This window comes from Erythrobacter sp. A6_0 (genome assembly GCF_017744235.1).
Classification (GTDB): Bacteria; Pseudomonadota; Alphaproteobacteria; order Sphingomonadales; family Sphingomonadaceae; genus Qipengyuania.
Map to the genome: position 1 here is coordinate 452292 of NZ_JAGHQR010000002.1, position 57168 is coordinate 509459.

A 57168-nucleotide genomic window follows, 5' to 3' on the forward strand; every position below is an offset into this window, starting at 1 on the left:
GGCAGTTCCGGTGGTGGGCGGTCGTCTGGCGCTCGGCACATGGCAGGGCATCTTTCTCGTCGAACACCGGGCCCGGCCGCATACTCGCGAGATCGCGCTCCATCTTTCCGGCGATCGACCGGACGAATTAGCGAAACCCTAATCCCCCTCACGCGTAAGGAGAGCGTGAGTATCTCCATCCATACCCGTTTCGCGTTCTGCCTCGACCGGCCGACCGACGTCCTCCTCCAGTTCGAGGCGGCGGAGATTCCGGAACACGAGATCCTGTCGAGCACGCTCGACATGACCGCGGCCGAGCATCGCGCGCATGTTCCCGCTCAGGACGATATCGGCACGCGCATCTGGATCCGCGCCGAGGGCGATTTCGAAGTCGATTACCGCGCCGAGGTTCGCCCCTGCCGCCAACTGGCCAAGCTCGAAACGCTCCAGCCCATCCTGCCGCACGACATGCCGGGCGAAGCGGTGCAGTATCTGTTCGATTCCCGGTACTGCCCGGCGGACAAATTCCAGAACTTCGTCGAGGCGGAGTTCGGCGGCACGACCGGGGGCGCGCGGATCGCGGCGATCAGGGACTGGATCGAGGCCAATTTCTCTTATCAACCCGGCGTCAGCGATGCGCGCACCGACGCGCTCGACAGTTTCGTGGAACGGCGCGGCATCTGTCGCGATTACGCCCATGTCCTCGTCACGATGGCCCGCGCAAGCACGATCCCCGCGCGCTATGTCGCGTGTTACGCCCCCGGGGTACAGCCGCCCGACTTTCACGCCATCGCCGAAGTGTTCCTGTCCGATCCCGAAACCGAAGGCGGCGGGACCTGGCAATTGGTCGATGCGACCGGAATGGCCGATCCGGCGGAAACGGTGAAGATCGGCGTCGGGCGCGATGCCGCCGATGTCAGCTTCCTGACCAGCTTCGGTCCCAACCAGTTCCGGCGCAGTTCGGTCGAGGTTTCGCGCACGACTTGAAGATAGGCTCTCGGATCGGGATGATGAATATGTATGCGACGTGCTGGTCTCGCGCGAGCCAGACTGATAGCCCGGCGACACAAAATCAGGGGAGACGAGAGAATGGGCTTCACGGCTGACCGGCTGCTTCTGTTCGGAGCCACCGGCGACCTGTCGCAACGCATGCTCCTGCCGTCGCTGTGCGCGCTGCATGCGGACGATCTGCTGGCACCCGATCTCAAGATCGTCGGCACCGCAAGATCCGAGATGACGACGGCGGAGTTTCGCAATTTCGCCCGCGAGGCGCTGGAAAAGCATTTGCCCGCCGGGCGACGCGGCGGCGTCGGCACATTCCTCAACCGGCTGACCTACGAAGCCGTCGATGCGACGACGCAGGACGGATACGATCGCCTGGCGAGCCAGGTCGATGGCGATCGCGAAGGACTGGCGATCTTCCTGTCGACTGCGCCCAGCCTGTTCCAGCCGACCATTTCCGGGCTCGCGCAAGCGGGGCTGACGGGCGAGCGAGTGCGGATCGGGCTGGAAAAGCCGCTCGGCACCGATCTCGCCTCAAGCCAGGAAATCAACGATGCGGTTGCGGCCGAATTCAGCGAGAACCGGATCTACCGGATCGATCATTATCTCGGCAAGGAAACGGTGCAGAACCTCCTCGCCCTGCGTTTCGGCAACATCCTGTTCGAACCGGTGTGGAATTCCAATTATATCGACCACGTCCAGATCACGGTGGCGGAGACGGTCGGGCTGGAATCGCGCGTCGCCTATTACGACGACAGCGGCGCCCTGCGCGACATGGTGCAGAACCACATGCTGCAACTCTTGGCGCTCGTTGCGATGGAGCCGCCGACCAGCTTCGACGCGACCGCCGTGCGCGACGAGAAGGTCAAGGTGCTGCGCGCCCTGCGCCCGGTCGCGCCCGACGACACGGTGACCGGCCAGTACCGCGCGGGCGCGGTCGGCGGGCAGGCGGTGCCCGGCTATGACGAAGAATTGGGCAAACCGTCCGACACCGAAACCTTCGTCGCGATAAAGGCGCATGTCGACAATTGGCGCTGGAAGGGCGTGCCCTTCTACCTGCGCACTGGCAAGCGCCTGCCCGAACGCGTGACCGAAATCGTAGTCCAGTTCCGCTGCATCCCGCATTCGATCTTCGCCGGGCGCGGCGCAAAGACGTTGCCCAACCGCCTCGTAATCGGAATCCAGCCCGAAGAAAACATCCAGTTTTCGCTGATGGCGAAAGTGCCCGGCCTAGACCGCGAAGGGCTGCGCCTGCGCCAAGTCCCGCTCGACGTGACGATGCCGCACGCCTTTTCCGACAAGGTGCGCCGGATCGCCTACGAACGCCTGCTTCTGGATCTCATTGAAGGCGATCAGACGTTGTTTGTGCGGCGGGACGAGGTCGAGGCGCAATGGGAATGGATCGACGCGATCCGCGCAAGCTGGGAAGAAGGCGGCGAACAGCCCAAGACCTACACATCCGGGAGCTGGGGCCCCAGCGCCGCAATCGCCCTTACCGAACGCGACGGAGTGAGCTGGCATGACGAATAAGCCGCTGAACAACACCATCCACCGCGTGACGCAGCGCGTGATCGACAATTCGCGTGATGGCCGCCGCCGCTATCTCGATCTGATGGACCGCGAGGCGGATCGCCAGCCCGATCGCACGCAGGTTTCGTGTTCCAACCTCGCCCACGCCTATGCCGGCGTTCCCGAAGACCAGAGCGCGCTGACCGCTGCCAAGGGCCCCAATATCGGCATCGTAACCGCCTATAACGACATGCTGTCGGCCCATCAGCCCTATGGCCGCTATCCCGAGAAGATGAAGATCTGGGCGCGCGAGGTCGGCGCCACGGCGCAGGTCGCGGGCGGAACTCCGGCGATGTGCGACGGGGTGACGCAGGGCGAGGACGGGATGGAGCTGTCGCTGTTCAGCCGCGACGTTATCGCGCTCAGCACCGGAGTGGCTCTCAGCCACCAGATGTATGACGGCATGGCCCTGCTCGGTATTTGCGACAAGATCGTGCCCGGCCTGATGATCGGGGCGCTGCGCTTCGGCCATCTGCCCGCGATCTTCGTGCCCAGCGGCCCGATGCCGAGTGGGATCCCGAACAAGCAGAAACAGGCCGTGCGCCAGCTCTATGCGGAGGGCAAGGCGGACCGGGCGCAATTGCTCGAAAGCGAGATCGCCAGCTATCACTCGCCCGGCACCTGCACGTTTTACGGCACCGCCAATTCCAACCAGATGATGATGGAGATGATGGGTCTCCACGTGCCCGGCGCGGCATTCGTGCCGCCGGGTGTCTCGCTGCGCCAGCAGGTTACGCGCGCTGCGGTGCACCGCCTGGCGGCAATGGAGCGCGAAGGAGACGATTACCGTCCGATGGCGAAGGTCGTCGACGAAAAGGCAATCGTCAACGCGGCGATCGGCCTACTCGCGACCGGCGGATCGACCAATCACGCGATCCATATCCCGGCAATGGCGCGGGCGGCGGGGATCGCCTTCGACTGGACCGATCTCGCCGAACTGAGCCGTGTCGTGCCCCTGGTCGCGCGGGTCTATCCCAATGGATCGGGCGATGTGAACCATTTCCACGCCGCGGGCGGCATGGCCTATGTGATCGGCACGCTGCTCGACGACGGGCTGGCGCATGGCGACATCCTGACCGTTTGGGATGGCGGGTTCGAAGCCTATGCCAGGGAACCGGTGGAGGCCGAAGACGGCCTCGAATGGCGCGATCCGGGCGACAGCGGCGATGCCGAAATGTTGCGCCCCGCCAGCGATCCGTTCCAGGCCGATGGCGGGATGCGGCTGGTGGAAGGCAATCTCGGCCGCGCCTGCTTCAAATCCTCCGCCGTGGAGCGCGAACGCTGGACGGTGGAGGCGCCCTGTCGCGTCTTCGAAACACAGCACGCGGTCAGCCAAGCTTTCTCCAAGGGTGAACTCGACCGCGACGTGGTCGTGGTCGTGCGCTTCCAGGGCCCGCGCGCCAACGGCATGCCCGAATTGCACAAGCTCACGCCCGCGCTCGGCGTGTTGCAGGATCGCGGTTATCGCGTGGCGCTGGTCACGGACGGGCGCATGTCCGGCGCCAGCGGCAAGGTACCCGCGGCGATCCACTGCACGCCCGAAGCGCTCGGCGGTGGGCCGCTGTCGCGCCTGCGCGATGGCGACATGGTCCGCGTCTGTGCCGAGACCGGCGAATTGTCGACCACTGCCGATCTGTCGGGCCGCGAGCCCGCTCCGCATACCGACGATCAGGTCGGCGTCGGGCGCGAACTCTTCGCCATGTTCCGCATGAACGCCGATGGGGCCGAACAGGGAGGATCGTCGATGCTGGCGATGGCTGGATTATGACCGATCTCGTAGCCGTGGATATCGGCGGGACTCATGCCCGCTTCGTGATCGCCAGCGTGGCGGAAGATGGCTCGATCTCGCTTGGCGAGCCCGAAACGCTCCACACCAAGGACCATGCCAGCTTCCAGACCGCGTGGGAGGATTTCCGCGAACGGTGCGGCGGGTCGCTGCCGCCGCGCGCGGCCTTGTCCGTGGCGGGGCCGGTCGGCGGCGAAGTGATCCGCTTCACCAACAATCCCTGGATCATCCGCCCGTCGCTGATGCAGTCCAAGCTGGGCGTCGATCAGTTCACCATCGTCAACGATTTCGCCGCCGTCGCCCATGCGGTGGCGCGCGCGCCCGACGATCAGTTCCTGCACATTACCGGCCCCGATCGCCCGTTGGCGAGCGAAGGCACGATCAGCCTGATCGGCCCCGGCACCGGCCTCGGCGTCGCGCATCTCTGGCGCTCGGGCAGCGAATATCGCGTCACCGCGACCGAGGGCGGACATATCGATTTCGCACCCCTCGATTCGATCGAGGATGCGATCCTCGCCCGGCTGCGCAAATCGCACAACCGCGTCTCGATCGAACGCGTCGTCTCCGGCCCCGCCATCGGCCCGATCCGCCAGACCCTCGCGGCGATGGAAGGCCGTCCGGTCACGGAAGAGGACGATGTGACACTCTGGACACGCGGGATGGAGGACAGGGACAGCCTGGCCGCCGCTGCCGTCGATCGCTTCTGCCTCTCGCTCGGCAGCGTGGCGGGCGATATCGCCCTGGCGCAGGGCGGGTTCGGCGGCGTCGTGATCGCAGGCGGGCTCGGCTATCGCCTGCGCGACCATCTGCCGCGTTCGGGCTTTGCCGAACGCTTCCGCGCCAAGGGGCGCTTTTCCGAATTGATGGCGGACATTCCCGTCAAGCTGATCGTCCACCCCCAGCCCGGCCTGTTCGGTGCCGCCGCGGCCTTTGCCAAACAGCATTTGGAGACCGTTTCGTGATCTCATCCGACCGCACAATCGCCGATATCATGCGCCTCGCCCCGGTCGTCCCCGTGATCGTGGCGGACGATGTGGAGCATGCCGTCCCCCTCGCCCAAGCGCTCGTCGCAGGCGGATTGCGCGCGCTGGAAGTGACGCTGCGCACTCCCGTCGCGCTCGACGCGATCCGCGCGATGAAGCAGGTCGATGGCGCAGTGGTCGGCGCGGGCACGGTGACCAATCAGGAAGATCTCGCCGCGGTGATCGAAGCGGGCGCGGAATTCGTCGTCTCGCCGGGGCTTACCGAACCGCTGGTCAAGGCGGCGGCGCGCGAGCGCGTTCCCTTCCTGCCCGGCATCGCGAACGCAGGCGATATCATGCGCGGGCTCGATCTGGGGCTCGACCATTTCAAGTTCTTCCCGGCCGAAGCATCGGGCGGCCTCCCCGCCCTCAAAGCCCTTGCCGCGCCGTTCCATCAGGTGCGCTTCTGCCCGACCGGCGGGATCGGGCCCGACAATGCCAAAGACTGGCTCGCTTTCGATCCCGTCCTGTGCGTCGGCGGCAGCTGGGTCGCCCCGCGCGGCAAGCCCGATACGCAGAAGATAGCGGCCATGGCCCGCGAGGCGGCGGAGCTTTCGGCATGAGCATCGCATTGAAAACCGTCGCCGATCTGGTCTCTCGCCTGCGCGAACTGCATCGCCGCACGCAGGAGACCCCGCTGTTCAATCCGGTGTTCCAGCTCTCGCTCGACCTGTCGCGCGCCATTGAGGCGGGCGAATTGTCGCTCGACGAGTGCGAGGTGCTGCTGGGCGAACTCGAATGCGAATCGATCAAGAGCCGCGCCGGGCGGCTGCGCACGCTGGTCGCACCCGTCACGCCCGAGGCGAATGACGACGCCTTGAAGGGCGACAGCGCCGATTTCGCTGCCTTTCGCGAGCGGTGGGAGAACCCCGCCCTCCACGCCGTGTTCACGGCCCACCCCACCTTCCTGCTCCCCCCGGCACAGACCGACGCGGTGGCGCAGGCCGCCAGCAGCGATGCGCCCATATCCGACGCGCCTTGCGCCGCCTCGACCGAGCGGCGGGCGATCACACTGGGCTACGAACACAGCGAAGCGATGAGCGCGATCGCGCGCGCGCAGGATGCTCGCGACCGGATCGTCGGCACCGTGCTGGGCGAAGCGGCGGAACGCTGGAGCGAGGATTGGCGCGCCCTCCAGCCGATGCCGTTCCGCTTCGCCAGCTGGGTCGGCTACGACATGGACGGGCGGACCGATATCAAATGGTACCATTCGATCGGCTTCCGCCTGGCCGAAAAGGCCCAGCGGCTCGAACGCTACGCCGCCTCGCTGAAAGCGATCGACAGCGGACACGGTTTGGCCGGGAACCTGTCGCGCGCCGCCGATGAAGCGCGCGCCCGTGCTGAGGATTTCGCCAGCGACCTGACCGAACCCGAAGCGCTTTCCGCCGCTGCCAATCGGCTGACCGCCGATCATCCCGACAAGCTGACCAGCCTCGCCCCGATTATCGAGGCGCTCGAAGAAGAGGCTGAGGACGCCGCGAGGGACCGTGCCATCGCGCTCAAGACACTCGCCGCCGCCATGCGGGCGGACGGGCTGGGCATGGGCTGGATCCATTTCCGCGTGAATGCCAGCCAACTCCACAATGCGATCCGCCGCCGGATCGACCCGGACAATACGCTCGATCTCGCCAGCCAGGGCGCGATCGCGGTGCTGCGCGACATCCTCGCCAAGGTGGAGCCGCTCAGAAGCAATTTCGGCGCGCTCGCGATCGAAAGCAGCACGGCGATCCGCCAATTCCTGGCGATGGCGCAGATCCTCGAACACGTCGATTCCGACGCGCCAATCCGTATGCTGGTGGCGGAATGCGAACAGCCCGCCACCGTGCTGGCCGCACTCTATTTCGCCAAATTGTTCGGCATCGCGGACAAGGTCGATGTCTCGCCGCTGTTCGAAACCGAAAACGCGCTCGAACATGGTGGGCGCTTCCTCGACGCGCTGCTCGCCGAAGACGCCTTCCGCGAGTATGCGCGGGCACGCGGCCGCATCTGCATCCAGACCGGGTTTTCCGATGCGGGCCGCTTCGTCGGCCAGGTTCCCGCCAGCCTCGCGATCGAGCGCCTGCAAGGGCGCTTGGCGGACGCGATGGCGGCAAACGGACTGACCGACACCGCCGCGCTCATCTTCAACACCCACGGCGAAGGGATGGGCCGCGGGGCACATCCGTCATCCTATGAAGACCGGCTCGCCTGGCCGTTGAGCGAATGGGCGCGCCGCCGCTTCGTGCGCGCCGGGATCCGGCTGGAACCGGAAGCGAGTTTCCAGGGCGGGGACGGCTATCTGTTCTTCTCAACCCCCGAACTCGCGCTGGCCACGCTGACCCGGATCGCGGAGCTCCGCCCGTCGGAAACCGATCCGGACGTGCCCGCCGATCCGTTCTATCGCCGCACCGATCTCAGCCTCGATTTCTATCGCGCGGTCCGCACCCACCAGCGCGAACATCTCGAAAGCCGGACCTATGCCCGCGCCGTGACCGCATTCGGCCTCGGCCTGCTCAACAGCACCGGCAGCCGCGTCTCGCGCCGTCAGGGCGATCTGTCCCGCGATCGCGAGATGAGCCTGCGCCAGATCCGCGCCATCCCGCACAACGCCATTCTCCAGCAACTCGGCTATCCGGTGAACATCCTCGCCGGGATCGGTAGCGCGGCTGAGGGCAATTACGAGGCGGTGGCCGAACTGCTCGAATCGAGCGCGCGCGGACGCCAGATCGTGCGTCTCGTGCGCGCGTCCAACGCGCTTGCCAGCATCAAGACGATGGCCGCCTATGGCGAGCTGTTCAATTCCGCCTATTGGGCGAGCCGCCCCTATCGCGGGACAGAGCCGCATCTGGCCGCCGCATGCGAGATGCTGGCCGAATACCTCACCAAGGACGATCGCAACGGGGTGTTCCGCCGGCTCGTCTCGCGCCTGCGCGTCGATGGGCTTAAGCTGCATCGCCTGCTCGACATGCTGCCCGACGAAAACCCGCTGGACGATCGCGAGGATACGCGGCGGATCATCGGCGCACTTCAGGCGCTGCGCCTCGCCCTGCTCCAGCACATGTTCCTGCGCGCGGTGGCCATCCCGCCGTTCAGCCGCGCGAACGATGTCGACCGGAACGACGTGCTGGAAATGGTCTTCACCCTGCGGATCGACGAGGCGCTGAAGGAATTGCGCCGCGCCTACCCCACCAGCTTTCCCCGACCCGATGATTTCGACCTCGATGCGACGAGCGATTATCCGGATGGGGCAGGCGAAGGGTACAGCCAGATCGGGCGGGACTATATCGATCCGATCGAACGCGCGCATGCCCTCAATCTCAGGATCGGCATCGCTATCGCCAATCTGTTCGGCGCGCATGGATAGGTCTTAACCCTACCGGTTAACCCTCCGGTTGCAGCTGTCCCGGCATAGGCCGCATTCTCGCGCGATCTGGATTTTCGCGCGGGTGAGAGCTATATGGTGCCTATGAACGCAACGGTGAAATGGATCGGCGGCGGAACCCTTGCCCTGGCCTTTGGGCTGGGCGCGCTGGCGTTCGGCAGCACCATGCTCGACAGTCCGGCGGTGGCGGAAGAGACCGCGCCGCTCGCCGCCACGTCTGCGCCTTCCGCTTCGGAAAAGCCCGTCGGCGTTCATGGCGCGCTGGCCGCGAAAACTATCGCAGATATCGAGCGGCGCGCGAACGAGCCTTTCGTCATTAAGAGCATTCTGCCCATCGAAGGGCCGATGAAATACGGTGAATGGCACTGGAACACCGATGCCGCGCCCGAAACCGGCAAGCTGGTCGTGACAGTGGATCTGGAAGCGCGCACCGTGTCGGTCTTTCGCGACGGTTACGAAATCGGCGCGGCTGTCGCCATGCTGGGGACCGAGCTGCACCCGACGCCGACCGGTAAATTCCCGATCCTGACCAAGGAACGCCACAACGTCTCCGAAAAATACGGCAACGCACCCATGCCCTGGACGCTGCGCCTGACATGGGACGGGATCGCCATCCATGGCGGGTCCGAAGTCGAAAACGGTTATGCCAGCCATGGTTGCATCGCCGTGCCAGATCAGTTCGTGTCGAAACTGTTCGACATCGCCAAGAAGGGCGACACGGTGATCATCACCAATGGCGAACGCATCGGCGTGGGCGACAGCATCGCCAGCTGATCGCTACCCGGTCCGGCGCGGCGGTTCGGCTGCGAAGGTCCAGACATCCTTCCTCGCGCGCGCCATCACACCGGCCAGGGTGCCAGCCCCGCCCTTTTCGAGTTTGGCGATGGTATCCGCGACTTGCGACAGTTCGGCCTCGCCACCGAATTCAGCGATGATCCGCTGCACCACGCGCTTGCGAATCAGGCTTGGCCCCTTGGGACGGTAGCGCAGGGCGCCTTCGTGCCGCTCGACACATTCGGCCCATTCCCGCGCTGCCAAGATGTCGAAGGCTTCCTCCGCTTCGGCGATATGGGCTGCGCTTACGGCCAGGGCGGTGACATCGATCCAGTCGCAATCCCGCAACGCCTCGCGCATGCGGACGCGATCGAAACGGCGATCCGCATTCGAAGGGTCTTGCACCGGATCGACACCTGCCGCCACAACGACGTCCATAAGCTCGGCACGACGCCAGCCCAGCAGCGGTCGCACCAACGCCGCTGTGCCGCCCGGAATTCGAGTGGAAGGCCGCACCCCCGCCAGCCCCGAAAGACCGCTGCCGCGATTGAGGCGCATCAACAGCGTCTCGGCCTGATCATCTGCATGGTGCGCCGTGGCGATCGCCGAGAGACCGCGCGCCGCCGACCATTCGTCCAGCGCCGTGTAGCGCGCCTGCCGCGCCCGATCCTGCGTGTTGCCGGGTGCGACTGCGACAGACAGTATGGCATGAGGGATGCCCAGATCGACGCACAGGCAGGCGACGAAATCGGCCTCCTGCGCACTTTCCGCCCGGAGGCCATGATCGACCGTCGCCGCTTCGACCCGGCCCGGCAGCGCCGCGCGAGCCAGCAGCAGCAGCGCCAGACTGTCCGGCCCGCCCGACACCGCGATACCCAGCTTCGCGTCCGCCTGCTCGATCCCGCTCCAGACAGAAGCGAGATCGCGCGCGAAACGCTGGATCAGGCGTGGGTCGGGCGCGCTATCAATTACAGGTGACTTTCGCGCGGTTCGAATCGTACTGGCTCTTCAACCGCCCGGCGGAGAGCGCCGGATAGGTCTCGTTGAACTCCGCCAGCGCGATGCAGGCCCGGCTTTCATCGTCGAGCGCGATCATCGTTTCCGCAAGGTATAGCAGGCTGTCCCCGGCGCGGGCCGCAGCCTTGTCGGCCTGGTAATTGCGCAGGAACCACGGGGCGGCTTCCTTGGCCTTGCCATCGTCGAGATAGGCCCGACCGAGAAGGTTGCGGCCATAGCTGATGCGCGAATGGTTGGGATAGCGTTCGACGAACATCGTCAATTGCTGCTGCGCTTCGGGATAGAAGCCTGCATCCCACAGGCGGAAACCATAGGAATATTCGTCGTCGCCCGCATCATCGGTCTGAGGCTTGGCGATCGCCTGAACTGCGGCCACACGCGCGGGATCTGGCCGCGCAGCGGCTGCCGGAGCGGGCGTGGTTGCCGTAGAACCCGATGCGCCGGTAGAAGAAGGCGCAGGCAGCGCCGCCGAAGAGCCGCCACGGTTTTCGAGCGCTTCAACCCGTTGCGTCAGCTCACGCACGGCGAACGAGCCTTCCTCATATTGCGAGGTCAGCCGCTGGATTTGGCTCTCCAGCGCATCGAGACGCGCCAGGATATCCGTGACGGCGGTGGTCGAAGGCGTTGCGACGGTCGCAGCGTTCTGGCGCGGCTGACCGGTGATCTCCGGCTCGAAATAGCGGCCTTCCGAACCCGGAAATACGCGCCTTTGCAGCGCGCGCACTTCGGCTTCCAGCTTGCGCAGGCGCGCTTCGTCATTGTTGTCCTGCGCGAAGGCAGGCACCGGCGCCGCGAGAACCGCGAGCGCGCCCGCCCCTACAGTAAGGAAGCGCGAAATGCGCGCGATCGTTGCCATCTCAATCCCTCCAGCCAAAATGCTTAACGAAGCGGTGCCGTATCCGCGCTTTGCTGTCGAGGGGATGAAGCGCCTTATCCCATCCGCTCTGCGCGTTTGCGGCCTATTGCGCGCCCGGCTGCGCGGCGATCGGCGTACCAGCCGGGCTCGGCGAAGCGCTCGGGGCCGGGTCTTGTCCGCGCGTCAGCAGCGCTTCGGCGGAAACCGGCACGTCGCGCACGATCTCGTCCTCTTCGGACAATTTCGGCACCGGACGCCCGCCGACCGTGATCGCCAGGGCGTAGGGCCGGCCAGTCCAGACCTGCGGCCCTTCGGCATCGCGCGGGATGGTGAAGCTCTCCCCTTCAGCCATTTGCGCCTGATACAGCTCGGCACCCGACGCATCGTAGAATTTGACCCAGGTATCGGGCATTTCCGACGTGAACACGACCTCCGCATTCGGATCGATCGCCGGGGTGGCGGACGCATCCGGAGCCGCGCCGGTTTCTGCCGCCGCGACCTGCGTTTCTTCCTGAAGCGGTGCCGGGCCGAGGCCGGGCGAGAAATAGGTGCGATAGAAAGCGAAGCCGCCGATCAGCAGCAGGACCGCTGCGAGCGCGCCCAGCCATGCGAGCTTGCCCGAAGGGACGCGCGCCGGATCGCCGGGTTCGAACTTGGCCGGGGCCGCCCGGCCCTGCGTCTCGTCCTCCGCCAGTTCGGCGCGCACCTGATCGAGGATCGCCCGCTCGTCCAGATCGAGCATGCGGGCGTAGCTGCGCGCAAACCCTATCGCATAGGTTCGCGATGGCAGATTGCCGTAATCGCCCGCCTCGATATTTTCGAGATGGCGTTGGGGAATACGCGTTTCGGCGGCGACCTGCGACACGTCGAGTCCGCGCGCCTCGCGCGCAGCGCGCAATTGCGCGCCTGCGGTATCCGGCGCAGTCGCACTGGCCGTTTCCGGCGTGAATTCGCCGTGATCCTGTCCGTCGCCGTTCGATCCGGCGAGAGTTTCGTCCTGCATTTCGTCCCCGATAGACGGTGTGACCCCGTTCCGCATACCAAAGCGGCGCGGAGGCCGGCAAGTCAAGCGCAGTGACGTCGGCCGGACCTCATCGATCGTCAATCGGTGTCGATATCGCGCTCTGCCGCCCAGTGGCGCAGGGCAGCGCGCATATCGGGCGGCGGGCTGGCCAGCCAGGTCTGCATAGCGGCGGTGATCTCGGCCAGATCGACCTTGCGGACCAGTTCCTTGATCGGACCGACGGAAGCGGGCGTGATCGACAGGCGGCGGATGCCGATGCCCAGCAAAGCCAGCGCTTCCAGTCGCCTCCCGCCCATTTCGCCGCACACGGCGAGGTCGATTTCGTGCCCTGCCGTTCCGCGTACGACCCGCGCCAGGAAGCGCAGGATCGCCGGGCTCAACCAGTCGTAGCGTTCCGCGAGCTTGGGATTGGCGCGGTCGGCGGCGAACAGGAACTGGGTCAGGTCGTTGGTGCCGATCGACATGAATTTGAGGCGCGGCAGCAATTCGTCGAGCACTTCGGCGAGCGCTGGCACTTCGAGCATCGCGCCGTAGCGGATGTCCTCGGGCAGCGGCTTTCTCTGCTTGCGCAGCCAGTCGAGCTGCTCGTCGAAGACCAGCTTGGCCGTGTCGAATTCCCACGGTTCGCTCACCATCGGGAACATGACGTTGAGCGTGCGCCCCGCCGCCGCTTCCAGCAGGGATCGGGCCTGGGACTTCATCAATCCCTCGCGCTCCAAAGCGAGCCTCAGCGCCCGCCAGCCCAGAGCCGGGTTCTCGTCATGCTCCGCGATGTCGGAACTGAGATAGGGCACCGCCTTGTCGCCGCCGATATCGACGGTGCGGAAGATCACCGGCTTACCCGCCGCCGCGTCCAGCACGTCCTTGTAAAGCCGCGTCTGCCGGTCGCGCTGGGGCAGGGTTGAAGAGACCAGGAACTGAAATTCGGTGCGGAAAAGGCCGACGCCGTCCGCCCCGCTCATCGCCAGCGCGCTCATATCGTCGCGCAGGCCTGCATTCATCATGACCGTGATGCGCGTGCCGCAGCGGGTGAAGGGTTCGACGTCGCGCAGCTCGGCATAGGCGGCCTGCCGCTCGCGCGTCTTGGCGAAGCGCATGTCGAAGGCTTCGCGCATCTGCGGCGAGGGGCGCAGCGTGATCGCGCCGTTATCGGCATCGACGAGGATTTCCTCCCCGTCCGAAACCCGTCGCATTAGACCCTTGGCGCGCCCGACCACGGGAATGCCCATCGCGCGGGCCACGATCACCATATGCGCGGTGAGCGAGCCTTCCTCCAGCACCACGCCCTTCAGCCGGCGCCGATCGTATTCGAGCAGTTCGGCCGGGCCCAGATTGCGCGCGACCAGCACGGAATCGCGGCGCAGCCCCTGCCCCGCCGCCGTGCCGATCTGGCCCGAAACGATGCGCAGCAGGCGGTTCGACAGGTCTTCCAGATCGTGCATCCGGTCAGCCAGCAGGGGATCGTCGATCTCCCGCATGCGCATACGCGTGCGCTGCTGTACGCGCTCGATCGCGGCTTCCGCCGTCAGGCCGGAATCGATCGCTTCGTTGATGCGACGGCTCCACCCTTCGTCGTAGGCGAACATGCGATAGGTTTCGAGCACCTCGACATGCTCGCCGCCCTTGCCGAATTCGGGCTCCTTGCCCATCGCGTCGATCTGGTCGCGCATCTTGTCGAAGGCGCGATAGACGCGCTGGCGTTCGGCCTCGATATCGTCGGCGACGACCTGCGTGATCTGGACGCGCGGCTGGTGGAACACCGCCAGTCCCGCGCCCAGCCCCTTGACCAGCGCGAGCCCTTCGATGATTTCCGGCCCGGTCTCGATCTCGCCCAGAAGCAGCGCGTGCTCCTCGTCCACCATCTCGGCATTGGCGATCAGTTCGGACAGGACCATCGCGGTGGTCTGCAACGCTTCGATCTCGACATCTTCGTAGCGGCGCGGATCGACATGCTGGACGCACAATGTGCCGACCGCGCGTTCGCGATGGACGATCGGGACGCCGGCGAAGGAATGAAATTTCTCCTCGCCCGTTTCGGGGCGATAGAGGAAGTCGGGATGCGCCTTCGCCTCGGCGAGGTTCAGCGTCTCGATATTGCTGGCGATGATCCCGTTCAAGCCTTCGCCGAGGCCCAGCTTGGTGACATGGACCGCTTCGGGGTTGAGGCCGCGCGTCGCGTAGAGTTCGAGCACCCCTTCGCGCAGAAGGTAGATCGAGCAGACTTCGCTATCGAGGCTTTCGCCGATGATCTCGACCACCTGATCGAGCTTGCCCTGCGCGTGCATGCGCGAGGCCATCACCTCGTGCAGGCGAGTCAGAATCTGGCGGGCGCTGGCGGCGGCGGTCATGGCATGCTGCTATAACACGCTATGACGATTTGGAAGCGTATCGTCCGTCCCAGCGGACGGGGCCCGCCCCGCCGCCGCCGCGCTTTCCTGTTCGATCGCTCAATGGGCGGCGATTTCTTCCTTCAGCCTGAGCTTCTGACGCTTCAATTGCTGAACCATCGCCACATCGGGCGCGGGCCGCGCCTGTTCCTGTCGCAATTTCGCTTCCAGGCCGGCATGCTTGGTACGAAGGGCATCGATATGGGATGTTTGCATCGGGCAATCTCCTTTCAGGGTCGAAAAGCCGTTACGGCATCGACTCGCCCCTGCGGAGCGAGCCGCGCCATGCAAATGAAACACACAGATCTTAATTTGGTAACCCCGCATATTGCAAAAATGGCCGAGCTGTCCGATTTGACCGGCGAGCCGAGCGGGTCGGTTATGGGGATATCGCGATGACCGAGCAGGAGCTGAGGAAGCGGCTGGAAGGGCTGCGCAGCGAACACCGCGATCTCGACGCGGCGATCCACGCCTTGACCGAGGCGGGCGCGCGCAGCGGAGCGATCGACCAATTGCAGATCGCGCGCCTGAAGAAGCGCAAACTGCGCATTCGCGACCAGATCGCCGTGGTGGAAGACCATCTGATCCCCGACATCATCGCCTGATCGCCGCCTTTCCCGACATGGCCCGACACGGGCCTGCGTCCAATTCGGGGACGCTGCGGTCAAAGCGGTGGAAATCGCCGCATCGTACCCTTACCTCGCAGGCATGACGATTTCCGCAAGCGCCAGGCGCCAGATCATCGAAGATGTCTATCAGGATGCGCTCGTGCTGGCGGACGAAGCGCGGGCGGCGTTCGATTCGCGCAGCGGTGCGGGGGCGATCGATCTCGACGAAGCGGCCAAGGTCGCCTTCTCGATCGAAGGACTGCGCACGACCACCCGCCTGATGCATCTGCTCGCCTGGCTGCTCAACCAGCGCGCGTTTCTGGATGGCGAATTGAGCGAAGCCCAGGTGCGCAAGAACGGTCGGCTTCCCGAGGAACGGCCCGCCCTTCCCGGCATGGTCAGGCGGCTCGATGCGCACACGCAGGATATCGTTCGCCAGAGCGTGCATCTCTACCAGCGGGTCGAACGGCTCGATCGCGATTGGAACGCACCGTCGCGCGATTCGGCGAGCCCGGTCGGCGCGATGCAGGGGCGATTGCAGCAGGCCTTCGCCGGATAATGCCAACGGCGGGCCGGGCCGGATAGCGGCCTAGACCGCCGCCAGCGCCTTGCGCCAGCGGACCAGTCGCTCGGCACGCGCAGCTTCGTCGATCCGCGGCGAAAAACAGCGGGCGGCGCCGCGCATTGCCTGCGCTGCATCGTCGAGCGTGGGATAGAGGCCCGCCCCCACCGCCGCGCAGAATGCCGCGCCCAGCGCCGTCGTCTCGACGAAATCGGGCCGTTCGACGGCAATTCCCAGCATGTCCGCCAGATCCTGCGCCATCCAGTCATTGGCGGCCATGCCCCCGTCGATGCGCAGCATCGACCAGGGCGCGCCATCGGCGGCGAAAGCGGCGGCGAGATCGTGAGTCTGGTGCGCCATCGCCTCCAGAGCGGCACGGGCGAGCTGCGCGCGGCCGCTGGCAAAGCTCAGACCCGCGATCACCCCGCGTGCCTCCGGCAACCAGTGCGGCGCGCCGAGCCCGGCCAGAGCGGGCACGATCAGCACTTCGCCGCTATCGGGAATGGAGCGGGCCAGTTCCTCCGTCTCGGCGGCGCTGGCGATAAGACCCAGGCCGTCGCGCAGCCACTGGATCAGGCTGCCCGCGACGAACGCCGCGCCTTCGATCGCGTAAATGCGCTGCCCGTTCGTCTGGCACAGGACCGTGCCGAGCAGGCGATGGGTCGAGCGCGGGATGGCCGCGCCATTATTGGTCAGGACGAAGGCGCCCGTCCCATACGTCGCCTTGGTCTCTCCCGGCACCAGGCAGGCCTGGCCGATCGTCGCGGATTGCTGATCGCCGACCAGGCCGCAGATCGGGATCGCGCGCCCGAACCATTCGCTGGAACATTCCGCCAGCGGGCCATGCGTATCGACCACGCGCGGCAGGCTGCTGCGTGGCACGCCGAACAGGTCGCACAACCCCGCATCGAACTGCCCTTCGTCGAGCGGCAGGAGAAGCGTGCGGCTGGCATTGCTCGCATCGCTGACATGCGCCCCTTGCGCCAGTTTGAAGACCAGCCAGCTTTCGACCGTTCCGAAAGCGAGGTCGCCCCGCTCGTTCGCGCCGCGCACCGCCTCGTCGTTATCGAGCAGCCAGCGCATCTTGGTGGCCGAGAAATACGGATCGAGCAGCAGGCCGGTTCTCGCCTGGACCTCCGCCTCTTGCCCGCTCTCTTTCAGCGTGGCGCAGAAATCCGCCGTGCGGCGATCCTGCCAGACGATCGCGCGCGCCAGCGGTTCTCCGCTTGTCCTGTCCCACGCCACCACGGTTTCGCGCTGATTGGTGATCCCGATCGCGGCCACACACGCCCCGTCATCGCCGATGGCCTCGCGCGCACAGGCGAGCGTCTTGTCCCAGATTTCGCCCGCGTCGTGTTCCACCCAGCCGGGACGCGGATAATGTTGCGTCAGCTCGCGCTGCGCCGTGCGCACCAAAGTGCCGTCGGCGGCGAACAGGATGGCGCGCGTCGAGGTCGTGCCCGCGTCGAGGACGAGGATATGTTCTCCCATGAAAGCTCTTGTGGCGCGCCACGCACGATTGCTCAAGCGCGGAGCGATCCGGCGTGACGGCTCGACACGCTCCCTCCCCGCCGCCATAGGCAGGGGCATGGCTGGTCTTCCCCCGAAACCCTGGCCCACCGGCGAAGCGATGACGCTCGAACCGCTGGTGCGCCGCGTGCTCGCTCCCAACCCGTCGCCCTATACCTATACCGGCACGCAATCCTTTATCGTGAGTGCGGGCGAAGGGTGCGCGGTGATCGATCCCGGCCCCGATCTTCCCGAACATGTCGAGGCGCTGCAGACCGCGATCGGCGAGGAGACGGTGCTCGCCATCCTGTGCACGCACACGCATCGCGACCATTCGCCCGCCGCCCGCATGCTCGCCGAGCGGACCGGAGCGCCCGTGATGGGCTGCGCGCCGCTGGTCCTTGCCGATAGCGGTGCGCGTGCCGATGCGTCCTTCGACCGCGACTACGCGCCCGACCGGGTGATGGCGGATGGGGAGGCGATGTCCGGTCCGGGCTGGACTCTGACGGCGATCGCCACGCCCGGCCATGTCTCGAACCACCTGTGTTTCGCTCTGGAAGAGACCGGCGCTCTCTTCACCGGCGATCACGTCATGGGCTGGTCCACCAGCGTCGTGGTGCCGCCCGATGGGGACATGGGCGATTACATGCGCAGCCTCGAAAAACTCTACGCGCGCGAGGACCGGGTCTATTACCCCGCCCATGGCGATACGGTCGGAAAACCGCGCCAATTGGTGCGCGGGATGATCGGCCATCGCCGCCAGCGGGAGAACCAGATCCTGCGCCTGCTCGGCGAAGGACCACGCAGCGCGGCACAGTTCGTGCCCGCAATGTACAAGGGGCTGGACGAAAAACTGCACAAGGCGGCGGAGATGTCAGTCACCGCGCATCTCATCGATCTGGAACGCCGCGGGCTGGTCGCTCGTTCTGGTGAACAATGGCGAACGATCTGAAAACGCGCGACGCGCGCGGCACCGACAGCGATATCCTGCCCGGCACGAGGCGCGAACAGAACCTCGCCAAGGTTCAGGCCGTGCCGTGGCTGATCGTGATCGCGCTGCTGGCCGCCGTCGCCTTCCTGACTTATCGCGCGTTCTTCTATCAGGAAGAGGGCGATCCGGTGGGCAGCGCCATGCTGGCCTTCGAGAAACAGAATTCGCTCACCGTGTTCAGCTCGCGCTTCGAAGTCGTCGCCGAAAGCGAGGATACGCGCGGCGTGATGGGCGTGCCCGTACTGCGATCCCGCCAGGCGACGATCGTTCCGGCGAGCGTGGAATACCGGCTCGACCTGTCGGGCATGGAACGAGGCGATTTCGTCTGGGACGAGGCGGGCGACCGGTTGACCGTAACGCTGCCCCAAATCCAGACCAGCCGCCCCAATATCGACGAAGGTGCCGCGCGTGTGTTCACCGAAGGCGCTTACATAACGCGCGACGCGGCGCAGGATCTCGCCCGCAACAATTCGCAGCAGGCCGAACGCAAGGCCAGCGCCTTTGCCAAGAATCCGGAAATCCTCGCCCTCGCCCGGCAGGCCGCACGCCAGGCGGTGCGCCAGAATTTGACGATCCCCTTACAGGTCGCAGGCTATGACAATGTGACGGTGGATGTCCGGTTCGAAGGGGAAGATGCCGCTTCCTAAACGCGCCAGCTCTTGAACGCGTCAACTCTTGAAACCAGCAGGCGCGGAACGCCCTCGCCCTCCGCTCCGTTGCCACTATAAGCGCCCCAATCAATCCTTACGGGAAACCGAACGCCATGACCGCCGAAACCAGCCTGCCGACCGGAACCGACCTGCTTGCCGAGATCGACCGCCTCCGCAAGGAGAAGAACGCGATCATCCTGGCGCATTACTACCAGACCGCGCAGATCCAGGACCTTGCCGATTTCGTCGGCGACAGCCTGGAACTGTCGCGCAAGGCGGCGGAGACCGATGCGGATGTGATCGCGTTCTGCGGCGTCAAGTTCATGGCCGATACCGCCAAGATCCTCAGCCCGGAAAAGATCGTGGTCCTGCCCGACATGGACGCCGGCTGTTCTCTGGAAGACAGCTGCCCGCCGGAAAAGTTCAAGGCTTTCCGCGAGGCGCATCCCGATCACATCGCGCTGACCTACATCAACTGCTCGACCGAGGTGAAGGCGCTCTCCGACGTGATCGTCACCAGTTCCAGCGCGGAAACGATCATCAGTCAGATCCCCGAAGACCAGAAGATCATCTTCGGGCCGGACCGTCACCTGGGCGGATATCTCAGCCGCAAGTTCAACCGCGAAATGCTGCTGTGGCCGGGCGTTTGCATCGTGCACGAAGCCTTCAGCGAGACCGAATTGCTGAAACTGCAGCAGCAATATCCCGGTGCCCCGATCGCCGCGCATCCCGAATGCCCGCCGACGATCATCGACCATGCCGATTATGTCGGATCGACCAGCGGCATCCTGCAATTCGCCAGCACGTTCGAAGGCGACACGCTGATCGTGGCGACCGAGCCGCATATCATCCACCAGATGGAAAAGGCGCTGCCGGACAAGACTTTCATCGGCGCGCCGGGCGCGGACGGTAACTGCTCGTGCAATATCTGCCCCTACATGGCGCTCAACACGCTGGAAAAGCTCTATACCTGCCTGCGCGATCTGGAACCGCGCATCGAGATCGAGGAAGGCCTGCGCCTCAAGGCCAAGCAGAGCCTCGACAAGATGCTCGAAATGGCAAGCGGGACGATCGGCAAGGGCGATCTGGGGAAGATCTAACGCTCCAGTCGCTCGGTCAGCATATGCGGGGTCGCCATGCCGAAGGCGAGCGCGATCGCGATCGACAGTGTCAGATGACCGGTCCAGACCAGCGCGGCGATCCCCAGCGCGCCCAGCGTCGCGATCAATGTCGGCAGCGCGACTGCGCGCCAGACCGTGCTGCGTCCGTAATTCGCGATCTGGCGCTGCTGGACGGGTATCGCATGCGCGGTCAGGAAGATCAGACCGACCGCGAGCACCGGATTGAACACGACCGTGGCGGCCAGCGCGATGACCGCATGGCCGAAACCGCGCAGGCCCCGCACGAGCGCCCATGCCGCCGCGCCCGTTCCCGCCACGCCGAGCAGGGCAAGCACGCGCACGATTAGCACAGGCACGTCGCCGCCCACGATCATGGCGAAGACCTCGCCCGTCTCGCCGGGACGGAACAGCGCGCTGCCGCCCACAGCCAAACCCGCAATAGCGTAGCGGGTCACGGGGTCGAACGCGCAGTCGCTACGGGCGAAATGCCAGGCCGACAGAGCGAGGAACAGTGCGAGCCCGGCGAGCGGCGCGAACAGGAACAGCGCAGCGACGGCGGCTCCCGTCACCAGATAGGCGGCGGCGTGAACCAGTTTGATGCGCGCGATCCCGCCTTCGTTCTCGTCTCCCGCGCCGTGGGCCAGGCCCATCACGAAGAATACGAGCCCCGCCAGTACCGCCCAGCCATCGCCTGCGATCTGCGCAACGACGCCCAGCGTCACTGCCGCCCACGACAAAAGGGCCCCGGCATCGTGCCAGGGCCCCTTCGGTTTGGCTGTGCGGACGCGCCGCAAGCCGGTCAGTCGCCGCGGCTCGACGCCACGCTCGACCCGAGCGGAGAGGTCTCCAGCGCTTCGGCGGCAGGCACATAGCCCTCCAGCGCGCTGCGGCGCAGGACATAGCGGCTGAGGATGATGCCGTAGATCAGCTTGGACGAGATGTCCGCGATCGAGAACAGCAGCTGGCGCACCACCACCACGTCGCCGGTGAAGCCAAGCTGCGGCAGGGCGTAGGCGATGGGATAGAGGCCCCAGGTGGCGAGGAAGTACCACCAGATGTTCTTCGGCCAGGTCTGCAATTGCGCCGGGCTGGTCTGCACGCCGCGCGTGATGACGCCGCGCACTTCCACGATCAGCCACACGAAGAACACGGTCGAAATGACGCCCCAGAGATTGAGACGGCTCCAGTCGCCGGTTTCGCCGAACTGACCGTAAAGGCCGGTCCAGATCATCAGCACGCCGGGAATGATCATCCGCGCCGCACGCTTGTGCAGTTCGGGGCGCGGCAGGCCGAATGCGATGGCAAGCTGCGTCAGCAGGATCGGGACCGTGATGGTCCAGTTGCCGTAGCGGAAGGCATTGGTGAAGCTCGAATTTTCGGCGAGCGGACGGTACATTGTGCCCACCAGCTCGTAGCTTTCCTGCCACAGGCTGAATTCGCGCATCAGGCTGAGCCCGGCAGACGCCATGACCACTGCCGACATGATCGGGACGATGCGATAGCGCGGCGCCAATTGCCACGCCATCGCGAGGAAAAACAGGATGAAGGCGAAATGCGCGCCATAGCTGACCATCAGGATCAGCGAACCGGCCGTGTACTGGCCGGAGGTAAGCGCAACCAGGTTTTCAATACTGCCGAATTGTCCGGCGAGATCGGGAGAGACCATATCTGTGCCCCTTGAAGATTGACGAAACAGGACCGCGTGCCCTTCCCACCGAAAGGCCGCCCCGCTTGGAGGACGAGACACAGGGTATGCGGCAACCAAATCCGCGCTGCGCGGTTAGGTTCCTCGCAAGCGTGCGATAAAAGGGGGCCGGGCTATGCTTTCAGGAAATCCGATTACCGGCCTGTTCGGCTGGATCCTTCACCGTCTGGTGGCGAATTACTGGTTCCTGGCGCTCTGGGCGGTCGTGGCGGCCCCGCTGGTTTTCGGCGCGATCCTGCATTTCGACCGCAACGGGCTGACCGGCTGGATGCTCGACAACGGCCTGTCCCCCGTGACGACGGCGGATGCGGCGAAGGAAACCGCGGGCATCGTCGCCGGGATCGACGCCGCGCTGCTGACCCTTTTCTTCTCGATCTCGCTACTGGTGCTCACGCTCGCGGCGGGCAATCTCGGCGTGAGACTGATCGATCGCTGGCTGAGCAAACGCTTGGTCCAGGTCTCGATCGCAGGGCTGACCTTCACCACGCTGTTCTCGGTCCTGACGCTCGCCGCGATCGATTCCGAGGCCGATCTGGCGCAGACACCGCTGGCGACTATCACGGTGATGCTCGTGCTGCTTGCGATCAATCTGGCCATGCTGGCCGTGGCGCTGCACGATCTGGGTCGCACCATGTTCATCGACAAGGCGATCGACGCGCTGGCCAAAGATGCCCGCACGCCATCGTTCGAGGTCGTCGGCGTCGAACGCTTCACCGGCGAATTCACCCAGCTTCTGCCCGCACCGCGCAGCGGCTATGTCGAAGGCGTCGATCTGGACGAGCTGGAAAAATCGCTGAAGGATCATCCCGGTATCGTCCGCATCTGCGTGGCGCCGGGGCAGCACGTATTGGCGGGGGAACCGGTCGCCGCGCTCGAACATCGGCTCGACAATCCTAAAAGCGTCGTGAAGAGCATTCCCATCGGGCCGTTTCGCAGCAACAGCCAGGGCACCGTCTTCCAGATCCGCCTGTTGGTCGAAATCGCCGCACGCGCCCTGTCGCCCGCCATCAACGATTTCTACACCGCGCTGGCAGCGGCGGATTCGCTGGCCGAAGTGATTGCAGGGCATAGCGGGAACTGGGTCGATGCCGACAAGATACCCGCGCGTGCCCACTGCCCGCAGTTCGAGCTGCCGGGGCAGGACTTTCACGGCCTGTTCGCAGACCCGCTCGCCGCGTTCCGCCAGGCCGCTGCCGATTATCCATCGGTTGCGATCCGTATGACCGACAATTACCGCCGCATCTGTGAACCGCTGTTCGCCCAAGACCCGGACAAGCGCCAGGAGGCTCTGATCGACTTTCTCTACGACGAAGCGAAATCCCTGACCGAACATGCCGCCGCGCGCGCTCAATATCCACGAGATCGCCGCGACATCGAAGCCGCGTTCGAAGGATTCAAGCCGATGCGCATGGCCGGACGGGACGCCGCTGCCACCGACGAGCGAGCAGCCGATACGATCGACGCGGGGCCAGTCGCATGATGGCACGTCTCAAGACGATCTGGCAGAGCATCAATGCAAGCTACTGGTTCCTGCCCGCCGTTTTTTCGCTGCTGGCGCTCGCAGCGGCCACCGCGACTCTGTGGCTCGACCGCAATGGCTGGTCCGATGTGGTCTCCCAGACGAGCTGGCTCCAGCCTGCGCGTCCCGATGGGGCGATCAATATGCTGACCGTGATTGCGGGCACGATGATCGGCGTGGCGTCGACCGTGTTCTCGATCACGATCGCCTCCGTCGCCTATGCCAGCGGCAATTACGGGCCGCGCCTGCTTACCAATTTCATGGAAGATCGCGGCAATCAATTCAGCCTGGCGACCTTCATCGGCACGTTCGTCTATGCGATTACGGTGCTGCGCGCGGTGAGGAAGGCGGAGGAAACGCCGCTCTTCGCGACCGAACCGACCGCCATGTCCGGCTTCGTGCCGCAGATCAGTCTGCTGACGGCATTCGTACTGATGCTGCTGTCGATCGCGGTGCTGGTCTATTTCCTTAATCACGTGCCCGCCTCGATCCGCGTCAACGCCGTGCTGGAAGGGATCGGCGGGCGCCTGCTCAGGGATATCAAGCGCCTGTTTCCCGAAGAAAACCGGGGCGAGCGTGCCTTGAACGCACCCGAAGGCGTGCCGATCATCGCGCACGAGACGGGGTATGTCCAAGCGATCCAGTTCGAAGCGCTCGAACGCATCGCCCGCAAGGAAAACGGCAAGCTCAATCTGGCGGTACGGACGGGCGATTTCGTTCACCCCTCGATCGCGCTCGCCTATTGGTCGGACCTCGACGCGATCGAAGATTGCCCGGACGACGAAGTGCGCGCCTGCTTCGGAACGGGCGCTATGCGCACGCCCTCGCAGGACATGCAGTTCCTGATCGACGAGCTGGTGGAGATCGGGCTGCGCGCCCTGTCGCCCGGCATCAACGATCCCTTCACGGCCATAACCGCCATCCACTGGCTAGGCGCGGCGACCGCCGAACTGGCGCGTCGCAATTTGACGCGCAGTTTCGCCGAGGACGGGGAGGAGCCGCACCTCGTCCTGCTGGATGACGATTTCGAACATTTCCTCGCGCGCGGCTTCGGCGCGATCCGCAGCGGTGTCGCCACCAATCGGATCGCAACGCTCGTCATGTTCGACACGCTGGTAGACGCCACAACGACGCTCGACGACGAGAGCCGCCGCACCGAGATCCGGCGCGAGGGGGAAAGGCTGGTCCGCCAGGCGCGCGAACACCTCGCCGGGCCGGAACTGCTGGCGGTGGAAGCGCGCTATCAGACCTTCATCAATGCGGTGAAGCGCTAGCGCGCGCGGATCGGAACCGCCTTCGCCGTCCGCGCCAGCAGCAGCGCCGCCCCGACCAAAACCATCCCGACGATATCGAGCCCGCCCAAAGTCTCTCCGAACGCGAACCAGCCGACCGCCGCCGCGATCGCTGGCTGGGTCAGCAGCGCCAGACCGATAACGAGCGGCGGGAAGTGACCGAGCGAATAGACCAGCAGACCTTGCCCCACGATCTGGCTCGAAATCGCCAGCGCGACGACCGGCGTCCAATCGCCCGGCCAAACCGGCTCTCCCAACCCGATTGCGATCAGGAGCAGCAGCGGTGCAGCGGTGATGCAGACCAGGAGCAGTACGCTCCACTGCCCGATTTTCGCCCGCGCCTTCTGCGCCGGAAGCAGGTAGAAAGCGTAGCATACCCCAGCAAACAGGCAGAACAGATCGCCGAGCGCGCTCTGTGTCGATATCTCGAGGCTGCGCCCGAGCAATATACCCGCGCCCGCCAGCGCCGCCGTGATGCCCAGTCCTTCACGCCCGGTCGGTGCGCGGCGCAGCGCGATCAGGCCCCACACCATCAGGATCACGCTGCCCGCATTGCCGAATAGTGTCGCATTGCCGAGCCGGGTGCGCTCGATTCCGAGGTGCCAGCTGCCAAGATCCAGCGCGAAGAACACCCCCGCCACCACCGCCAGCAGCGCGACGCGCCGGTCGATCGGATGCCGCGATTTCTCGCGCCAGGCGAACAGCGCGATCAGAGGGATCGGTAGGAACAACCGCCAGAACCCGGCGCTGACCGGGCCAGTATCCGCCAGCCGCACCAGCCACGGCCCCAGCGCCAGCGCCACGTTTCCGCCCAGCAGCGCAACGAAATGCCATGCACCGGGCTGAAAGGCATTCTTGTCCGCCGCGTCGCTTGTGTCGCCCATGACCGGCCCCTAGCTCCCCTGCCAGACATGACCAGCAAAAAGGATTTGGTCCCCATGCACGACACCTTGTTCCAGCCCCTGCGCTTCGGTGCGCTCGAAGCGAAGAACCGCATCTGGATGGCGCCTCTCACGCGCGGCCGTTCGACTCAGCCCGGTTCGATCCCCAACGAGATGATGGCGACCTATTACCGCCAGCGCGCGTCCGCCGGTCTCATCATCAGCGAAGCGACCGGCATCAGCGTGGAAGGCCTAGGCTGGCCCGCCGCGCCGGGTATCTGGAGCGAGGAGCAGACCGAAGGCTGGAAGCAGGTGACGAAGGCCGTCCACGACGAAGGCGGCCAGATCGTGCTCCAGATGTGGCACATGGGCCGCCTGGTCCATCCCGATTTCCTCGGCGGAAAACCTCCCGTTTCCGCCAGCGCCACCAAGGCCCCCGGCCATGCGCACACTTTCGAAGGGCGCAAGGATTACGAAGCGGCCCGCGCGCTCGAAACCGACGAAATTGCGCGCGTGGTCGACGATTATCGCAAGGCCGCCGAAAACGCCAAGAAGGCCGGGTTCGACGGCGTGCAGCTGCACGGCGCGAACGGCTATCTTGTCGATCAATTCCTGCGCGACAGCACCAATTTGCGCGAGGACGAATATGGCGGTAGCGCCGAGAACCGCACGCGTTTTCTGCGCGAAGTACTAGAAGCGTTGGTGGGCGTCTGGGGCGCGGACCGCACCGGGGTGCGCCTGTCCCCCAATGGCGAAACGCAGGGCTGCGACGACAGCAATCCGGCCGAAACCTTCGGCGCGGCGGCTCGCGTGGTCGAGGATCTCGGCCTAGCCTTCCTTGAACTGCGCGAGCCGGGCCCGGAAGGCACGTTCGGCAATACCGACGTGCCGAAGCAGAGCCCGCTGATCCGCGATATCTATTCGGGCGCGCTGGTGCTCAATAGCGATTACAGCGCGGACGAAGCGGTCGCGGATATCGAAGCCGGACGCTGCGACGCGGTCAGCTGGGGGCGGGACTTCATTTCCAACCCCGACCTGCCCGAACGCTTCCGCACCGGCGCGGAGATCGCACCGAACAAGGGCGTGCCGCAATCGTGGTACGGCAAGGGGCCGGAAGGCTATATCGACTACCCGAAACTGGGCGAATAGCCGTATCGCTTCCCCGCCGGGCTTGGCTCGGTGGGGAAGCCCGTTTCGGGCTACTCCGCCTGCTCGACCTCGGCCTCGACCGCCTCTTCCGGTTCGCTGGCCGCATCCGTCTCGACCTCGGTCGAACCTTCCGCCGAAGAGCCCCCCGAGCCCGAACCCGACCCTTGGGACGGCGATTGCGAACGGAGCGTGTCGAGCGGGAGCATCTCGTCGCTGATCGTGCCGCCCAGCACTTCGCCTTCCGCCGTGGCGCGGCCATCGTCTTCGACGGGCGGCGGCGCGCTTTCGCTCTCGCACGCGGCGAGGAAAGCACCGGCCGTCACGAGAGCGGCGAACTTAGCGAGTGGGCGCGTGATCATGGCAGGGAGCACTCTTTTCCTTCCAGCGCGGCGAGGAAATCCGGTCCGCGCGCGAGCAATGCCTCATCCCAAGCCTCGGGCGCAAGCGCGATGCCGAGCGCATCGAGGCTCGTGACGCCGAATTCCTCGATCCCGCACGGCACGATTCCGGTGAAATGCGAGAGATCGGGAGTAAGATTGACGGAAAAGCCGTGCATCGTGACCCAGCGCCGCACGCGCACGCCGATCGCGCCGATCTTGGCCTCGCGCCGGTTCGGATCGTGGCACCAGATGCCGACCCGTCCTTCCGCCCGCCACGCCTCGACGCCGATATCGCCCAAGGTCGCGATCACCCAGCCTTCCAGCGCGTGGACGAAACACCGCACGTCGCGTCCGCGTTTCGTCAGGTCGAGCAGGACGTAGCCGATCCGTTGCCCCGGTCCGTGATAGGTGTAGCGTCCGCCCCGCCCCGCTTCGACCACTTCGAAACGCGGATCGAGCAGTTCGTCTTGCGCGGCACTGGTGCCGGCGGTGTAGACGGGGGGATGCTCCAGCAGCCAGACGAGTTCCGGCGCCTCGCCCGCCGCGATCGCGCGATTGCGCACATCCATTTCTGCAAGCGCATCGCGATAGGGCACTTGCTCGCTTTCGCGACGGATTTCGACGGTTTCGGGCCAGCGATCGGACATCGGCGATTGCGTGGCAATGGCGGGCACGCTTATCAAGGGGAAACGCAAGCCTAAGGATATGGAATGAAACTCGACCTCAGCGCCGCATGGGATGGCGCGATGAAGATGCTGGCAGCCAATCGCGAGATGGTGCTGGTTTTGGCGGGCGTGTTCTTCTTCGTCCCGTATCTCGCCTTCGCGCTCTTTCTACCCGATCCGATGGGCCAGGCGGGCGCTTCCGGGGCGGAGCCCGACATGGATGCGGCGTCCGCAATGATCGTCGCATTCTATGCCGAATACTGGTGGGCGCTTCTGTTGCTCGCTCTGATCCAGGCGATCGGCTCGATCGCCCTGCTGGCGATACTCGGCGATCGCGATCGCCCGACCGTGGGAGATGCGATGGGGCGCGGCCTGCGATTCCTCCCGACCCAGATCGGAGCCCAGATCCTGACTGGATTCGCAATTCTTGCGCCGCCCACCATCGGAGTTGCTTTGGGCGCGGCAATCGGATCGGAAGGGATCGCCGGCCTGCTCGGGCTGCTGATGCTGCCGGTGACGCTCTATCTGCTGGTCAAATTCTCGATGAGTTCGCCAGCGATCGCGATCGAGCGGATCATGAATCCGATCACCGCGCTGGGTCGGTCGTGGCGCCTGACCAAGGGCAACAGCTTCCGGCTGTTCCTGTTCTATCTTCTGCTCGTCGCAGCCTTCACCGTGCTTTCGATGATCGCGACGCTCGTATTCGGCCTCGTCTTTGCGCTGGGCGGCGAGCATGTCGCTTTGATCGGGCAGGCGCTGATCTCTTCGCTCATCAATGTCGGCTTCGCCTGCGTCGCCTATGCGGTGCTCGCATCGCTGCACCGGTGCCTGTCGGGGCCCGCCGCTACCGCGACGGTGCCGACCACGCGGGAGGACTGAGCCGGGCGAGGCCGATCAGTCGTCGGCGCGCTTCCAGCCCCAGAACAGCTTGCAGGGCAGCACGTTCAGCGGTTCGAAACCGCTGTCGATGTGGCGGAAATGGCGCGCCATGAAATCGCGCGCCCGGTCCGAGAACTGATAGACCAGGAACGCTCCGCCGACGCGCAGCACCCGGTGCGTCGCCGCCGCGATGGCGGGGCCGACTCCGTCGGGCAGAGTCGAAAACGGCAGGCCCGAAAGCACGTAATCGGCGTGCTCGTACCCATGTGCCGCGACAATCTCCTCGACATCGGCGGCCGAGCCCAGCACCGCCTGGAAGCGGCTGTCGCGGATCGTCTTCTTCAGATAGTCGATATAAAGCGGATTGGTATCGATCACGATCAGCGCCCCGTCGCGCTTCAGCCGATCGAGCACGGGCTGGCAGAACGTGCCGACGCCCGGGCCGTATTCGACGAACAGATCGCATTCGTCCCACTTCACCGGCGCCAGCATCTTTTCGATGGTGAAGCGCGAGGATGGGATGATCGAACCGACCATCTTGGGATGCTGGAGAAAGCCGCGGAAGAACACGCCCCATTGGCCGAACAGCCGCGCGGCGCGCCGTTTCATATCGCCACGGGGAAGCGCGCGGGCTCCGGAATTGTCGCTCAAAGAATAGACCCTTATCGACGGTCGGGCACGGCCCGGTAGGCGCGCAGCGATACAGTTTCGATGCAGCATTGCAAGCATGGCCCGCCGGGCGTAGCGCCGCAAGCCATGTCCGAAAGCGATCGCGGCCCTTCCGCGGCTCCTCCTCCACCCGCCCTTCCCGGCTCCATCCCCAGGGGGCGGATGGCGCTGCTGTTCATGGTCATGCTGACGACGGCGGCAGGCAACACCGCGATGCAGTCGGTCATGCCCTCCATCGGCACCGCGCTGGGCATCGCGGACGTGTGGATCAGCCTCGCCTATAGCTGGTCGGCCCTGTTGTGGGTGGTCTGCGCCCCGTTCTGGGCGGGCCGGTCGGACCGCAGGGGCCGCAAGGCGATGATGGCGTTGGGCCTTACGGGCTTCGCAATCAGTTTCTCGCTGTGCGGATTGATGCTGTGGCTGGGCCTGTCGGGCTATCTGACCGCGTTCTGGGCGCTGATTCTGTTCGCTGCCGCGCGCAGCCTTTACGGCGGTTTCGGCAGCGCGGCGCCCCCTGCGGTGCAGGCCTATGTCGCCAGCCGCACACCGCGCGCCGAACGCACGCAGGCGCTGTCGCTGATCGCCTCGAGCTTCGGGCTGGGCACGGTGATCGGGCCTGCGCTCGCCCCGCTGATGGTGCTTCCGGGCGTCGGCCTGACCGGTCCCTTCGTGATCTTCGCCCTTATGGGCGTCGCCACGCTGATTGCCCTGCGCCTGCGCCTGCCGAACGACGAACCGCAATTCGCCGCCAAAGGAGGCATGTACGAAACGCCCTATTCCGGCAGCCCGACCGCCGATCCCGTCGAGACTTCGGAAGAGGACGAGGACGAGCCCTATGTCGAGCCGCATAAGCTTCGGTGGTTCGAAGCGCGCTTGCGCCCATGGGTCATAACCGGCCTGATCGGCGGGCATGCCCAGGCGATGGTATTGGGGATCGCAGGCTTTCTCGTGCTCGACCGGCTGGGCCTGCGCGCCACGCCGGACGAAGGGACGGGGCCGATCGGCCTGGTGCTGATGGCGGGCGCGATTGCCACGCTGCTGGCGCAATGGGGCCTGATCCCGCGCTTCAATCTGGGCCCGCGCGCCGCGACGCTGTCGGGCATCGCAATTGCCGCCTTCGGTGTCGCCATGCTGGCCGTGGCAGGCACGATCCACACCATCGCACTTGCCTTTGCGATCGCCTCGCTCGGTTTCGGCCTGTTCCGGCCCGGATCGACCTCGGGCACATCGCTGGCGGTGACGCGCGCCGAACAGGGGCAGGCGTCCGGAATCACCGCCTCGGTCGCAGGAGCGAGCTATATCTACGCGCCCGCGCTCGGCGTTTGGCTATACGGCCATTCGGACTGGCTGGGCTTCGGCCTGATCGTGGCGCTGTGCCTGATCGTGTTCGCTTACGGCTTCTTCGCCCTGCAACAGGACAGCGATCTGACCCGCAACCGTTAGAGGATTTCCAGCACCCGATCCTGCGGCCGGCACAGGCGCACGCCCTTTTCGGTTTCGACCAGCGGGCGTTCTATGAGGATCGGGTCGGCCACCATCGCGGCCAGCACCTCGTCGTCCGAAGCTTGGGGCAGGCCGCGTTCCTCGGCATCGGTACCGCGCAGTCGCAATCCCTCCTGCGGCGAGATCCCGGCATCCTTGTAAAGCTGCGCCAGCTTGGCGGCGGAGGGCGGTTCCTTCAGATATTCGATCACCATCAGTTCGACCTGCGACAGGTTTTCGAGGATCGTGAGCGTCTTGCGCGATGTGCCGCATTTCGGGTTGTGCCAGATCGTCGCGTTCATCGTGTCCTCCTTTAGCGAATGCGCGGTCGGTGTGCTCAGCCGCCTAATCGAGCCAGACGATCACTGAAAGAGCATTCAGCGAAGTTTTCCCGGGAGATTGACAAGACAGCACTTGCAAATGCGAATAGCTCTCAATAGCAGCACCGGCGATCGTTGCAGCTTACAGACGGGATATTCTTTCATGCGGCACTCCGCCCTTCGCTCCGCGCTCCTTCTCGGAACCGCACTCGCGGCATCGCCTGCCCTTGCAGACAGCGCAGACAGCGCGGACGCCGCAGCCCAGCCCGAGCGCACCTACCTCCCTGCCGAAATCGTCGTCAGCGGCAAGCGCGAAGGCTATGGCAATGAGGACGGATCGACCGCCACCAAGACTCCGACGCCGCTGATCGACGTTCCCCAGGGCGTAAGCTTCATCACCGAAGACCAGCTCGAAGATCAGTCGATCCGCCAGCTGAACGAGGCGCTGCGCTATGTCCCCGGCGTCAGCATGGAAAGCGGCGAAGGCCACCGCGACGAAGTGTTCATTCGCGGCCAGGAATCGACCGCCGATTTCTATATCGACGGCCTGCGCGACGACGCGCAATATTACCGCTCGCTCTACAATATCGAGCGAGTTGAAGTGCTGAAGGGCGCCAATGCCCTGATCTTCGGGCGTGGCGCGGGCGGCGGCGCGGTCAATCGCGTATCGAAGACCGCGATGCTCGGGCGTTCGGGTATCGGTGGCCAGGCTTCGGTCGACAATTTCGGCGCCTTCGCCATTCTGGCTGACGCGAACCAGCCGCTCGGCGACAATGTCGCGCTGCGCCTCAACGCGACGTACGAGGAATTCGACAACGATCGCGATTTCTACGAAGGCCGCTTCATCGGAGTCTCGCCGACGCTGACCGCCGCGCTCGGCCCGCAGACCCGCCTCTACGCGACCTACACCTATGACGACGATGCCCGCGTCACCGATCGCGGCGTCCCCTCCCTCGGCGGGCGCCCGCTGATGGGTTATGACGAGACCTTCTTCGGCGATCCCGACTTCAATCGCGCCAGCGCCGAAACGCATATCGGGCGGGTTCGCCTGACGCACGAATTCGCGCCCGGCCTGTCCGCCAACGCCACCGTGCAATACGCCGATTACGACAAGATCTACGCCAACATCGTCCCTTCCGGCACGAACGGCACCACCGTTTCCTTCGGCGGATACGAGGATGCGACCGATCGCGAGAATCTGATCGGCCAGGCTAATCTCGTATGGGAAACCGCAGGCGAAGGCTTCGAATCGACACTGTTGCTCGGCGTCGAGGCGGGCAGCCAGGATACGGTGAACGCGCGTCGGACAGTGTCCTTCGCGTCAGGCAACACTGCTCCGCTGGCCGATGTAATCGCCCTGCCTGCTTTCTCTCTCAACCCGGTTTCGCGCTCGCGCGACAGCCAGCTCGAAACGCTGTCCGCCTATGTGCAGGAACAGTTCGAAATCGGCGGCGTGGTCGAACTCGTCGCGGGGCTGCGCTATGATCGCTTCGATCTCGATACGCGAGACCTGATTTCGGGCGTTCCCGGCAATCGGGTGGACGAAAAGGTGAGCCCGCGCGCCGGGCTGATCGTGAAGCCGAGCGAGCGCGTGTCGGTCTATGCGAGCTATGCGGAAAGCTTCCTGCCGCAGGCCGGCGATCAATTCGTGATCCTGTCGCCCGGCGATGCGCGCTTCGATCCGGAGAAATTCACCAACTACGAGCTCGGCGTCAAAGTCGCGCCGATGAACGATCTCCTCGTCACCGCCGCGATCTTCCGGCTCGACCGCACCAAGACGCAGGCGCCCGATCCCAGCGGGTCCGGCCTGACCGTGCTGGCGGGCGAAAGCCGGGTGGAAGGCTTCGAACTGAGCGCGGTTGGCGAGATCGCGTCCTTCTGGCAGGCCAATATAGGCTACACCTATCTCGACGGCGAATTGCGCAACGACTCCGATTTCGGGACTGCCGGTGCGCGCCTGCAGCAATTGCCCAAGCACCAGATCGCGGCCTGGAACCGCTTCGACCTGACCGAGAAGTTCGGCGTGGGCCTCGGCGTAATTCACCAGTCCGAACAGTTCGCCAGCTTCAGCAACACGGTGGTTCTGCCGAGCTATTGGCGGGTCGATGCCGCCGCCTATCTGACGCTGACCGACCGGATCGGCGTGCAGCTCAACATCGAAAACCTGTTCGACGAGGATTATTATCCCTCCGCGCACGGCAACAACAACATCCAGCCGGGCGATCCCTTCACCACTCGGATCGGCGTACGGTTCGAGATGTAATCGGCGGGCCTCGCGCTAACGCTGAGGCGGCGTCAGCGCAGGTTCCTCCTGCGCCGCATCGGCGGCACCGATACCCGGAGGGGGCGCGGCAGTGACGCGTTCCTGACGGCGCGCGACGCGCCCGGCCCGCTCCATTGCGCGGACCAGGCGCGGATAGACGCCGCAGCGGCAGATGTTCGGGATCGCGGCCTTGATCGCCGCTTCGTCGGGCGCGGGATTATCGGCGAGGAGCGCGGCGGCGGCCATCACGATGCCGGGCGTGCAGAACCCGCACTGGATCGCCTGTTCCGCGACCATTGCTTGCTGCACCGGGTGAGAGCGATCGCGCGAGAGCCCTTCGATCGTGGTGACGAAGCGCCCTTCCGCCTCGGCGATCGTGATCAGGCAGGCACGCAGGGCCTCGCCATCGACATGCACCATGCACGCGCCGCAATCCCCATTGCCGCAGCCATATTTGGTGCCCGTCAGATTGGACGCGTCGCGCAGCGCCCACAACAGGGGCGTATCGGGATGCATCAGATATTCGACCGGTCGGCCGTTCACCGTCATTCGGGACACGCCGCGCTCCTCGTCCTGTAACCCCTTGGCCTTTCGCACGGAGCGCCACGATCGGGCAAGATCGCCGCTTCCCTATCTCCCATGCCCCGGCTAGGCGCCCTTCGATGAAAGATAGGCCCCAAGACACGCGCGGCAAGCTGACGCGCGGAAGCATTCGGGGCCATCTCGTCACCCAGACCACCCCGATGATTATCGGCGTCGCGGCGATCATGTCGATCGGGCTAGTCGATGCCTATTTCATCGGCCAGCTCGGCCGGACCGAGCTGGCGGCGATCTCCTTCATCTTTCCCATCAGCGTCGCGCTCACCAGCATGGGCGTGGGGGTGATGGTGGGCATCAATTCGGTCGTCGCGCGTGCGCTCGGCGAAGGGGATTGGGACAAGGCGGCGCGGCGGGCCAATTTCGGCATGGTCTTCGCGGTCACGGTCGGCGTGGTCCTGGGGCTGACACTGTTCGCGCTGCTCGATCCCCTGTTCGCCCTGATGAATGCGGACGCAGCGACGCTACCCTTCATCCGAACCTATATGCAGCCCTTCGCTCTCGGCTTCCCGCTGCTGATGACGATCATGGGGATCAACGGCACGCTGCGGGGCCAGGGCGAGGCGCGCAAGACCAGTTATATCTCGGTCTGCTACGCGGCGGCGAATTGGGTGCTCGACCCGATCCTGATTACCGGGGCATTCGGTATCGAGGGGCTCGGCATCGTCGGCGCGGCCTATGCCACGCTGATCGGATGGGCCATCGCCATCGTGCTGGGCCTCTATCTGATCCGCAAGACCGACCTTCCCCTCAATCCCGCGCTCATCCGCGAAGGCCGCATCGGCGCGCCGCTCGCCGCGATCGCGCGCGTGGCGGCTCCGGCGGCGTTCTCCAATTCCATCAACCCCATCGGCCTTTCGGTGCTCACCGCGCTCGTCGCGATCGAGGGGCAGGCGGCAGTGGCCGGTTTCGGTGCGGCGGGCCGGTTGCAGAGCTTCGCCACGGTTCCCCTGCTCGCTCTGTCGGGTTCGATCGGGGCCATCGTCGGCCAGAATTGGGGCGCATCGCAGTTCGAGCGCGCGCGGCGCGCCGTCCGCTACGCCTTCGGCTTCTGCATGGTTTACGGGCTTGCCATTGCCCTCGTCCTGTTCGGATTCGGCGAACGTTTCGCCGGTCTGTTCAGCGACGATCCGGCGGTCGTCGCCCAGTTCGACGCGTATTTGGAGATCGCGGTGTGGGGCTATGCCGGGTTCGGCCTGCTGATAACCGCCAACGGTGTCCTGAACGCAGTCGACAAGGCAAGCCTCGCATTGCTCCAGAGCTTCGCGCGTGTCTTCCTCGTCATGATGCCCTTTGCCTGGCTGCTGCGCGGATCGTGGGGCGCCGATGCGATTTACGCGGCAGAACTCGTTGCCAATCTTGCGGGCGGCGCGCTCGGTGCCTTCATCGTGTGGCGCGTGCTGCGCGCCAAGGGCGACAGGAGCGCCGAAGCGGACTGAGCACCCTTACGCTTCGTTAACCATCGACAGGCATAGAGGCAGCCCTACCAAGAGGGGCTTGCTGCGCAATGGACGATCTTCTGGCGGACTTCGTCGCCGAAACCCGCGAAATGCTGGAGGCCAGCGGCGGTGAGATCGTCGCTTGGGAGGCCGATCCCAGCGACCGCGCGCGCCTCGATGCGATCTTCCGCTTCGTCCACACGGTGAAGGGCAATTGCGGATTCTTCGATTTTCCGCGCCTCGAACGGCTGAGCCATGCCGCCGAAGATGCGCTGGCCGAAGTGCGCGGCGAGCGACGCCAGGCCGACAGCGCGCTGGTTTCCGCCGTGCTCGCCATCATCGACCGGATCGGCGAGATGACCGATGCGATCGAAGCCGGGCGGGAGTTTCCCGAAGGCGGCGACGATGCGCTGATCGCGGCACTGGAATATGACGATAGCGAGCCGATGTCGCCATCCGCTCCTCTTGGCACGACTGCCGAAGACGGCGCCGCATCGGATCGCCCCGCGGCCGCCCGTCCGCAAACCGTTCAGCGCTCGATCCGCCTTCCCGTCGATCTTCTGGACGAGGTCATGAAAGGCGTGTCCGACCTCGTCCTGGCGCGCAACGATTTGGCGCGACGCCTGCGCGAAAGCGACAGACAATCGACGCTGGAGCAGCCATTCGAGAGGCTTTCCGCCCTCCTTACCGGCGTACGCGAATCCACGACCCGGATGCGCATGCAGCGTCTGGAACATCTCTTCAGCTCCTTCCCCCGCCTGGTGCGCGACCTTTCCAACGAGCTGGGCAAGCAGGTGATGGTCGATTTCGAAGGCAGCGATGTCGAGCTCGATCGCGAAATGCTCGAAATGGTGCGCGATCCGCTCACTCATATCGTTCGCAACGCCATCGACCACGGGATCGAGAAACCGGTCGAACGCATGATGGCCGGCAAACGCGAGATCGGCATGCTGCGTTTTGCCGCTCGTCAGTCCGGCAACCAGATTTCGCTGGTGATTTCAGACGATGGCAATGGGATCGACACCGATCGCCTTGCCGCCAAGGCTCTGGCTGCTGGCCTTCGCACGGCCGACGAGATCGAAGCCATGGACGAGCGCGCCAAGCTCGACCTCATTTTCGAACCCGGCCTATCCACCGCCGACGAAGTGAGTTCGGTTTCGGGTCGCGGTGTTGGGATGGACGTCGTGCGCGCCAACATCCTCAAGGTCGGCGGATCGATCGATGTTTCGAGCACGCCGCAAAACGGCACGTCCTTTTATCTCAAATTGCCTCTGACGCTTTCGATCATGTCGTCGCTCACGGTGGAAACGCGCGGGCAGATCTTTGCCCTTCCCCGTTCCTTCGTCGACGAGATCGTGTTTGCGCGCACGCACGAGGCGGAACTTGTCCGCGCAGGCGAAAGCCAGCTGCTGACTTATCGGGATAAGCGCATTCCCTGCATCGCGCTTGAGGAAGTACTGTTCGGGCCATCGGCGGAGCCGCTGGACTGGAGCCGCAAGAAGATGCTCGTCATCCGGCTTGCGAGCGACGATGTGTTCGCTCTGGGAGTGGATCAGGTGATCGATCACGAGGACGTGGTGATCAAGCCGATCGCGCCCGTGATCGTCAAAACCGGCCTCTATGCCGGCACCACCCTGCTTGACGATGGGCGACCGATGATGCTGCTCGACATGCCCAGCATCGCTGCCATGCACGGGCTGGTCGCGGAAACGCGCGGCCGTTCGCGCTCCGATCGCGAGGAGGGGGATGTCGCCGAGACCGCTCCCAGCTTCTGTGCCATGCTGTATCGCGGCTTGGATGGACGCCAGCGGGCCGTGCGCCTCGATCTGGTGCGCCGCATCGAAACGATCGCCCGCAGCGCCATCGATATCGAAGGCGGTCGCGCGCAGATCGTAATCGATGATACTCTCGTCCCCCTGGTCGGCCACGAAGCGGGCGAGCTTCCGCCATCGGAATGCCGCCTGCTTCGCCTTTCCGATGGGCATGGCGAGCTGGCGCTGATCGTCACCGAAGTCCTTGACGCGATCGACCTGCCGCAGGAGTTGCGCTCAGCCGAGGGCAATCCCGACTACGAAGGCATCGCTTTGGTCGATGGGCAGCCGATCCCCTTGATCGACGGGCACCGCCTGTTCGCCCGTCACGACCGGCCCGTGAAAGACTGCGCGCAGCCGACATGCCGCTTGCCCCATGATAGCGAATGGGCCCGCACAATTCTCGAACCTCTCGTCGTTGCCGCAGGCTATACCGTGCTGCGCGATGGGGACCAGCGGAGCGATGTCCGCATTCTGATCGACGAGGATCCATCCGCACAGCAAGACGCCGACGCCGCGCTCATTCATCTTCGCAGCAGCCGCGAAGCGAGGGGCGCTGAAGACAATTCGATCTATCGTTACGATCGCGAAGCGCTGCTGAAAGCGCTTGCGAGCCTGCGTCGGGAGAACGCTGCATGAAACGCTTGATGCTCCTCTGCACGATCGCGGGCCGAAAGGCTGCGATACCCACACAGGACGTCAGCTCGGTGATCGAGATCGAAGCCGTCGCCCCCGTTCCGGGCACCCCGCCCCATGTCGCGGGGCTGACCGCTCTTCGCAGCCAGGCCCTGACCGTGATCGATTGCCGGGTTGCGATGGGCTTCGAGAGCGCGGGCGATCCGGTCGGCAGCCGTGCCGCCGTGATCCAGCAGGATGGCCACCTCTATGCCTTGGTGGTCGACGATGCATCCGATGTCGAAGAGGTCGAGAGCGAGGTGGAGCAGATCCGCGGCGGCTTCGGACCCCAGTGGGAAAGAGCGGCGCTGGGTCTGGTGGAAACGCCCGGCGGCCCGGTCGTCGTTCTCGACGTTCCCGCGCTGCTCGGCCTTCGCCAATCCGAGGCGGCTTAAGGCAATGGTTACGGTTGGTTGTTACTAAGAAGGCTCAAGACGAGAAGATCCAATGGCAAACACATGGAAACGCAAGGGCGCCTGAAATGAGAACCTGTCTGGTCGTGGACGATTCGCGCGTGATCCGCAAAGTCTCGCGGCATATTCTCGAATCGCTCGATTTCACCGTCGAAGAGGCGGAGAACGGCAAGCTCGGCCTCGATAAATGCGTCGAAGCGATGCCCGATGTGATCCTGCTCGACTGGAACATGCCGGTGATGACGGGAATCGAATTCATCGTCCATCTGCGCCAAGTGCCCGGCGGCGACAAGCCCAAGGTCGTGTTCTGCACGACCGAGAACGACGTCGCCCATATCCGCGAAGCCATCAGCGCCGGGGCGGACGAATACGTCATGAAGCCCTTCGATCACGAAACCCTGCAGATAAAGCTTCAGCTCGTCGGCATGGCCTGACCGTAGCCTAGAGGATTCGCCATGGCCTCCGTAATACCCACCAGCCAGTCCAGCCATTCCCGCGCCACGCCTTCGCCCAAACGCGTGACCGACGATATGGTGCGCGTCATGCTGGTCGACGATTCGCTGACCGTGCGGACCGTCTTTTCCCGCATGATCCAGCGCGAAGACGATCTCGCGGTCGTCGCCGAAGCGGGCACGGCGGAAAAGGCGCTTTTCGCCCTTCGCAGCACCGAGGTGGACGTAATCCTCCTCGACCTCGAAATGCCCGGCATGGGCGGATTGGAAGCGCTCCCCAAGCTGCTCGAAGCCGCTAAGGGCGCACAAGTTCTCGTCGTGTCGTCCCTGACCGAAGATGGGGCGGAACACACTCTCACCGCTCTGTCGATCGGCGCGGCCGATACGATGCTGAAGCCGCGCCCGGGTGGTTTCAACGACGATTATCGCGATGCGCTGCTGACGAAGATCCGGGCGCTGGGCGGCCGCGATGTCAGCACCGAAACGCTTTCGCCGCGTACCGATCCGGCACCCGCCCCGCGAGCGATCCCGGCGAAGGCGCGCGAATCGCTGCCACCCCATGTCGTCGCCATCGGCGCCTCCACGGGAGGCATCCATGCGCTCAACCTGTTCCTGCGGCAGCTGCCGCACGATTTCGACCTGCCGATCCTGATCACGCAGCATCTGCCGGAAAGCTTTGTTCCGGTGTTCGCACGGCAGATGGAACTCGCGGCTGGACGCGAGGCGGTCCTGGCGGAAGAGGGAACGGCAATCCGTCGCGGCCGGATCGTGATCGCTCCGGGTACGGCGCATATGATCGTCAAGCGGATCGGCCCGGCCTCGGCATCGTGCAGCGGCGTGGTGACGGCACTGGCGCATCATCGCACCGCCAATGGCTGCCTTCCCTCCGTCGATCCGATGTTCGAAAGCATTGCCGAGGTTTACGAGGGGCACGCGGCCGCCGTTCTGCTGTCGGGCATGGGCCGTGACGGTACGAGCGGCGCCGAAGCGATCGCCCGGTCCGGTGGCAGCCTCTATGCCCAGGACGAGGCGAGCTGCGCGGTTTGGGGCATGCCCCGCGCCATAACCGAAGCCGGTCTGGCACGCGCCGTCGCCGAACCCGCAAAGCTCGCCGACGCAGTCGCGCAGTCGGTTCGTGCGCCTGCCGAGCAGGGCTGACATGACCGCCATCGACGCATCCCATCGGATCGTCGCAGACCTCTTGCGGGCGCGTACCGGCCAGCATCTTTCGGACGAGCGCATGTGGCGGGTTCCCTCCGCACTGGCTGGCCTGTTTCGGGCGCGGCGCATTTCCAATGTCGACCAGCTCGTCTGCTTGCTTGCGGAACCCGACGCAGGCGATCTCGCCACCGAGGTCGTCGACGCCCTTCTCAACAACGAGACCTATTTCTTCCGCGACGGCGCCTTCTTCGAACGCCTCTCAAACACGGTCCTTCCGACATTGTTCGAACGGCGTCGCAAGACGAAGCGCATCGCCATCTGGTCGGCCGGCTGTTCGACAGGCCAGGAAGCGCTCTCGCTCGCCATGTTGTTCGCCGACGATCCGGTGCGCTGGCGCGACTGGAAAATCGAGATCGTCGGCACCGATATCTCGACCAAGGCCATCGCCAAAGCGAACAAGGGCCTTTACTCGCAATTCGAAATTCAGCGCGGCATCGACGTACATCGGATGCTGAGGCATTTCGACGAAGGTGCGAACGGGTGGCAGGCGAAATCCGAGCTGCGGGCGCTTACGCGGTTCCAGCAAGCCAACATCCTTGCCGCCCCTCCTTTGGCACACGGTTTCGATCTTGTCCTGTGCCGTAACGTTCTGCTGTATTTCGATGCCGCGACGCGCGCCGAGGCGTTCAAGTGCCTGGCCCGGGGCATGGCACAGGATGGCTGGCTGATGATGGGATCCGGCGAGACAACCATCGGACAGACCGCTCTTTTCGAATCATCGGACGAGGGAGCGAACCTTTATCGTCATTGCGGGGGCGAGCTTTCTTTCAAGGAGCACACCCGTGAAGCGCTGGTCGGCTGACGGGAACGCATCCCAGCCATTTCGCCAACCTGTCGCAAAGCGCTCTTCGGTCTTCCGATCGGACGGTAAATTGCGGCTTAACCTCTTTTTAGCGCCTGACGTTCTAGGGGAATCGATAGCCGTCTTTTGCGGTTGTGCCAGGCGAGGAACCAAGTGAGCAGATCGCAGACCAGGTCCAGGGCCGCGATGGCGAGGGGAGCGGCAGTGCATCGCCCCATCATCTCGATCGTGCCCCTCGCCCTGATCGCTTCGCTGGCGATTGCGACCGCTCTGGCATATGGTTTCGCAATGCATTTTACGCCCGGTGCGGGCCTGCCTGGCTGGATGTTGCTGGCAGGAGGTATCGCGCAGGCATTGATATTGGCCGCCCTGATCCCGCTTACGCTCAGGCATGCCCGCAATTTCGAACTGCTCGCCAAACGCGATGCGCTGACCGGCCTTCCCAATCGCGCCGGGCTGCACGCCGAATTCGCCCAGATAGCCGCTCTTGCGGATGGACAGGAAGAGATCGCGCTCGCCCTCATAGATCTGGATGGGTTCATGGCGATCAATGATCGCCACGGGCACTCGATGGGCGACAAGGCAATCTGCGAGACCGCGAAGATTCTCGTCGATCTATGCGGCGAGGAAGCCCGAATCTATCGCCTCGGGGGAGACGAGTTCGCACTTGCCAAGGCCGGCCCCCTCGCCGCGACGCTTCTGGAAGGAATGGCGCGCAAGATCATCGAACGCTTGTCGAAGCCGCTTTGCGTCGATGGCACGCGCCTGACCGTCGGTGCCAGTATCGGTCTTGCGCGCATGAGCGCATCTGACGATGCGTCCAGCTCGGAAATGCTTCGCCGCGCCGATGTTGCGATGTACGAATCCAAGCGCGGCGGGAAGGCGCGCTGCACCTGGTTCGATACGCAATCCGACGTGTACCGCGAAGCGACCCGAGTCATGGAAGAGGAATTGCGCGGCGCTCTGGCGCGCGAACAGTTCCGCCTGCATTATCAGCCGCTGGTCGATTGCGGCACGCAGCGGATCGTCGGCGTCGAGGCGCTGCTACGCTGGAACCGCCCCGATGGAGCCCAAATCCCGACCGGTCAATTCGTCGCCGTCGCCGAACAGTCGGGGCTGATCGATCCGCTCGGCCTTTGGGTGCTGCGCCGGGCCTGTGTCGATGCACTCGACTGGAACGGCATCAAACTGTCCGTGAACCTCTCGCCGGTACAGCTGAAAAATCCGGAATTCCCGATCCAGCTCGGCCACATCCTCGAAGAAACCGGCTTCGCGCCGGAGCGGCTGGAACTGGAGATCACGGAGAATTGCCTCGTCGTCAATCCACTGATCGCGGAACGCTGCCTGGCTATGATCCATGGGTTCGGCGTTAATATCGTGCTCGACGATTTCGGCACCGGTTACGCCTCGATCGGGTTCCTGCGCCGCTTCCGCTTCGAAAAGCTGAAGATCGACCGCAGCCTCGTCACCCAGGCGGATACCGATGATGCCAGCCGGGCCATGATGCTGTCTTCGATTACCGTCGCGCGGGCCATGAAGATGGATGTGACGGCGGAAGGCGTCGAAACCCTGGAGCAGGCCGAGATGGTACGCGCTGCGGGCTGCGATCAGATCCAGGGCTGGCTTTATTTCAAGGCCATGCCCGCCGAAGCGATCCCGCAGCATCTCGACAGAGTCGCACAGATCACGCCCCCCGCCCGTTCCGAACCCGAACCGATCGGTTCTCTCGAAAGCAAGGTTGCATGAGCGCTTTAATGGACATGGTCGGCAATCCGATACCGGAAGAAGAAGTCTCTCCTCCGCAAGAGCTCGCCACCGATTTCGGGCATGCAACGCGCAGTGGGCCTTTCGCCCGTTTCAAGGACGCCCTGGACGAGCGGTACCGGCGACTAACGGTTGCGCAGAAGATCGGCCAACTGACCCTGGCCAGCGCTGCCGCCATCATGCTGACCATCGCCATGATGGTCGTTGCAGCGACCGTCGCCCTCGACATGCGCGACAGCCGAACGGCGTTCTCCGCCACCCATGTAGCCGCGATCGAGATCGAAAGAAGCGTCGAACAGGCGCGGCTATACGGTCAGCGTTTCGCGATCAGCGGTTCGCCCGAAGACATGGGGCGCGCCCGGACCGCCCTGGATGGCGCAGAAGAGGATCTCGTCATAGTGCGTGAGGTCGCCGAACGTTACGGCAGCGGCCAGATCTCCGCGATCGCCGATCTGACCGACCATATCGAGAGATACAAAGGCGAGCTGTCGGCTCTGGAAGCGGCATATGATCGCGATGGAACGGGCAATCTGACCCAAGCGCGCGCAGAAGACATTTTCAGGAGCGGCGAAGGTCTTATCGCCGAAGCGCAAACAATTCGCGATGCCCTGACCGCCCAGATGCACCAGTTGGACGGCCAATCCGCCGCCGTCATCAATTGGCTTGCAATCGGTTTTGTCGTCATCGTCGCCTTAGCGTTCGGTCTGATTTTCACAACGTCGCGTACAGTCACCAAGGACATGTCCGGCGCACTGACACGCCTGACCCAGACCGGCCTCGAATTGTCCAAGGGCAATCTGACGGTCTCGATACCGGGATTGCACCGCAAGGATGAAATCGGCCAGATGGCCCGATCGATGAAGCTATTCGCTCGCGCGGCGCGGAAGTTCGAAGTCGCGAAGCAGAAGGAAGCAGAACGCGCCAAGCTGCAACTTGCCGAACGCGCCGACCTGGAGCGCGAGCGTGAAGAGGCTCGTGCGCAGAAGGAAAAGGCGCTGCTCGACCTTGCGAAGACCTTCGAGGCCACGGTGGGCCAAGTGGTCGGCAGTGTAGCTGCTGCCGTCGGGCAGTTGCAGACGACCGCCGATCACATGGCGAACGCCGCCGACCGATCGACCGATCGGACCGGAAAGGTCGTGGGCGAAATGGATCGCGCCGCCAACGGAGTCGTCGCCGCTGCCGCAGCGTCCGATGAATTCGCGCTCTCCATCGGCGAGATCGGACGTCAGGCCGGCCAGTCGGCCGAACTCGCCCGCACTGCCGCTCGCGCCGCAGAACAGGCGGACGGAACCATCTCGAACCTGTCCGTCTCCGCGAACGAGGTCGGCCAGGTCGTCGAGCTCATTCAATCGATCGCACGACGCACCAATCTGCTTGCACTCAACGCATCGATAGAAGCGGCCCGCGGAGGCGAGGCCGGGCGTGGATTTGCCGTGGTCGCGAGCGAAGTGAAGGAACTCGCCTCGCAGACCAGTCGCGCGACCCAGAGTATCGCCGATCAGATCCGCGCGATGCAGGACAGCACCACTGCCAGCGTCGCCGCCCTGCGATCAATCGCCGGGCAAATTTCCCAGATGGAAACCAGCGCGGTTTCCATCGCCACTGCGGTCGATCAACAGACTCTCGCCGGGCAGGAACTGGCGCGCAATATCGACATCGCCGCTCGAGGTACCGATGCCGTGTCCGGCCTGGTCGGCGAGGTTCGCGAAACTTCGCTGGCGACCGGCAACGCGGCCGCGCAGGTTCTCGCTTCGGCCAACGAACTGGAAGGCCAGGCCAACATGCTGCGCGGCAAGGTCGATCACTTCCTGGCACAGGTGCGCGCCGGATAGGAAATCTTAACCCAGCCGATTTAGTAAAATACGTAAATCGGCTTGGAGAGATATGTTCATGAACGCGTATTCGACAGTGCATCTCCCCGCCCAATCTCCCGACGACGCTCTGCAGACAAGCATCGATCCAAGCTTGCAGTCGGATTGTCTGCAAGGCCAAGAGTCCGCGCTTTCCTCGTGGTTCTTGCGAAAGTCTCTGATTGGACAGGCGCGCATAGCAGCGCTTTTCATGGTGGCCGGGCTGGTGATCGTCGCCAGCATCGATCTGCTCGCGCTCAACTTCCCTTCGATGGCTACGGTCGCCCAGCCGCTAATCCTGATCGTAGCTGCAATCTGCTGTATTCTGGGATTCGTGGCCCTGCGTTTCATCGAACGGCGGATCATCGAACCCTTGGAAGACCTTTCGAGCGATCTTGCCCGAATGGCCGCAGGCGAGGCGGACGTCCGGCCCTGGCATACTGGACGGGCCGACATTATCGGCGACATCGCGCGATCGCTGGAAGCCTTTCGCGTCTCGCGCGAACAGCTGGACCAGCTGATCGAAGCGCGCGCCCGATCGGATGCCGAGCGCGAGAGCGAACACATCGAGGCAGACGCGCTCGCCGAACGCATTCGGCAGGAAACGATCGACGGATTACTGCTCCAATTCCAGTCCTCCATCGGCCACGTCGTGCAGGGGGTCGCCTCCGCATCTTCCCAATTGCAATCGACCGCGCGCGAAATGGCCGAAACTCTCGACGAGACCATTCTTCACACCGATCAGGTCGCCCAATCGATGACCAACTCCCGCAGCGGAACCACTGCCGCCGCGGCCGCATCGGACGAATTTGCGATGTCGATCGGCGAGATCAGTCGCCAGGCGGCCAGTTCCGCCGATCTGGCTCGCGAGGCGAGCCTTGCGGCAGGGCAAGCGGACCAGACCGTTTCGAACCTGCTGTCGTCCGCCGATCAGATCGGCCAGATCGTCGAGCTGATCCAGACGATCGCGCGCCGCACCAATCTGCTCGCCCTCAACGCGTCGATCGAGGCGGCGCGCGGCGGCGAGGCGGGACGCGGTTTTGCCGTGGTGGCGAGCGAGGTCAAGGAACTGGCCTCGCAAACGAGCCGCGCGACGGAAGATGTCGCTGCCCAAATTCGCGAAATGCAGGATTCGACCGGCGAAAGCGTGGCAGCGCTGCGAACGATCAACGGTCAGATCAAGCAGCTGGAATCTAGCGCGGTCTCGATCGCGACGGCGGTCGATCAGCAGACGCTCGCAGGCCAGGATCTGGCGCGCAGCATCGATCTGGCGGCGCGCGGTGCGGACGAGACATGCGACCATATCGAGCGCGTCCGCGCTACCGCCGCCGCCCATGGCAGCGCTGCGGGCCAGGTTCTGAACTCGGCCACCGAGCTGGAAAGCCAGGCGAGCACGCTGACCAGCAAGGTGGATGGCCTGATCGCCCAAATCAGAGCGAGCGAGGGGAAGCGGGCCGCAGCCTAGGCGTTCCCCTCAGCCGTCCCCCCTCGCCCGTTACTCTTCGACCGAAACTATCACTCCCACCAGTAGGGCAGGCGGCGCGCATCGCCGGTGACGACTTCGTTCATGGTGCGCGCATCGTAGAGCCGCCCGCCCAGCATGACGCGTTCGATATCGTCCGAATTGCGGATATCCGCGCTGGGATCGGCGGTGAGGATCACGAGATCCGCCAGCTTGCCGACTTCGAGCGAACCGATATCGCGGTCCATGCCGAGCGAGCGCGCGGATTCGATCGTACCCGCGCGCAGCGACTGCACCGGGCTCATCCCGCCGCGCACGAAGCTCCACAATTCCCAATGCGCCGCGATGCCCGATTGCTGGCCATGCGCCCCGATCGAGACCTTCACGCCGCGTTCGGCCAGTTTCTTGGCCTCACGCGCGGCGTTGTCGTCCACGAAGGCCCATTCCGGCGCTTTGGTCCGCCGTGCGGTTTCCGCCAGCAGCATGCGCGGCGGCGTGTGGATCAGTAGCGGATTGTCGAACACGTCGGTCGCCTGGCGCCAGTACGGATCGGCGGCGAGGCCGCCATAGGTGACGACCAGCGTCGGCGTGTAGTTCGTCTGGCTCTGGCCAAAGAATTGCAGCACGTCGTCATACATCACGTCGACCGGGATGTTGTGCTCCAGCGTGGAATTGCCGTCCGCGACGAGATTCAAATCCATCCCGAACAGCGATCCGCCTTCGGCCACCACCAGCATGTTTTCCGCCCGCGCGGCGGCGACGACCTGCTGGCGCTGTTCGCGGCGCGGCTGGTTGTAGTTCTTGACCGAGATTCCGCCCTGCGCCTTGATCCGGCGCACATGGGCCAGCGCGTCCTCGTATCCGTCGATGCGGGCATAGACGCTGGGCGCCTTGGCCCCGTAAATGATCTCGCCGGTCGAGAAGATGCGCGGGGCAAGCAGCGTGCCCGCCCTCTGGCGCTCCGCCGCGGCGAAGATCGAGCTGGCGCTGGATGACGGATCGTGGATCGTCGTCACGCCCATGGCCAGCTCCTGCACCGTGGACCAGTTCTGCTGCGGCACTAGATCGCCGACGCCCTGGGGGCCGTGGGCATGCGCATCGACAAGGCCGGGCATGATGACCCGTCCAGTGGCATCGACGGTCCGCGCGCCCGAAGGGACCGGCGTGCTCGCCGCCGGGCCGATCGCCGCGATCCGGTCGCCCTCGATCACGATGGTGCCGTTCTCGATCACGCCCGCCTGATCGCCGGTCATCGTCAGGATACGCGCGCCGGTGATCGCCACCGTGCCGGTCGGCTTGTCGGCACGCACCGTGCGGGCGAGCGAGATGCCGGTTTCGGGCGGAACGAAGCTCTGCGCATTTTCAGGCGCGGGCGCCTTGCGGAACATCGCGGCGGTGGTGGCGCGATACATCGTCGGCCCCATCGACCAGTAGACGGTCGATCCGTTATCGGCCCACCCGATATAGTCCGCCCCGCCCTTGCTGGCCTTGACCACGGGCAGCGAGCTTGCCTTTTCGCCCACCGTCACTGCCTGGCCGCCCGGCAGGATGGGGACGACGAAGACTTCGTAATTCTGCTTGAACGCGACATGCTCGCCCGTCGGCGAGACGCGGAAATCGTTGGCGAGATCGCCTTGGGCGTGGACGCGCTTGGCCTCTCCGTTCAGATCGGTGGAGAGCAATTGCAGATTGCCGCCCTCGCGCCCCATCATGAAAATGCGGTCGTTCGCCGCGCCGAACTGGGGCACGCTATTTCCGCGCGAGACCAGCTGCGGCGTGCCGCCACTGGCCGAGACGCGATAGACGCCCGGATTCTCCGAAAATTCCGGCGCGGTCAGATATCCGCCCTCGCGCTTTTCGAACACGATGGTCCGCCCGTCGGGCGAAAATTGCGGCACGGCGTAATGGCCGCGCATTTCGGTGACGGTGCGCTGGTTGCGGCCGTTCGCGTCCAGAGTGACGATCTGGCCGAGCCCCTGATCCGTCCAGCGGACATAGGCGATGCGTTCGCCATCGCGCGACCATGCGGGCCAGGCCTCGATCGCCTCCCCATCATCGGTCAGCCGCCGCGCTTCGCCCCCGGCGGCATTCTTCACGTAAAGCTTGCCGAGGCTTTCGAACACGATCCGGCGACCATCGGGCGAAAGTGCGGCGAATTTCGGGATCTTGGTCTCGAAACTGTCGGGCGCGACCGGGATCACAGGATGGGGCGCATCGGCCACGCTGCGCGTATCGTCGATCGCGAAGGGGATCACCCGCGCTTCGCCTCCCATGGCCGGGACGCGGCGCAGCTTGCCGCCTGCCCAGAACACGATTTCGCGGCTGTCGGGCGTCCAGTCCATCCCCGGATAGACGCCATAGACCGCCCAGGTCTCCTGCAAATCGAGGTCGAGCGAATCGTAGATCATCCGCTCCTCCCCGCTCGAAAGATCCTTGACCCAGAGCTGGGACTGGTCGCGATCACGGCGCACGAAGGAGAGGTATTTGCCATCCGGCGACGGCTGCGGGCGGACCGATCCGCCATAGCCGGACACCGCCGTGGTCACCTCGCCCGTCGCCAGATCGTATTTCTCGATCTCGAACAGGCTCTGCTGCGAATCCTGCGCATACTGGAAGATCGCGCCGGGGCTGACATTGCGGGTGTAGTAGATCGCGCTGCCATCGGGGGCGTAGACCGGCTCGCCCAATTCCTTCTGCAAGGACTCGCTCGCGCGCTCGACCAGAGCGACGCCACCGCCGCCCGAAATGTGATAGAGCCAGACCTCGCCCGTACCCGCCGACCGTTCGGTGGTGAAATGCTTCTTCGCCGCGATGTAGCGCCCGTCCGGGCTCCAGGTCGGCTGGTTGAGGAGGCGGAAATTCTCCAGCGTAACGCGCCGCTTGTCCGACCCGTCCGCATTCATCACCCAGATATTGTCCGCGCCGTTCCGGTCCGAGGTGAAGGCGATCCGGCTGCCATCGGGCGAGAAGCGCGGCTGGATTTCCCAGGCCAGCCCTTCGGCGATCCGGGTGGGCGTGCCGCCCGTAATCGGCATGGTGTAGATGTCGCCCAGAAGCGCGAAGGCGAGCGTGCGCCCATCGGGCGAGACATCGACATCGATCCAGGTGCCTTCGTCGGTGCGGATGGGGACCTGGCGGATGGTGGCACCGCGTGGGTTGGTGATGTCCCATTTCTCTTCGCCCGCGCCGGGCGTGGCCTGCGGAACCGCAGGCGCCGCCTCCACCGCCTCGCCGGTGCCCTGCGCGGGCAGTTCCTCGTCATTCTGCGAAGCGTCGACCTCCTGCTCCTCGACCGGATTGGGCGAAGGCGTCGGCTGCTGCGATTGGGCGAAGGCGGCTTGCGCTACGAACAGGCTGGCAAGGACGGTGGCGACGGTGGTTTTCATGTCTCTCTCCCCTGGGGTCGCCGCCGGTCTAGGCGCACCCGCATGAGATGCAAAGTCACTCGTCGATCTGCGCCAACACCTGTTTTGCCCGGCTCAGGTGCGGGCGATCGAGCATCCCCTTGCGCCAGCCGATCGTGCCCGCGCCGGGATTGTCCGCGAACAATTGCACGATCTCGCGCGCTTCGGCGATTTCTTCCTCGCTGGGTGCGAAGGCGCGGTTGATCACCTCGACCTGTGCGGGATGGATCGCGAGCATCCCGCGATACCCGTCGCGCTTGACCATCCGCGCGCGCTTTTCGAGGCATTCGAGATCGCGGAAATCGCCCATGATCGTCTCGATCGGCGTCACGCCCGCCGCTGCGGCTCCCAAGAGACAAAGCGAGCGCGCCAGCTCGAAGACCGGACGATAGCTGCCATCTTCGTTCATGCTGTCTGCCGCGCCGAGCGAATCGGACAGATCCTCCGCCCCCCAGCTCATGCCCGTCAGCCGCGGTGCCCCGCGATACTCGCCGGTCGTGAACATGGCCGCCGCCGTTTCGGTGACGAGCGCCATGACAGGCGTCGATCCAGGCTCGATATCGTTTGCCTGCTCGCGCTCGGACAGCAAGGCATCCAGCTGTTCGACGTGATGGCGCCCTTCCGCCTTGGGCAGGACGATACCGCCGGGGCGTGCAGGCATCACGGCGTCGAGATCCTCCGCCGTCCAGTCCCCGTCCAGCGGATTGACCCGCACCCACAGGCGCGCGCGATCCTGTTCGTTCGCGCGGAGAAATTCGGCGACCATGCGCCGCGCTTCGGGCTTGTTGGCGGTGGCCACCGCATCCTCAAGATCGAGGATGACGATATCCGCCGGGCCACCTGCGGCCTTTTCCATCTTGCGGGCGCTGTCGCCCGGCGCGAATAGCCAGGATCGCGTTTTGGCAGGGGTCGGGGTCGGGGCGGGCATGGCGGTCTCCGTTCGAAAGGGAGGACCGCCGCTATCAAGCGCGGCGTGTCGTGACCAGCCCGCGCGCGAACCTCAATCGGCGATCACGATCGAAATGCGCCGGTTTCGCGGATCGGTCGGGTCGTCCTTGATCAAAGGTTCGGTGTCCGCGACGCCTTCGATCCGGCGGAAGCGGCCGTCCGCGACGCCCTGGCGCATCAACGCCTGCCGCGTGGCTTCGGCCCGCCCTGCCGAAAGCGACCAGTTATTGACCCGCGTCGTATCGCGATACTTCAGCGCATCGGTATGGCCGCGAACGATCACTTCGCCCATTTCGGGTGCCACGGCCTCTCCGATCAGATTGAGCAATTCGCGCGCATCCGAAGTCAAGACGGTCGTGCCGAGCGCGAACATCGAGAAATCGGCGTCGTCGACCAGATCGATCCGGATACCCTCGGTCGTGTCGACCATGCGGACCTGGCGCATCAGTTTCTTGAGATGCTCTTTCTTCGCAAGACGCTCGCGAGCACGTTCTTCGATGCGCTTGATCTTGCCGGCGCCTTCCTTCGGGCCACCAGTCGCATCGCGGGGGACGGTAAGCGTCTTGGTTCCCGTCTGTCCGGCGGCGTGGGGGTAATTGTCGACATCGGTCAGCGACGAGCCGCCGAGAATGCCATCCGCGCCCGCGCTCTGTTCCTTGGTCTTGACCAGAGTGGGCGTGAAATAGTCGGCGAGGCCCTTGCGCTGGTCTTCGGTGGTCGCGCCGAGCAGCCACATCAGCAGGAAGAATGCCATCATCGCCGTCACGAAGTCGGCATAGGCCACCTTCCACGCGCCGCCATGATGCCCGCCTTCGACGACGGTAATCTTCTTGACGATGATCGGAGCGGGATCGTTGCGCCCCTCGGACGCGCTGGCCATCTCAGCGGCCCCTGAGCGCGTCGAGCAGTTCGTTCAGCCCGGGGCGGATATGATGGCCGAGGCCCGAGCGGGCGGATTCCACCACCAGCGGCTGGGGATGGCCATAGAGCGAGGCGATGATCACCTGCTTCACCGCGTGGAAGATCATCTCGTCCTGTTCGAGCACCTGCTTGAGGCGGCCCGCCAGCGGCGCGACGATCCCGTAAGCGAGCAGCACGCCGAGGAACGTCCCCACCAGCGCGGCGCCGATCATCTTGCCGAGCACGGCGGGCGGCTGATCGATCGAACCCATCGTCTTCACCACGCCGAGAACGGCCGCGACGATGCCCAACGCGGGCAGCGCATCCGCCAGCGTCTGGAGCGCATGCTGCGGTTCGTGCAGTTCGTGGAAATGCGTTTTCATCGCATTGTCCATCACCTCTTCCACGGCATGCACTTCGAGCGTGCCGGACGAGACGACCAGCAGGGTCAACGTGTCGCTGATAAGATGGACCAGCGGCTTGTTGGCGAGGATATTGGGGTATGCGCTGAAGATGGCGGAATTTTCCGGCTCGGTGACATGGCTTTCCAGCGCGACGGGGCCATCGTTCTTGAGCAGCTTCATCAGCTGGCTGGTCAGCGCGATCGCATCGATATGGTCCTGCTTGGTATGCTGCGGCCCCTTGAAGATCTTCTTGAAAGCCGCGCCGATCGCTTTGAGATGATCGAGCGAATTGCCCGCGATCATCGCGCCGATCGCGGCGCCGCCGATGATCAGCATTTCGAACGGCATCGCCTTCATGACGGGGCCCAGGGAGCCGCCGCTGATGGTGAACCCGCCGAACACCATGACGAGCAGAACGACTATTCCGATGATCGCGTACACTGGACTAACTCCATCAATCTATTGGTCGGCCCGCGCGATCAGCGCAGCATCGAGAAGAGCGAAAGGTTGGAAAGCTTGACGAAGCTGGCCTGCGTCGCTTCGAGCACAGTGAGCGTTTCCTGAAGTCGCGTCATGGTAAGCGCGATATCCGCCCCGCCGACATCGCCCTGTTCGGCGGCGACGCGTTCGGAATTCTTCTCGCGCCGCTCGTCCATCAGCTCGACCCAATTGAGCCGCGAACCGATCATGGTCTGCGCCGTGGTGACCTTTTCCAGACCGACATCGAGCGACCCGAGTGCCGCCGAACTCGCATCCGAGGCCGCCGTACCGCCCGCATTCAACGCGGCGGCGAGATTGCCGAATACCTGGAACAGGTCGGTCGCGCCATTGGCGTCGGTAAATTCGAAAACCTGCGGCCCGGTCAGCCCGGGCGTCACGGTCTGGCCCTCGCCGATTTCGAGCGGATCGACGGTATTCGTGCCCACGAAGGTCGCCACGCCGGCAATATTTTCGTAGGCCGCACCGCTCGCCTGCCCGCCCAGCAGCGCGTGCCCGGCGGCATTGCGACCGTTGGCGAGCAGCAGGAGATTTTCAGAAAGGGTGCCGATTTCGGCACCGATCGCGGCGCGCTGTTCGTCGCTCAGCGTCTGGTTGCTGCCCTGCACGGCCAGTTCGCGCACGCGGATCACGATATCGGCGACCGAATTCAGCGCCTGATCGGTGAGTTGAAGGTCGGCCTGGGCGAGCTGGGAATTGCGATTGTCGACTTCGGCCAGGCGTTCGCCGCGCGCCAGTGTGCGAAGGCGCGCCGCGGCCACGGGATCGTCGGACGAGCGTTCCAGCTTTTCGCCGCTGCCGATCATCTTCTGCAGGGACTCGGCGCGATTGCGCAGCGTGCCGATCTGGCTCGAACTGCGCTCGTAGAAGGCTCCGGTGCTGAGATTGATCATCGGCCGATTCCAAGCAGAGTGTCGAAGATGTCGCTGGCGGTTTGCATCGCCCGGCCCGAAGCCTGAAAGGCCTGCTGGAACCGGATCAGATTGGCCGCTTCGGTGTCGAGATCGACACCGGCTTGCTGTTCGAGCGAGATGCGCGCGGTGGACGCGATCGTTTCCAGTGCGCTCTGCGTGACGGTGCGACCCGAAACCTTGCTCGACACGTCGAACAGCAGGCTGCTGAAGCCCTGAATCGGGTCGTTCACTTTCAGCGCTTGGCGCATGGCATCGAGATTGCCTGAGTCCCGACTACCCGCGGGCTGCCCGGCAGGCGCGGTAGCGAGTAGCGCCCCTTCCGTAAGCGCGACTTTCAATGTGCCAGCGCTGTCCCCGGTAAAGAACGGTTGGCCCGCATTGCCTTTGAGATCGACGCCGCTCTGTTGAACGCGGTTCATCTCATCGGCGAAAGATGCAGCAAGCCCGTCCAAGCGCTTTTGTGCGCTGGCAAGGTCCTCGAGCGCAAGAACAGCTCCGCCCAGATTTCCGCTCGTCGGTTTCGTGCTCTGGCCGTTCACCGCGAACGTCGGAACTCCTTCGATGAACCCAGAGATTTCGAGTTTTTGCGCGGTTCCGCCTTGAACGAAGCTAACTTCCGGACTGCCCAGCGAAACCGCGACGGTCCCGTCCGGGGCGAAACTGGTCTTTATCGAAGCCAGGCCCGCGAGCTTTTCCAGCATCAGGTCCCGCTGGTCGAGCAGCGAGGCGCGATCGCTCGATCCCGGCCCTGCGCGGTTCATCCGCAGATTGATCCGCGCGATTTCCTGGCCGATGATGTTCGCTTCGCTCACTTCGGCTTCGGCGTCGAATTGCAGGCCGTTGCGCACCGCATCGAACCCGTCGGCGGTGATGTTGAACTTGGCGGCCAGCGTTTCGGCCTCGCCCAGCACCGCCGCGCGTCGCGCGGGATCGACGGGATCGCCCGCCAATTGCTGGAGCGATGCTTCGAATTCGACCATCGCATCGTAGACGCCCGACTGTTCGAGCGCGCTTTCCATGTTGCGCAGGCCCTTCAGCTCGATATCCGCGCGCGCCAGATCGCCGCCCGTCCGGCGAACCTCGCCCTGTAGGAACGGATCGGCATTGCGCCGGATTTCGGCGATGCGCGCGCCCGATAGCGAGATGTCACCGACCCGGCCCACCCCGCCCGCGGCGGAAACCTCCTCCAGACGCAGGCTGCGGCGCGAATAGCCGTCGCTCGATGCGTTGGCGATGTTCTGCGCCGTCACGTCGAGCGCGCCGCGCGCAGCGCGAGCTCCGCTGACTGCAATGGAGAGAAGGTCTGATGCCATCAGCTATCATCCTGCGGCAGGAAACGAGAGAGCTGGCGCTCGATCGCTTCGGCGAAACCAAGTTGTCCCGATTTCGAGACGATGTCGGCGAATTGCGAATCACGCATTTCGGCAAACGTCTTTTCGCCTTCACCCCCGAATAAATCGTTACCGCCGAAATCCGTGGCGCGGGCGCTGGACAGCATCTGGCGCAGCAGGATCGCCTCAAACGCCTGCGCGGCTTCCTTCAGCCCCTCTTCGGGAGGCTTGATCGGATCCGCCGTCGAAAGCGGTCCTGCTGCCGGAGAAAGGCCGATCGGACTCATATGATCACCAGTTCCGCAGTCAGCGATCCGGCCTGCTTCAAGCCTTCGAGGATCGCGACCAGATCGGCGGGGCTGGCGCCCAGCGCGTTCAGTGCGTCCACCACTTCGGCGAGCGAGGCGCCCGGACCGATCCCGGTGACGTAGCTGCCTTCCTGGCGCGCGGTGATCGTGGTGTCGTCCTCGATCGCAGTCTGGCCGTTTGCGAAGGGCGCGGGCTGGACGATCTGCGGGTTCTCGTCGATCCGCACCACCAGGCTGCCATGGCTGATCGCGGCAGGGGCAAGGCGCACGGCGCTGGAGATCACGATCGTGCCGGTGCGGCTGTTGATGACGACCTTGGCGGCGCGTTCGGCGGGCGAGACGTCGAGCATCTCGATATTCGCCATCAGCCCGGCGCGGGTATCCGCTCCGGTCGGCATGGCGAGCGCCAGCGTGACGCCGTCCTCGATCCGCGCCATGCCGGGATAGGCGGCGTTGATCGCGTCGCGCACCCGCGTCATGGTCATGAAATCGGCCTGAAACAGATTCCAGCGCAGCACTTCGCTGAAGTCGAAATTGCTGGCGACGGCGGCTTCCACGGTCGCCCCGTCCGCGATGCGGCCCACGGTGGGCACGTTGACGGTCAGCTTGGACCCGTCCTGCCCGGACACGCCCAGACCGCCAACGGCGAGATTGCCCTGCGCCATGGCGTAGACCTGCCCATCCGCGCCGTAGAGCGGCGTCATGATCAGCGCCCCGCCGCGCAGGGACTTGGCCTTGCCCATGGTGGACACGGTGACGTCGATGCGCTGGCCGGGCTTGGCGAAGGCGGGAAGTTCCGCCGTGATAATGACGGCGGCCGCGTTCTTGAGCGCGGGATTGACGCCGGGCGGCAGCTGCAGCCCCAGCCGCCCGGAAACGCCCCGCATGGCCTGTGTCAGATAGGCGAAATTGTCATCGCCCGACCCGTCGAGGCCGACCACGATGCCGTAACCGGTCAGCTGGTTCGAACGGACCGAGTGGAACTGGCCGAGGTCGCGCACGCGCTCCGCCATGGCGGGAACCGGCATCACCGCCGCGATGGCGGCGAGGACGAGGAGGAGTTTGCGGATCTTGGGGAAAGTCATCTCCGAGCTCCTCAGAATGGGGTCACGACGGAGAAGAAGCGCGACAGCCAGCCCGGACGGCCCGAGCGCTGGATCGCGCCTGCGCCCGAATAGGAGATGCGGGCATCGGCCACGCGGATCGAGGGGATGCGATTATCCTGGTCGATATCGGCCAAGCGGACGATGCCGGACAATTGCACCCATTCGTCTCCCTGGCTCAGTTTCATCAGCTTTTCCCCGCGGACCAGGGCCGTGCCGTTGGGCCGGACCTCGGCGATAGTGACGGTCAGGTCCGCCCGGATGGAGCTGGCCTGCGATGCATCGCCCGATCCATTGAACGACGCATTGGCACCCGCATTAAGATCGGCGGGGTCGATGGGCACGAAGGCGGGCAGGTCCAGGCTGGCGCTGCCGCCGCGCTGCGTGCTGCCGCTGGTGGATTTGCTGGTCTGAGTGCGTTCGACGAGAACCACGGTGATCAGATCGCCGACGCGCGATGCGCGATTGCCGTAATAGAGCGGCGCGTAGCCCGCGCTCGCATTGTAGATCGCCCCGTCGCCCGATGCGACATAGGAAGGCGGCGCGGGCGGCGGCGGCAGGGCCGCCTCGAAACCGACCGGGCGCGTACCGGCACCGCCACAGGCGGCGCACATCAGCGCCAGCGGCAGGGCGAGGACACAGGTTTTGACGGGAGCGTTCATGCGTTCGGTCCTCACAGGGTCTGGTTGGCGTTGCGCAGCATCTCGTCGACGGCGGAGACCATCTTGGAGCTGATTTCGTAGGCGCGCTGGCATTCGATCATCTCGACGAGTTCCTCGACGATGTTGACGTTCGAACCTTCGAGCATGCCCTGGCGGATATTGCCGCGCCCGGCTTCGCCGCCCGGGCCGAGTTCGGCAGCGCCGCTGGCACCGGTCTCGACCAGGAAGTTGTCGCCGATCGCCTGGAGCCCCGCCGGATTGGTGAAGCGCGCGACCTGGATCTGGCCCAGTTCCACCGGCTCGCCCTCGCCCGCCAGCGTGGCGGAGACGATCCCGTCCGGCGAAACCGAGATTGCGGTCGATCCTTCGGGCACGGTGATCGCGGGCTGCACGGCATAGCCCTGCTGGGTGACCAGCTGGCCTTCCGCCGAAAGGGTGAAATCGCCCGCGCGGGTATAGGCGGTGCGCCCACCCGGCATCTCAATCTGGAAATACCCGTCACCGTCCAGCGCCAGGTCGAAGGCGTTGCTGGTGGTGTTGAGCGTGCCCTGCGTCATGATCTGGCTGGTCGACTGGACCGCCACGCCGGTGCCCAGATTGAGGCCGGTGGCATAGGCCGTCTCACCCGAGCTGCGCTGGCCCGCGACGCGTGCGTCCTGATAGGCGAGCGTGGCGAAATTCGCGCGGTCGCGCTTGAAACCGGTAGTGCCGACGTTCGCCAGATTGTTGGCGATGACGCGCATGCGCGAATCCTGCGCTTCGAGGCCGGTGCGGGCGACTTGCAGTGC

52 protein-coding genes (2 of these 52 running past the window's edge) are annotated in these 57168 nt (G+C 64.9%); 28 read left to right on the plus strand and 24 right to left on the minus strand.

Features of this window, described 5'->3' with window-relative positions; translation table 11 throughout:
• From J7347_RS07870 to J7347_RS07905, 8 genes are all read left to right on the plus strand, one after another.
• On the plus strand, positions 1-142 hold the end of the coding sequence (locus J7347_RS07870; protein ID WP_067677976.1) for a secondary thiamine-phosphate synthase enzyme YjbQ. The gene continues 296 nt to the left of window position 1, outside the view; only the last 142 of its 438 coding nucleotides appear in the window; the start codon falls outside the window, past its left edge; the stop codon is at positions 140-142.
• A gap of 23 nt (positions 143-165) precedes the next feature.
• A complete protein-coding gene (locus J7347_RS07875; RefSeq protein WP_067677974.1) occupies positions 166-966 on the plus strand; it encodes a transglutaminase family protein in 801 nt (266 codons plus the stop codon).
• Between the two features lie 102 nt (positions 967-1068).
• Complete coding sequence (gene zwf, locus J7347_RS07880; RefSeq protein WP_067677971.1) at positions 1069-2511, plus strand: glucose-6-phosphate dehydrogenase; 1443 nt, start codon at positions 1069-1071, stop codon at positions 2509-2511.
• Positions 2501-4318 (plus strand): phosphogluconate dehydratase, encoded by a 1818-nt coding sequence (edd, locus tag J7347_RS07885; RefSeq protein WP_067677968.1) that lies wholly within the window; start codon positions 2501-2503, stop codon positions 4316-4318. Before zwf ends, edd begins: the two co-directional genes overlap by 11 nt.
• Positions 4315-5298: a glucokinase gene (glk, locus tag J7347_RS07890; RefSeq protein WP_067677965.1), complete on the plus strand. Its 984-nt coding sequence runs from the start codon at positions 4315-4317 to the stop codon at positions 5296-5298. Before edd ends, glk begins: the two co-directional genes overlap by 4 nt.
• Positions 5299-5327: 29 nt before the next feature.
• Positions 5328-5921 carry a bifunctional 4-hydroxy-2-oxoglutarate aldolase/2-dehydro-3-deoxy-phosphogluconate aldolase gene (gene eda / locus J7347_RS07895; RefSeq protein WP_067677997.1) on the plus strand — a complete coding sequence of 198 codons (594 nt, stop codon included), beginning with the start codon at positions 5328-5330 and terminating at the stop codon, positions 5919-5921.
• Complete coding sequence (locus J7347_RS07900) at positions 5918-8701, plus strand: phosphoenolpyruvate carboxylase (RefSeq protein ID WP_209161576.1); 2784 nt, start codon at positions 5918-5920, stop codon at positions 8699-8701. The genes eda and J7347_RS07900 overlap by 4 nt, the downstream gene beginning before the upstream one ends.
• 102 nt (positions 8702-8803) lie before the next feature.
• Positions 8804-9493, plus strand: a complete 690-nt coding sequence (locus J7347_RS07905; RefSeq protein ID WP_209161577.1) for a L,D-transpeptidase family protein — start codon at positions 8804-8806, stop codon at positions 9491-9493.
• 3 nt (positions 9494-9496) lie between these two features.
• On the opposite strand, the gene tilS is transcribed toward J7347_RS07905, so the two are convergent.
• The 5 genes from tilS to J7347_RS07930 form a co-directional block, all read right to left on the minus strand.
• The gene (tilS, locus tag J7347_RS07910) at positions 9497-10360 is read right to left on the minus strand and encodes a tRNA lysidine(34) synthetase TilS (RefSeq protein ID WP_348521586.1); all 864 of its coding nucleotides are present in this window, start codon (positions 10358-10360) and stop codon (positions 9497-9499) included.
• 97 nt (positions 10361-10457) lie between these two features.
• Complete coding sequence (locus J7347_RS07915) at positions 10458-11366, minus strand: hypothetical protein (RefSeq protein ID WP_067684240.1); 909 nt, start codon at positions 11364-11366, stop codon at positions 10458-10460.
• A gap of 103 nt (positions 11367-11469) precedes the next feature.
• Positions 11470-12369 carry a helix-turn-helix domain-containing protein gene (locus tag J7347_RS07920; RefSeq protein ID WP_209161578.1) on the minus strand — a complete coding sequence of 300 codons (900 nt, stop codon included), beginning with the start codon at positions 12367-12369 and terminating at the stop codon, positions 11470-11472.
• 98 nt (positions 12370-12467) lie between these two features.
• Positions 12468-14738 (minus strand): phosphoenolpyruvate--protein phosphotransferase, encoded by a 2271-nt coding sequence (gene ptsP, locus J7347_RS07925; protein ID WP_067684237.1) that lies wholly within the window; start codon positions 14736-14738, stop codon positions 12468-12470.
• Between the two features lie 99 nt (positions 14739-14837).
• Positions 14838-14993 carry a YdcH family protein gene (locus J7347_RS07930; RefSeq protein ID WP_082851505.1) on the minus strand — a complete coding sequence of 52 codons (156 nt, stop codon included), beginning with the start codon at positions 14991-14993 and terminating at the stop codon, positions 14838-14840.
• 179 nt (positions 14994-15172) lie between these two features.
• Between J7347_RS07930 and J7347_RS07935 the strand changes: the two genes are divergently transcribed.
• Both J7347_RS07935 and J7347_RS07940 read left to right on the plus strand, forming a co-directional pair.
• Positions 15173-15382, plus strand: coding sequence for a DUF465 domain-containing protein (locus tag J7347_RS07935; RefSeq protein ID WP_067684234.1), 210 nt, complete (start codon positions 15173-15175; stop codon positions 15380-15382).
• Positions 15383-15485: 103 nt separating this feature from the next.
• Positions 15486-15944: a DUF1465 family protein gene (locus J7347_RS07940; protein ID WP_209161579.1), complete on the plus strand. Its 459-nt coding sequence runs from the start codon at positions 15486-15488 to the stop codon at positions 15942-15944.
• A 30-nt stretch (positions 15945-15974) separates the two neighbouring features.
• On the opposite strand, the gene J7347_RS07945 is transcribed toward J7347_RS07940, so the two are convergent.
• Positions 15975-17438: a glycerol kinase gene (locus J7347_RS07945; protein WP_209161580.1), complete on the minus strand. Its 1464-nt coding sequence runs from the start codon at positions 17436-17438 to the stop codon at positions 15975-15977.
• 97 nt (positions 17439-17535) lie between these two features.
• Here J7347_RS07945 and J7347_RS07950 point away from each other — a divergent pair, with 97 nt between their 5' ends.
• From J7347_RS07950 to nadA, 3 genes are all read left to right on the plus strand, one after another.
• Positions 17536-18408, plus strand: a complete 873-nt coding sequence (locus tag J7347_RS07950) for an MBL fold metallo-hydrolase (RefSeq protein ID WP_209161581.1) — start codon at positions 17536-17538, stop codon at positions 18406-18408.
• Entirely contained in the window at positions 18393-19094 is a 702-nt protein-coding gene (locus tag J7347_RS07955) for a DUF4230 domain-containing protein (RefSeq protein WP_209161582.1), read from the plus strand. The genes J7347_RS07950 and J7347_RS07955 overlap by 16 nt, the downstream gene beginning before the upstream one ends.
• A gap of 116 nt (positions 19095-19210) precedes the next feature.
• Positions 19211-20197, plus strand: a complete 987-nt coding sequence (gene nadA / locus J7347_RS07960; RefSeq protein WP_067684220.1) for a quinolinate synthase NadA — start codon at positions 19211-19213, stop codon at positions 20195-20197.
• Here the strand turns inward: nadA and J7347_RS07965 are convergent.
• Both J7347_RS07965 and J7347_RS07970 read right to left on the minus strand, forming a co-directional pair.
• The gene (locus J7347_RS07965) at positions 20194-20940 is read right to left on the minus strand and encodes a Brp/Blh family beta-carotene 15,15'-dioxygenase (RefSeq protein WP_209161583.1); all 747 of its coding nucleotides are present in this window, start codon (positions 20938-20940) and stop codon (positions 20194-20196) included. The two genes, nadA and J7347_RS07965, sit on opposite strands and share 4 nt — an antisense overlap.
• Positions 20941-21017: 77 nt before the next feature.
• A complete protein-coding gene (locus J7347_RS07970) occupies positions 21018-21884 on the minus strand; it encodes a bacteriorhodopsin (protein WP_209161584.1) in 867 nt (288 codons plus the stop codon).
• Between the two features lie 154 nt (positions 21885-22038).
• Between J7347_RS07970 and J7347_RS07975 the strand changes: the two genes are divergently transcribed.
• Together J7347_RS07975 and J7347_RS07980 are read left to right on the plus strand one after the other, a co-directional pair.
• Positions 22039-23403 carry a DUF2254 family protein gene (locus J7347_RS07975; RefSeq protein WP_209161585.1) on the plus strand — a complete coding sequence of 455 codons (1365 nt, stop codon included), beginning with the start codon at positions 22039-22041 and terminating at the stop codon, positions 23401-23403.
• Positions 23400-24716 carry a DUF2254 domain-containing protein gene (locus J7347_RS07980; protein ID WP_067684208.1) on the plus strand — a complete coding sequence of 439 codons (1317 nt, stop codon included), beginning with the start codon at positions 23400-23402 and terminating at the stop codon, positions 24714-24716. The genes J7347_RS07975 and J7347_RS07980 overlap by 4 nt, the downstream gene beginning before the upstream one ends.
• Here J7347_RS07980 and J7347_RS07985 read toward each other — a convergent pair.
• Complete coding sequence (locus J7347_RS07985; protein WP_067684205.1) at positions 24713-25618, minus strand: DMT family transporter; 906 nt, start codon at positions 25616-25618, stop codon at positions 24713-24715. The genes J7347_RS07980 and J7347_RS07985 overlap by 4 nt on opposite strands.
• A 54-nt stretch (positions 25619-25672) precedes the next feature.
• Between J7347_RS07985 and J7347_RS07990 the strand changes: the two genes are divergently transcribed.
• Complete coding sequence (locus tag J7347_RS07990; protein WP_067684201.1) at positions 25673-26764, plus strand: alkene reductase; 1092 nt, start codon at positions 25673-25675, stop codon at positions 26762-26764.
• Positions 26765-26814: 50 nt separating this feature from the next.
• On the opposite strand, the gene J7347_RS07995 is transcribed toward J7347_RS07990, so the two are convergent.
• Together J7347_RS07995 and lipB are read right to left on the minus strand one after the other, a co-directional pair.
• A complete protein-coding gene (locus J7347_RS07995; protein WP_209161586.1) occupies positions 26815-27123 on the minus strand; it encodes a hypothetical protein in 309 nt (102 codons plus the stop codon).
• Entirely contained in the window at positions 27120-27791 is a 672-nt protein-coding gene (lipB, locus tag J7347_RS08000) for a lipoyl(octanoyl) transferase LipB (protein ID WP_067684195.1), read from the minus strand. Before lipB ends, J7347_RS07995 begins: the two co-directional genes overlap by 4 nt.
• Positions 27792-27854: 63 nt before the next feature.
• On the opposite strand from lipB, the gene J7347_RS08005 reads away from it, so the two are divergent.
• Positions 27855-28688 (plus strand): glycerophosphoryl diester phosphodiesterase membrane domain-containing protein, encoded by an 834-nt coding sequence (locus J7347_RS08005; RefSeq protein ID WP_067684192.1) that lies wholly within the window; start codon positions 27855-27857, stop codon positions 28686-28688.
• A 15-nt stretch (positions 28689-28703) separates the two neighbouring features.
• Here the strand turns inward: J7347_RS08005 and J7347_RS08010 are convergent, their stop codons facing one another.
• Complete coding sequence (locus tag J7347_RS08010; protein ID WP_067684257.1) at positions 28704-29297, minus strand: methyltransferase; 594 nt, start codon at positions 29295-29297, stop codon at positions 28704-28706.
• A gap of 147 nt (positions 29298-29444) precedes the next feature.
• Here J7347_RS08010 and J7347_RS08015 point away from each other — a divergent pair, with 147 nt between their 5' ends.
• The gene (locus tag J7347_RS08015; protein ID WP_209161587.1) at positions 29445-30800 is read left to right on the plus strand and encodes an MFS transporter; all 1356 of its coding nucleotides are present in this window, start codon (positions 29445-29447) and stop codon (positions 30798-30800) included.
• Here the strand turns inward: J7347_RS08015 and arsC are convergent.
• The gene (arsC, locus tag J7347_RS08020) at positions 30797-31141 is read right to left on the minus strand and encodes an arsenate reductase (glutaredoxin) (RefSeq protein ID WP_067684187.1); all 345 of its coding nucleotides are present in this window, start codon (positions 31139-31141) and stop codon (positions 30797-30799) included. The two genes, J7347_RS08015 and arsC, sit on opposite strands and share 4 nt — an antisense overlap.
• 181 nt (positions 31142-31322) lie before the next feature.
• Here arsC and J7347_RS08025 point away from each other — a divergent pair, with 181 nt between their 5' ends.
• On the plus strand, positions 31323-33422 hold the full coding sequence (locus J7347_RS08025; protein ID WP_209161588.1) for a TonB-dependent siderophore receptor: 2100 nt from the start codon (positions 31323-31325) through the stop codon (positions 33420-33422).
• A 15-nt stretch (positions 33423-33437) separates the two neighbouring features.
• Here J7347_RS08025 and J7347_RS08030 read toward each other — a convergent pair whose 3' ends face one another.
• Positions 33438-33980, minus strand: a complete 543-nt coding sequence (locus J7347_RS08030; protein ID WP_209161731.1) for a (2Fe-2S)-binding protein — start codon at positions 33978-33980, stop codon at positions 33438-33440.
• A gap of 104 nt (positions 33981-34084) precedes the next feature.
• On the opposite strand from J7347_RS08030, the gene J7347_RS08035 reads away from it, so the two are divergent.
• The 9 genes from J7347_RS08035 to J7347_RS08075 all read left to right on the plus strand — a co-directional run bounded on the left by J7347_RS08035 (position 34085) and on the right by J7347_RS08075 (position 45911).
• Positions 34085-35458, plus strand: coding sequence for an MATE family efflux transporter (locus J7347_RS08035; protein ID WP_245173902.1), 1374 nt, complete (start codon positions 34085-34087; stop codon positions 35456-35458).
• Between the two features lie 68 nt (positions 35459-35526).
• Positions 35527-37908: a chemotaxis protein CheW gene (locus J7347_RS08040; RefSeq protein WP_209161589.1), complete on the plus strand. Its 2382-nt coding sequence runs from the start codon at positions 35527-35529 to the stop codon at positions 37906-37908.
• Complete coding sequence (locus J7347_RS08045) at positions 37905-38339, plus strand: chemotaxis protein CheW (protein WP_209161590.1); 435 nt, start codon at positions 37905-37907, stop codon at positions 38337-38339. Before J7347_RS08040 ends, J7347_RS08045 begins: the two co-directional genes overlap by 4 nt.
• Before the next feature lie 86 nt (positions 38340-38425).
• On the plus strand, positions 38426-38791 hold the full coding sequence (locus tag J7347_RS08050; RefSeq protein WP_067684169.1) for a response regulator: 366 nt from the start codon (positions 38426-38428) through the stop codon (positions 38789-38791).
• Positions 38792-38812: 21 nt separating this feature from the next.
• Complete coding sequence (gene cheB, locus J7347_RS08055; protein ID WP_245173903.1) at positions 38813-39967, plus strand: chemotaxis-specific protein-glutamate methyltransferase CheB; 1155 nt, start codon at positions 38813-38815, stop codon at positions 39965-39967.
• Position 39968: 1 nt separating this feature from the next.
• Positions 39969-40832 (plus strand): protein-glutamate O-methyltransferase CheR, encoded by an 864-nt coding sequence (locus J7347_RS08060; protein WP_209161591.1) that lies wholly within the window; start codon positions 39969-39971, stop codon positions 40830-40832.
• Between the two features lie 204 nt (positions 40833-41036).
• Complete coding sequence (locus J7347_RS08065; RefSeq protein WP_067684163.1) at positions 41037-42578, plus strand: GGDEF domain-containing phosphodiesterase; 1542 nt, start codon at positions 41037-41039, stop codon at positions 42576-42578.
• Entirely contained in the window at positions 42575-44428 is a 1854-nt protein-coding gene (locus J7347_RS08070; protein WP_156502137.1) for a HAMP domain-containing methyl-accepting chemotaxis protein, read from the plus strand. The genes J7347_RS08065 and J7347_RS08070 overlap by 4 nt, the downstream gene beginning before the upstream one ends.
• 184 nt (positions 44429-44612) lie before the next feature.
• The gene (locus J7347_RS08075; RefSeq protein ID WP_245173904.1) at positions 44613-45911 is read left to right on the plus strand and encodes a methyl-accepting chemotaxis protein; all 1299 of its coding nucleotides are present in this window, start codon (positions 44613-44615) and stop codon (positions 45909-45911) included.
• A gap of 50 nt (positions 45912-45961) precedes the next feature.
• Here J7347_RS08075 and J7347_RS08080 read toward each other — a convergent pair whose 3' ends face one another.
• The 10 genes from J7347_RS08080 to flgG all read right to left on the minus strand — a co-directional run.
• Positions 45962-49294 carry an amidohydrolase family protein gene (locus J7347_RS08080; protein WP_209161592.1) on the minus strand — a complete coding sequence of 1111 codons (3333 nt, stop codon included), beginning with the start codon at positions 49292-49294 and terminating at the stop codon, positions 45962-45964.
• A gap of 55 nt (positions 49295-49349) precedes the next feature.
• Positions 49350-50240 (minus strand): CoA ester lyase, encoded by an 891-nt coding sequence (locus tag J7347_RS08085; protein WP_209161593.1) that lies wholly within the window; start codon positions 50238-50240, stop codon positions 49350-49352.
• A gap of 72 nt (positions 50241-50312) precedes the next feature.
• Positions 50313-51140 (minus strand): flagellar motor protein MotB, encoded by an 828-nt coding sequence (locus tag J7347_RS08090; protein ID WP_209161594.1) that lies wholly within the window; start codon positions 51138-51140, stop codon positions 50313-50315.
• Position 51141: 1 nt separating this feature from the next.
• Entirely contained in the window at positions 51142-52005 is an 864-nt protein-coding gene (motA, locus tag J7347_RS08095; protein WP_209161595.1) for a flagellar motor stator protein MotA, read from the minus strand.
• Positions 52006-52043: 38 nt separating this feature from the next.
• On the minus strand, positions 52044-52955 hold the full coding sequence (locus J7347_RS08100; protein ID WP_209161596.1) for a flagellar biosynthesis protein FlgL: 912 nt from the start codon (positions 52953-52955) through the stop codon (positions 52044-52046).
• Entirely contained in the window at positions 52952-54289 is a 1338-nt protein-coding gene (gene flgK / locus J7347_RS08105; protein ID WP_209161597.1) for a flagellar hook-associated protein FlgK, read from the minus strand. The genes J7347_RS08100 and flgK overlap by 4 nt, the downstream gene beginning before the upstream one ends.
• Positions 54289-54594 (minus strand): rod-binding protein, encoded by a 306-nt coding sequence (locus J7347_RS08110; RefSeq protein ID WP_067682178.1) that lies wholly within the window; start codon positions 54592-54594, stop codon positions 54289-54291. The genes flgK and J7347_RS08110 overlap by 1 nt, the downstream gene beginning before the upstream one ends.
• Positions 54591-55700 (minus strand): flagellar basal body P-ring protein FlgI, encoded by a 1110-nt coding sequence (locus J7347_RS08115; protein WP_209161598.1) that lies wholly within the window; start codon positions 55698-55700, stop codon positions 54591-54593. Before J7347_RS08115 ends, J7347_RS08110 begins: the two co-directional genes overlap by 4 nt.
• Before the next feature lie 11 nt (positions 55701-55711).
• Positions 55712-56380 (minus strand): flagellar basal body L-ring protein FlgH, encoded by a 669-nt coding sequence (locus tag J7347_RS08120; protein ID WP_209161599.1) that lies wholly within the window; start codon positions 56378-56380, stop codon positions 55712-55714.
• An 11-nt stretch (positions 56381-56391) separates the two neighbouring features.
• On the minus strand, positions 56392-57168 hold the 3' portion of the coding sequence (flgG, locus tag J7347_RS08125; RefSeq protein ID WP_067682169.1) for a flagellar basal-body rod protein FlgG. The gene runs 12 nt beyond the window's last position; 777 of the gene's 789 nt are visible here — the last part of the coding sequence; the start codon falls outside the window, past its right edge — the gene reads right to left on this strand; the stop codon is at positions 56392-56394.

What these genes read in the sequence shown, in the direction of transcription:
- J7347_RS08100 (WP_209161596.1), bottom strand. Translation starts at nt 52,955, where the DNA reads ATGATCAATCTCAGCACCGGAGCCTTCTACGAGCGCAGTTCGAGCCAG.
- J7347_RS08120 (WP_209161599.1), bottom strand. Translation starts at nt 56,380, where the DNA reads ATGAACGCTCCCGTCAAAACCTGTGTCCTCGCCCTGCCGCTGGCGCTG.
- flgK (WP_209161597.1), bottom strand. Translation starts at nt 54,289, where the DNA reads ATGGCATCAGACCTTCTCTCCATTGCAGTCAGCGGAGCTCGCGCTGCG.
- zwf (WP_067677971.1), top strand. Translation starts at nt 1,069, where the DNA reads ATGGGCTTCACGGCTGACCGGCTGCTTCTGTTCGGAGCCACCGGCGAC.
- J7347_RS08115 (WP_209161598.1), bottom strand. Translation starts at nt 55,700, where the DNA reads ATGACTTTCCCCAAGATCCGCAAACTCCTCCTCGTCCTCGCCGCCATC.
- J7347_RS08045 (WP_209161590.1), top strand. Translation starts at nt 37,905, where the DNA reads ATGAAACGCTTGATGCTCCTCTGCACGATCGCGGGCCGAAAGGCTGCG.
- J7347_RS07900 (WP_209161576.1), top strand. Translation starts at nt 5,918, where the DNA reads ATGAGCATCGCATTGAAAACCGTCGCCGATCTGGTCTCTCGCCTGCGC.
- ptsP (WP_067684237.1), bottom strand. Translation starts at nt 14,738, where the DNA reads ATGACCGCCGCCGCCAGCGCCCGCCAGATTCTGACTCGCCTGCACGAG.
- J7347_RS07975 (WP_209161585.1), top strand. Translation starts at nt 22,039, where the DNA reads ATGCTTTCAGGAAATCCGATTACCGGCCTGTTCGGCTGGATCCTTCAC.
- J7347_RS08050 (WP_067684169.1), top strand. Translation starts at nt 38,426, where the DNA reads ATGAGAACCTGTCTGGTCGTGGACGATTCGCGCGTGATCCGCAAAGTC.
- arsC (WP_067684187.1), bottom strand. Translation starts at nt 31,141, where the DNA reads ATGAACGCGACGATCTGGCACAACCCGAAATGCGGCACATCGCGCAAG.
- J7347_RS08090 (WP_209161594.1), bottom strand. Translation starts at nt 51,140, where the DNA reads ATGGCCAGCGCGTCCGAGGGGCGCAACGATCCCGCTCCGATCATCGTC.
- lipB (WP_067684195.1), bottom strand. Translation starts at nt 27,791, where the DNA reads ATGTCCGATCGCTGGCCCGAAACCGTCGAAATCCGTCGCGAAAGCGAG.
- J7347_RS08015 (WP_209161587.1), top strand. Translation starts at nt 29,445, where the DNA reads ATGTCCGAAAGCGATCGCGGCCCTTCCGCGGCTCCTCCTCCACCCGCC.
- J7347_RS07905 (WP_209161577.1), top strand. Translation starts at nt 8,804, where the DNA reads ATGAACGCAACGGTGAAATGGATCGGCGGCGGAACCCTTGCCCTGGCC.
- J7347_RS07985 (WP_067684205.1), bottom strand. Translation starts at nt 25,618, where the DNA reads ATGGGCGACACAAGCGACGCGGCGGACAAGAATGCCTTTCAGCCCGGT.
- edd (WP_067677968.1), top strand. Translation starts at nt 2,501, where the DNA reads ATGACGAATAAGCCGCTGAACAACACCATCCACCGCGTGACGCAGCGC.
- J7347_RS08080 (WP_209161592.1), bottom strand. Translation starts at nt 49,294, where the DNA reads ATGAAAACCACCGTCGCCACCGTCCTTGCCAGCCTGTTCGTAGCGCAA.
- J7347_RS07970 (WP_209161584.1), bottom strand. Translation starts at nt 21,884, where the DNA reads ATGGTCTCTCCCGATCTCGCCGGACAATTCGGCAGTATTGAAAACCTG.
- J7347_RS08070 (WP_156502137.1), top strand. Translation starts at nt 42,575, where the DNA reads ATGAGCGCTTTAATGGACATGGTCGGCAATCCGATACCGGAAGAAGAA.
- J7347_RS08005 (WP_067684192.1), top strand. Translation starts at nt 27,855, where the DNA reads ATGAAACTCGACCTCAGCGCCGCATGGGATGGCGCGATGAAGATGCTG.
- J7347_RS08085 (WP_209161593.1), bottom strand. Translation starts at nt 50,240, where the DNA reads ATGCCCGCCCCGACCCCGACCCCTGCCAAAACGCGATCCTGGCTATTC.
- J7347_RS07935 (WP_067684234.1), top strand. Translation starts at nt 15,173, where the DNA reads ATGACCGAGCAGGAGCTGAGGAAGCGGCTGGAAGGGCTGCGCAGCGAA.
- J7347_RS08010 (WP_067684257.1), bottom strand. Translation starts at nt 29,297, where the DNA reads ATGAAACGGCGCGCCGCGCGGCTGTTCGGCCAATGGGGCGTGTTCTTC.
- J7347_RS07915 (WP_067684240.1), bottom strand. Translation starts at nt 11,366, where the DNA reads ATGGCAACGATCGCGCGCATTTCGCGCTTCCTTACTGTAGGGGCGGGC.
- J7347_RS07955 (WP_209161582.1), top strand. Translation starts at nt 18,393, where the DNA reads ATGGCGAACGATCTGAAAACGCGCGACGCGCGCGGCACCGACAGCGAT.
- cheB (WP_245173903.1), top strand. Translation starts at nt 38,813, where the DNA reads ATGGCCTCCGTAATACCCACCAGCCAGTCCAGCCATTCCCGCGCCACG.
- eda (WP_067677997.1), top strand. Translation starts at nt 5,328, where the DNA reads ATGCGCCTCGCCCCGGTCGTCCCCGTGATCGTGGCGGACGATGTGGAG.
- J7347_RS07950 (WP_209161581.1), top strand. Translation starts at nt 17,536, where the DNA reads ATGGCTGGTCTTCCCCCGAAACCCTGGCCCACCGGCGAAGCGATGACG.
- J7347_RS08035 (WP_245173902.1), top strand. Translation starts at nt 34,085, where the DNA reads ATGAAAGATAGGCCCCAAGACACGCGCGGCAAGCTGACGCGCGGAAGC.
- nadA (WP_067684220.1), top strand. Translation starts at nt 19,211, where the DNA reads ATGACCGCCGAAACCAGCCTGCCGACCGGAACCGACCTGCTTGCCGAG.
- J7347_RS08025 (WP_209161588.1), top strand. Translation starts at nt 31,323, where the DNA reads ATGCGGCACTCCGCCCTTCGCTCCGCGCTCCTTCTCGGAACCGCACTC.
- J7347_RS07980 (WP_067684208.1), top strand. Translation starts at nt 23,400, where the DNA reads ATGATGGCACGTCTCAAGACGATCTGGCAGAGCATCAATGCAAGCTAC.
- J7347_RS07990 (WP_067684201.1), top strand. Translation starts at nt 25,673, where the DNA reads ATGCACGACACCTTGTTCCAGCCCCTGCGCTTCGGTGCGCTCGAAGCG.
- J7347_RS07945 (WP_209161580.1), bottom strand. Translation starts at nt 17,438, where the DNA reads ATGGGAGAACATATCCTCGTCCTCGACGCGGGCACGACCTCGACGCGC.
- J7347_RS07995 (WP_209161586.1), bottom strand. Translation starts at nt 27,123, where the DNA reads ATGATCACGCGCCCACTCGCTAAGTTCGCCGCTCTCGTGACGGCCGGT.
- J7347_RS07920 (WP_209161578.1), bottom strand. Translation starts at nt 12,369, where the DNA reads ATGCAGGACGAAACTCTCGCCGGATCGAACGGCGACGGACAGGATCAC.
- J7347_RS08110 (WP_067682178.1), bottom strand. Translation starts at nt 54,594, where the DNA reads ATGAGTCCGATCGGCCTTTCTCCGGCAGCAGGACCGCTTTCGACGGCG.
- J7347_RS07940 (WP_209161579.1), top strand. Translation starts at nt 15,486, where the DNA reads ATGACGATTTCCGCAAGCGCCAGGCGCCAGATCATCGAAGATGTCTAT.
- glk (WP_067677965.1), top strand. Translation starts at nt 4,315, where the DNA reads ATGACCGATCTCGTAGCCGTGGATATCGGCGGGACTCATGCCCGCTTC.
- J7347_RS07930 (WP_082851505.1), bottom strand. Translation starts at nt 14,993, where the DNA reads ATGCAAACATCCCATATCGATGCCCTTCGTACCAAGCATGCCGGCCTG.
- J7347_RS08040 (WP_209161589.1), top strand. Translation starts at nt 35,527, where the DNA reads ATGGACGATCTTCTGGCGGACTTCGTCGCCGAAACCCGCGAAATGCTG.
- J7347_RS08060 (WP_209161591.1), top strand. Translation starts at nt 39,969, where the DNA reads ATGACCGCCATCGACGCATCCCATCGGATCGTCGCAGACCTCTTGCGG.